This is a genomic window from Novosphingobium rosa NBRC 15208 (assembly GCF_001598555.1).
Lineage (GTDB): Bacteria > Pseudomonadota > Alphaproteobacteria > Sphingomonadales > Sphingomonadaceae > Novosphingobium > Novosphingobium rosa.
In genome coordinates this window covers 1-51744 of record NZ_BCZE01000059.1, presented here as the reverse complement: position 1 = coordinate 51744, position 51744 = coordinate 1, and the positions used below count along the sequence as shown (strand labels likewise).

The 51744-nt window shown below is 67.0% G+C and carries 48 protein-coding genes; 13 read left to right on the top strand and 35 right to left on the bottom strand.

Features of this window, described 5'->3' with window-relative positions:
* From SR3_RS20955 to SR3_RS20945, 3 genes are all read left to right on the top strand, one after another.
* The coding region (locus SR3_RS20955; protein ID WP_068090349.1) for a 3-hydroxyacyl-CoA dehydrogenase NAD-binding domain-containing protein at positions 1-1793 on the top strand (1793 nt) is incomplete at its 5' end.
* Positions 1790-2941, top strand: a complete 1152-nt coding sequence (locus SR3_RS20950) for a thiolase family protein (protein ID WP_245654030.1) — start codon at positions 1790-1792, stop codon at positions 2939-2941. The genes SR3_RS20955 and SR3_RS20950, both read left to right, overlap by 4 nt.
* Positions 2942-2944: 3 nt before the next feature.
* On the top strand, positions 2945-3358 hold the full coding sequence (locus SR3_RS20945) for a Zn-ribbon domain-containing OB-fold protein (protein ID WP_068090345.1): 414 nt from the start codon (positions 2945-2947) through the stop codon (positions 3356-3358).
* 59 nt (positions 3359-3417) lie between these two features.
* Here SR3_RS20945 and SR3_RS20940 read toward each other — a convergent pair whose 3' ends face one another.
* From SR3_RS20940 to bktB, 12 genes are all read right to left on the bottom strand, one after another.
* Complete coding sequence (locus SR3_RS20940) at positions 3418-4062, bottom strand: nuclear transport factor 2 family protein (protein WP_068090343.1); 645 nt, start codon at positions 4060-4062, stop codon at positions 3418-3420.
* A 12-nt stretch (positions 4063-4074) separates the two neighbouring features.
* Positions 4075-5079, bottom strand: coding sequence for an LLM class flavin-dependent oxidoreductase (locus tag SR3_RS20935; protein ID WP_068090342.1), 1005 nt, complete (start codon positions 5077-5079; stop codon positions 4075-4077).
* 28 nt (positions 5080-5107) lie between these two features.
* Positions 5108-7492 (bottom strand): CaiB/BaiF CoA-transferase family protein, encoded by a 2385-nt coding sequence (locus SR3_RS20930; RefSeq protein ID WP_068090340.1) that lies wholly within the window; start codon positions 7490-7492, stop codon positions 5108-5110.
* Positions 7493-7636: 144 nt separating this feature from the next.
* On the bottom strand, positions 7637-8278 hold the full coding sequence (locus SR3_RS20925) for a flavin reductase family protein (RefSeq protein WP_068090338.1): 642 nt from the start codon (positions 8276-8278) through the stop codon (positions 7637-7639).
* Between the two features lies 1 nt (position 8279).
* On the bottom strand, positions 8280-9083 hold the full coding sequence (locus tag SR3_RS20920; protein WP_245654029.1) for an enoyl-CoA hydratase/isomerase family protein: 804 nt from the start codon (positions 9081-9083) through the stop codon (positions 8280-8282).
* Positions 9084-9211: 128 nt separating this feature from the next.
* Positions 9212-9934, bottom strand: a complete 723-nt coding sequence (locus SR3_RS20915; RefSeq protein ID WP_068090335.1) for a TetR/AcrR family transcriptional regulator — start codon at positions 9932-9934, stop codon at positions 9212-9214.
* A gap of 110 nt (positions 9935-10044) precedes the next feature.
* Complete coding sequence (locus SR3_RS20910; RefSeq protein WP_068090359.1) at positions 10045-12042, bottom strand: PQQ-dependent dehydrogenase, methanol/ethanol family; 1998 nt, start codon at positions 12040-12042, stop codon at positions 10045-10047.
* Between the two features lie 148 nt (positions 12043-12190).
* Positions 12191-13174: an NAD(P)H-dependent flavin oxidoreductase gene (locus tag SR3_RS20905; protein ID WP_068090333.1), complete on the bottom strand. Its 984-nt coding sequence runs from the start codon at positions 13172-13174 to the stop codon at positions 12191-12193.
* 2 nt (positions 13175-13176) lie between these two features.
* Positions 13177-14106, bottom strand: coding sequence for an electron transfer flavoprotein subunit alpha/FixB family protein (locus SR3_RS20900; RefSeq protein ID WP_068090332.1), 930 nt, complete (start codon positions 14104-14106; stop codon positions 13177-13179).
* Positions 14106-14852 carry an electron transfer flavoprotein subunit beta/FixA family protein gene (locus SR3_RS20895; RefSeq protein WP_068090331.1) on the bottom strand — a complete coding sequence of 249 codons (747 nt, stop codon included), beginning with the start codon at positions 14850-14852 and terminating at the stop codon, positions 14106-14108. The genes SR3_RS20900 and SR3_RS20895 overlap by 1 nt, the downstream gene beginning before the upstream one ends.
* Before the next feature lie 31 nt (positions 14853-14883).
* Positions 14884-15675 carry an enoyl-CoA hydratase-related protein gene (locus SR3_RS20890; protein WP_068090330.1) on the bottom strand — a complete coding sequence of 264 codons (792 nt, stop codon included), beginning with the start codon at positions 15673-15675 and terminating at the stop codon, positions 14884-14886.
* Positions 15672-16853, bottom strand: coding sequence for a beta-ketothiolase BktB (gene bktB / locus SR3_RS20885; RefSeq protein ID WP_068090329.1), 1182 nt, complete (start codon positions 16851-16853; stop codon positions 15672-15674). Before bktB ends, SR3_RS20890 begins: the two co-directional genes overlap by 4 nt.
* Positions 16854-17022: 169 nt before the next feature.
* Between bktB and SR3_RS20880 the strand changes: the two genes are divergently transcribed.
* The 3 genes from SR3_RS20880 (at position 17023) to SR3_RS20870 (ending at position 20433) form a co-directional block, all read left to right on the top strand.
* Positions 17023-17991 carry an NADPH:quinone oxidoreductase family protein gene (locus SR3_RS20880; RefSeq protein ID WP_068090328.1) on the top strand — a complete coding sequence of 323 codons (969 nt, stop codon included), beginning with the start codon at positions 17023-17025 and terminating at the stop codon, positions 17989-17991.
* A 94-nt stretch (positions 17992-18085) separates the two neighbouring features.
* Positions 18086-20071 carry a PAS domain-containing sensor histidine kinase gene (locus SR3_RS20875; protein WP_169805679.1) on the top strand — a complete coding sequence of 662 codons (1986 nt, stop codon included), beginning with the start codon at positions 18086-18088 and terminating at the stop codon, positions 20069-20071.
* Positions 20068-20433: a response regulator gene (locus SR3_RS20870; protein ID WP_068090324.1), complete on the top strand. Its 366-nt coding sequence runs from the start codon at positions 20068-20070 to the stop codon at positions 20431-20433. Before SR3_RS20875 ends, SR3_RS20870 begins: the two co-directional genes overlap by 4 nt.
* Before the next feature lie 25 nt (positions 20434-20458).
* On the opposite strand, the gene SR3_RS20865 is transcribed toward SR3_RS20870, so the two are convergent.
* The 6 genes from SR3_RS20865 to SR3_RS20840 all read right to left on the bottom strand — a co-directional run bounded on the left by SR3_RS20865 (position 20459) and on the right by SR3_RS20840 (position 25043).
* Complete coding sequence (locus SR3_RS20865; protein ID WP_245654028.1) at positions 20459-21643, bottom strand: DUF1501 domain-containing protein; 1185 nt, start codon at positions 21641-21643, stop codon at positions 20459-20461.
* A gap of 3 nt (positions 21644-21646) precedes the next feature.
* Entirely contained in the window at positions 21647-23053 is a 1407-nt protein-coding gene (locus tag SR3_RS20860; RefSeq protein WP_068090322.1) for a DUF1800 domain-containing protein, read from the bottom strand.
* A 73-nt stretch (positions 23054-23126) separates the two neighbouring features.
* Positions 23127-23576, bottom strand: coding sequence for a periplasmic heavy metal sensor (locus SR3_RS20855; protein ID WP_068090320.1), 450 nt, complete (start codon positions 23574-23576; stop codon positions 23127-23129).
* Positions 23576-23989 carry a hypothetical protein gene (locus SR3_RS20850; protein ID WP_068090319.1) on the bottom strand — a complete coding sequence of 138 codons (414 nt, stop codon included), beginning with the start codon at positions 23987-23989 and terminating at the stop codon, positions 23576-23578. The genes SR3_RS20855 and SR3_RS20850 overlap by 1 nt, the downstream gene beginning before the upstream one ends.
* Entirely contained in the window at positions 23982-24548 is a 567-nt protein-coding gene (locus SR3_RS20845; RefSeq protein ID WP_068090317.1) for an RNA polymerase sigma factor, read from the bottom strand. Before SR3_RS20845 ends, SR3_RS20850 begins: the two co-directional genes overlap by 8 nt.
* Positions 24549-24587: 39 nt before the next feature.
* A complete protein-coding gene (locus SR3_RS20840; RefSeq protein ID WP_068090315.1) occupies positions 24588-25043 on the bottom strand; it encodes an EF-hand domain-containing protein in 456 nt (151 codons plus the stop codon).
* Positions 25044-25193: 150 nt separating this feature from the next.
* On the opposite strand from SR3_RS20840, the gene SR3_RS20835 reads away from it, so the two are divergent.
* On the top strand, positions 25194-26096 hold the full coding sequence (locus SR3_RS20835; protein ID WP_157099008.1) for a hypothetical protein: 903 nt from the start codon (positions 25194-25196) through the stop codon (positions 26094-26096).
* A 116-nt stretch (positions 26097-26212) separates the two neighbouring features.
* Positions 26213-27514: a malonyl-CoA decarboxylase gene (locus SR3_RS20830; RefSeq protein ID WP_068090312.1), complete on the top strand. Its 1302-nt coding sequence runs from the start codon at positions 26213-26215 to the stop codon at positions 27512-27514.
* 97 nt (positions 27515-27611) lie between these two features.
* Here the strand turns inward: SR3_RS20830 and SR3_RS20825 are convergent, their stop codons facing one another.
* Positions 27612-29123: a carboxylesterase/lipase family protein gene (locus SR3_RS20825; RefSeq protein WP_068090311.1), complete on the bottom strand. Its 1512-nt coding sequence runs from the start codon at positions 29121-29123 to the stop codon at positions 27612-27614.
* Complete coding sequence (locus SR3_RS20820) at positions 29123-30649, bottom strand: malonate--CoA ligase (protein WP_068090309.1); 1527 nt, start codon at positions 30647-30649, stop codon at positions 29123-29125. The genes SR3_RS20825 and SR3_RS20820 overlap by 1 nt, the downstream gene beginning before the upstream one ends.
* A gap of 135 nt (positions 30650-30784) precedes the next feature.
* On the opposite strand from SR3_RS20820, the gene SR3_RS20815 reads away from it, so the two are divergent.
* Positions 30785-31471 (top strand): GntR family transcriptional regulator, encoded by a 687-nt coding sequence (locus tag SR3_RS20815; protein WP_068090307.1) that lies wholly within the window; start codon positions 30785-30787, stop codon positions 31469-31471.
* Positions 31472-31553: 82 nt separating this feature from the next.
* Here SR3_RS20815 and SR3_RS20810 read toward each other — a convergent pair whose 3' ends face one another.
* The 6 genes from SR3_RS20810 to SR3_RS31495 form a co-directional block, all read right to left on the bottom strand.
* Entirely contained in the window at positions 31554-31919 is a 366-nt protein-coding gene (locus SR3_RS20810; RefSeq protein ID WP_068090306.1) for an ArsR/SmtB family transcription factor, read from the bottom strand.
* Entirely contained in the window at positions 31919-32416 is a 498-nt protein-coding gene (locus SR3_RS20805) for an SRPBCC family protein (protein WP_068090304.1), read from the bottom strand. The genes SR3_RS20810 and SR3_RS20805 overlap by 1 nt, the downstream gene beginning before the upstream one ends.
* Before the next feature lie 89 nt (positions 32417-32505).
* Positions 32506-33900 carry a DUF2029 domain-containing protein gene (locus tag SR3_RS20800; RefSeq protein ID WP_068090302.1) on the bottom strand — a complete coding sequence of 465 codons (1395 nt, stop codon included), beginning with the start codon at positions 33898-33900 and terminating at the stop codon, positions 32506-32508.
* A 202-nt stretch (positions 33901-34102) separates the two neighbouring features.
* The gene (locus SR3_RS20795) at positions 34103-35059 is read right to left on the bottom strand and encodes an autotransporter outer membrane beta-barrel domain-containing protein (RefSeq protein ID WP_068090300.1); all 957 of its coding nucleotides are present in this window, start codon (positions 35057-35059) and stop codon (positions 34103-34105) included.
* Positions 35056-37053 carry a sensor histidine kinase gene (locus tag SR3_RS20790; protein ID WP_068090298.1) on the bottom strand — a complete coding sequence of 666 codons (1998 nt, stop codon included), beginning with the start codon at positions 37051-37053 and terminating at the stop codon, positions 35056-35058. Before SR3_RS20790 ends, SR3_RS20795 begins: the two co-directional genes overlap by 4 nt.
* An 82-nt stretch (positions 37054-37135) precedes the next feature.
* On the bottom strand, positions 37136-37279 hold the full coding sequence (locus tag SR3_RS31495; protein ID WP_157099006.1) for a hypothetical protein: 144 nt from the start codon (positions 37277-37279) through the stop codon (positions 37136-37138).
* Positions 37280-37629: 350 nt separating this feature from the next.
* On the opposite strand from SR3_RS31495, the gene SR3_RS20785 reads away from it, so the two are divergent.
* Positions 37630-38382: a response regulator gene (locus SR3_RS20785; RefSeq protein ID WP_068090296.1), complete on the top strand. Its 753-nt coding sequence runs from the start codon at positions 37630-37632 to the stop codon at positions 38380-38382.
* A gap of 30 nt (positions 38383-38412) precedes the next feature.
* Here the strand turns inward: SR3_RS20785 and virB11 are convergent, their stop codons facing one another.
* The 8 genes from virB11 to SR3_RS20745 are packed head-to-tail and all read right to left on the bottom strand — an operon-like array spanning position 38413 to position 45864.
* Complete coding sequence (virB11, locus tag SR3_RS20780) at positions 38413-39387, bottom strand: P-type DNA transfer ATPase VirB11 (RefSeq protein WP_068090295.1); 975 nt, start codon at positions 39385-39387, stop codon at positions 38413-38415.
* Positions 39384-40463: a TrbI/VirB10 family protein gene (locus SR3_RS20775; RefSeq protein WP_068090354.1), complete on the bottom strand. Its 1080-nt coding sequence runs from the start codon at positions 40461-40463 to the stop codon at positions 39384-39386. The genes virB11 and SR3_RS20775 overlap by 4 nt, the downstream gene beginning before the upstream one ends.
* A 10-nt stretch (positions 40464-40473) precedes the next feature.
* Positions 40474-41178, bottom strand: coding sequence for a TrbG/VirB9 family P-type conjugative transfer protein (locus SR3_RS20770; protein WP_068090292.1), 705 nt, complete (start codon positions 41176-41178; stop codon positions 40474-40476).
* On the bottom strand, positions 41175-42323 hold the full coding sequence (locus SR3_RS20765; RefSeq protein WP_068090289.1) for a type IV secretion system protein: 1149 nt from the start codon (positions 42321-42323) through the stop codon (positions 41175-41177). The genes SR3_RS20770 and SR3_RS20765 overlap by 4 nt, the downstream gene beginning before the upstream one ends.
* A complete protein-coding gene (locus SR3_RS20760) occupies positions 42320-44689 on the bottom strand; it encodes a VirB4 family type IV secretion/conjugal transfer ATPase (RefSeq protein WP_068090287.1) in 2370 nt (789 codons plus the stop codon). The genes SR3_RS20765 and SR3_RS20760 overlap by 4 nt, the downstream gene beginning before the upstream one ends.
* A complete protein-coding gene (locus SR3_RS20755) occupies positions 44679-44975 on the bottom strand; it encodes a type IV secretion system protein VirB3 (RefSeq protein ID WP_068090286.1) in 297 nt (98 codons plus the stop codon). The genes SR3_RS20760 and SR3_RS20755 overlap by 11 nt, the downstream gene beginning before the upstream one ends.
* A gap of 5 nt (positions 44976-44980) precedes the next feature.
* Entirely contained in the window at positions 44981-45283 is a 303-nt protein-coding gene (locus SR3_RS20750) for a TrbC/VirB2 family protein (RefSeq protein WP_157099005.1), read from the bottom strand.
* A complete protein-coding gene (locus SR3_RS20745; protein WP_068090285.1) occupies positions 45280-45864 on the bottom strand; it encodes a lytic transglycosylase domain-containing protein in 585 nt (194 codons plus the stop codon). The genes SR3_RS20750 and SR3_RS20745 overlap by 4 nt, the downstream gene beginning before the upstream one ends.
* A gap of 152 nt (positions 45865-46016) precedes the next feature.
* Here SR3_RS20745 and SR3_RS20740 point away from each other — a divergent pair, with 152 nt between their 5' ends.
* Together SR3_RS20740 and SR3_RS20735 are read left to right on the top strand one after the other, a co-directional pair.
* Positions 46017-46940, top strand: coding sequence for a dioxygenase family protein (locus SR3_RS20740; protein WP_068090284.1), 924 nt, complete (start codon positions 46017-46019; stop codon positions 46938-46940).
* Positions 46941-47182: 242 nt separating this feature from the next.
* Positions 47183-48943 carry a diguanylate cyclase gene (locus SR3_RS20735; protein ID WP_307563115.1) on the top strand — a complete coding sequence of 587 codons (1761 nt, stop codon included), beginning with the start codon at positions 47183-47185 and terminating at the stop codon, positions 48941-48943.
* Positions 48944-49167: 224 nt separating this feature from the next.
* Here SR3_RS20735 and SR3_RS20730 read toward each other — a convergent pair whose 3' ends face one another.
* The gene (locus SR3_RS20730) at positions 49168-50175 is read right to left on the bottom strand and encodes a VOC family protein (RefSeq protein WP_068090283.1); all 1008 of its coding nucleotides are present in this window, start codon (positions 50173-50175) and stop codon (positions 49168-49170) included.
* Between the two features lie 238 nt (positions 50176-50413).
* On the opposite strand from SR3_RS20730, the gene SR3_RS20725 reads away from it, so the two are divergent.
* Complete coding sequence (locus SR3_RS20725) at positions 50414-51706, top strand: MFS transporter (protein ID WP_068090282.1); 1293 nt, start codon at positions 50414-50416, stop codon at positions 51704-51706.
* Positions 51707-51744: the final 38 nt, after the last annotated feature.

Below are 51744 nucleotides of genomic sequence, written 5' to 3'. Positions count from 1 at the left end.
CCGCGATCCATGGCACGGCGCTGGGCGGCGGGCTGGAGCTGGCGCTGGTGGCGCATTACCGCATCGCCGTGCCCTCGGCCAAATGCGGTCTGCCCGAGGTGAAGCTGGGCCTGCTGCCCGGCGCGGGCGGCACGCAGCGCCTGCCCCGCGTGGTCGGCATTCCCAAGGCGCTGGAGATGGTGACGAGCGGCGATCCCGTCTCGGCCAAGGCCGCGCTGGCGATGGGGCTAGTGGATGAGCTGGCCGCCGAGGGGCAACTGCGCGCCGATGCGCTGGCTTTCGCCAACCGCGTGCTGGATGAGGGCCGCCCGCTGGTCAAGGTGCGCGACAAGACCGACAAGCTGGAGGAAGCACGCGCCAATCCCGCAGTCTTCGAGGACTTCCGCAAGGCCAATGCCAAGAAGTTTCGCGGCTTTCTGGCGCCGGAAAACAACATCCGCTGTGTCGAGGCGACGCTTTCGGACCGGCCTTTCGAAGAGGCGCTGGTCTATGAACGCTCGCTCTTCGATGAGCTGATGGCGGATAGCCAGTCCGCCGCCCAGCGCCATGTGTTCTTCGCCGAACGTCAGGCCGCCAAGGTGGATGTGCCCGCCGAAACGCCCACATTGAAAATCGAGACCGTCGGCGTGATTGGCGCGGGCACGATGGGCGGTGGCATTGCGATGAATTTCGCCAATGTCGGCATCCCCGTCACTTTGGTGGAGACCACGCAGGAGGCGCTGGACCGGGGCCTTGGCATCATCCGCAAGAATTACGAAGCGACCGCCGCCAAGGGCAAGATGAAGCCCGAGGATGTCGAGACGCGGATGGGGCTGATCCGGCCCTCGCTGAGCCTCAACGATCTGGGCAGCGTCGATCTCATCATCGAGGCGGTGTTCGAGCAGCTGGATGTGAAACAGGAGATCTTCCGCAAGCTCGATCTGATCGCCAGGCCGGGGGCGCTGCTGGCCACCAACACCTCCTATCTCGACATCGATGATATTGCCGGGGTGACCAAGCGGCGGGAATATGTGCTGGGGCTGCATTTCTTCTCCCCTGCCAATGTGATGAAGCTGCTGGAGGTGGTGCGCACCAAGGACAGCGCGCCCGCCGTCTATGCCACGGCGATGAAGCTGGCCAAGACGATCGGCAAGATCGGCGTGCTCTGCGGCAATGGTTATGGCTTTGTCGGCAACCGCATTCTGGCGGCGCGCGGCGGTCAGGCCGATCAGCTGATCCTTGATGGCGCCAGCCCGCAAGCCGTGGACAAAGTGCTCTATGAGTTCGGCTTTGCCATGGGCCATTTCCAGATGCGCGATCTGGTTGGGCTGGACGTTGGCTGGAACCGGGCGACGACCGCCTCTTCGAACGTGCGCGAAATCCTCAATGAGATGGGCCGCCACGGGCAGAAGACCAGGGCCGGTTTCTATGACTATGACGAGAAGCGCAACGCCACGCCCTCGCCCGTCGCGCTGCAGGTGATCGAGGATTTCGCCACCAGACAAGGCATCGCCCGCCGCGCCATCGACGAGCAGGAAATCCACGACCGCATCCTCTTCGCCATGGTCAATGAGGGCGCGAAGATTCTGGACGAGGGCATCGCCGCGCGCGCCAGTGATATCGATATCGTCTGGATCACCGGCTATGGCTGGCCGAAATATCGCGGCGGGCCAATGTTCTGGGCCGATCTGCAAGGCCTGCCAACCGTCCTCGCCAAGCTGAAAGCGTTGGAGGCGGCGCATGGATCGATCTTCACGCCCTCGCCGCTGATCGAGCGACTGGTGGCGGAAGGAAAGGGGTTCAAGGACGCATGATGAAAGGTCACAAGATCGCCGTCACTGGCGTGGGAGAAACCGCCTTTCTGCGCAAGGGCGAGGAAAACCCGCTGCAGATGATGACCCGCGCCAGCCTGGCCGCCATCGCCGACGCAGGCCTGACTCCCGCCGACATCGACGGCTATATCGTCAACAAATATGCCGGGCATCCCAGCGAGGAAATGGCCTATTCCATCGGCGCCGGGCAGAAGCTTTTCTCGGCGGTGACCGACAGCGCTGGCGGCACCGCCACCACGGGCGACGCCCTGCGGCTGGCGCAGCTCGCCATCGAGGCGGGGCTGTGCCGCCATGTGCTGGTGCCCTATGCCATCCGCTCGACCAAGCCGGGGGGCGTCTATGCCTTCCATGCAAGGGAACCGCAGAAGGCCGGGCTGGAAATGCCCGCGGGCTTCTTCGGCCAGCCCACCTATTTCGCCACCATGGCCAACCGCTATGCTCACGAATACGGCATGAGCGAGGAAGAACAGGCCGCCGTGCCCATGACCTATCGCGCCTGGGCGGCGATCACCCCCTCGGCCCAGCGCCGGGAGCCGATGGATCTGGAGGCCTATCGCGCCAGCCCGATGATCTCCACGCCCTTGCGCGCCGCCGATTGCTGCCTCACCACCGATGGCGGCGGGGCCTATATCGTCAGCAGCGTGGAGGCGGCGCGCGATCTGCCGCATCCTGTGGTGAGCGTGCAGGGCGTGGGGCTGGGTTACAACAACTATCCCCACGGCGTGCTCTTCAGCCAGAAGCCCTGTACCTTCGAGTTTCCGGGGCGCGAATCCGCCGCTCAGGCCTATGGCATGGCGGGGATCGATCCCAAGGATCTGGATCTGGCGCAGGTCTATGACGGTTTCACCATCTCCGCGCTGGTGCAAACCGAGATGCTGGGCCTGTGCGAGCGGGGCGAGGCGCCGCGTTTCTACGCCGCCGGCCATGCAAAGCCCGGCGGGCGCATGCCGGTCAACACCAGCGGCGGCCATATGTCGGGCGGCTATGTGCCGGGCATCAATCTGCTGATCGAGGCGGTGCGCCAGCTGCGCGGGCAGGAAGGCGCGCGGCAGGTGCCTGACGCGAAGCTCTGCGCCATTGCCGGGCTGGGCGGCAACAACCATTCCACCACCGTTCTGGCAAGGATCTGAACCATGGGTTTTCCGATTTACCCCGTCCATCTGGAAGATCCGCTGTTTCAGGGCTTTTACGATGGGCTGGAGGCAGGCGAATTGCGCGTCACCGTCGACACGGAAAGTGGCGAACACGTCTGGTATCCGCCCGAGGTGGTGCCGGGCCGTCCCGATGCCACGCTGGAATGGCGCAAGGTCTCGAGCGAGGGCAGCGCCTACACCTTCACCACCGTGGTGCGCAGCCTGCTGCCCGGCGACCACAAGGATGAGGTGCCCTACACGGTGATCCTCTTCGAACCCGACGATGCGCCGGGCGTGCGCATCCCCGGCGTGCTGGTCGAGGCCGATGCCGTTCAGCCTGCCTGCGGCATGCGGCTGCGCTTTCGCGCCGTGGAAGCCGGGGATCACAAGATCGCGGGCTTTGCACCGGCGTAAAAGGAAAGGGGCGGATGGCCATTGTGCCACCCGCCCCTTTTTTGCTTTGTGATCCGCGCTTAGCGCGCCCGGAATTCCGCCAGCATCTTGTAGTAATCGTCGCTAGGCGCCTTTTCGCTGTGCTGCCCGGCAGGCCATGACGACTGTGGCGTCTCGGAGGCAATCGGCGGCGAGGTGTAATCCGACAGGCCCCGGCGACGGATGATCTTCCACACACCGTTGCGGCGCTCCAGATCGTCGAGATAGCGGCCTTGGAAGAACACATCCTCCTCGCCCGGGCCATCCTTGCGGTCGCGGCGGTGCTGGGCGAAGTAATAGCATTCGGAGAAAGCGTGGTCGCCCTTCACCTCGATGGAGATGTTGGTGATATGGTGGCAAGCGTAATGCAGCGCCGAAACGATCTTGAAGGCAAAGCCGACGAAATCGCTCGATTTACCCTCGAACTTGCCATGCTTATGGGTGGATTCCGGCCAGAACAGGCTGCGCAGCAGCGCCTCGTCGGCGCGGTCATTCGCGCGGGCATAGGCGTTGAGCAGCCACGCGATGGCATCCTTGGATTCCAGCACATCGAGCCGCTGCGCCGTCGAGAGCGAGCCCGCCGGCTTGCCTCCTGACGGGCTGGCGGCCATGGCATTGGCGGCAGCGGCCGCGAAAGGTGCGGCCAGCAGCGTGCCCAACAGGCGGCGGCGGTTGTGTTCATCCATGCTCGCTCTCCCTCAGTCGCACATTTCCAGCAGGCCCGGCACGGCCTTCAGGCGCGGCAGAACCTCCTTTTCGAACAGACGCAGGCTGCGCCATGACACCTCGGGGTCCAGCCCGCCCAGCAGGGCGTGGAACGTCACCGAGGTGCCGCGCCCCAGTCCGACCAGATAGTCGAAGCATTCATCGGGCGTGACGACCTTGATGTTGGGCATGGCCTTCAGCCCTTCCACCGTCTGGGCAGGGGAGTAGCGGGTCTGGCCCTCGCCGCGCTCCTTGGCCCATTCGGCATAGGCATTGGTGGCATAGGCGACATGTGGCGCCACGATGGGCCAGTCGCGCTCCGGGTCGTCGGTCACATAGAGGAAGCTGGCGGCGGGCTGGCGGTATTCTTCCGGCGCGGGGAAACCGGCCTTGGCGCGCTCTTCCTTGTAAAGCACGAAGAGATCCGGGTGGCCCGGGAAATACTGATAGCCCGCCTTGGCCGCGCGGATCGCCGATTTGTCGGTGGAACCGCCCATATAGATCTTCGGACCTTCGGGCGTGGCGGGCCGGGGGGTAACGCGCACGGTGCGGTCACGATATTCGAAGGGCTCGCCGGTCCAGGCCTGCTTCAGCGTGGCCATCGCCTCGTTCATCAGGCCGAGACGCTTGGTGATGTCCTTGCCGAACATCTCGAACTCATGCGGGCGATAGCCCATGCCCGCCGTCAGCCAGACGCGGCCCGGGCCGATGTTGTCCAGCACGGCAAGGTCTTCAGCCAGACGCAGCGGATCATGCATCGTCACCACCAGCGCCGAGAGATGGGTGGCAATCTGCCTGGTGGTGCCCAGAATCGAGGCCGCCTGCACCATGGAGGAGGGGCAATAACCGCCCTCCGCGCCATGATGCTCGGCCAGGAACACCTGCGTGAAACCCAGACCGTCTGCCCAGATCGATTGCTCGATCGCCGCGCGATACAGCGCAGGATGCGAGGCGCCGAAATCGGGGCGGTTCATATCGTAACGTAGGTTGAGCTGCACGGCCCGTCTCTCCTAAATGTGTTCTATGTCAGTCGGCTGAAACGCGCGCGCCGCCGATGCGGCCGGTCACGCGCTCGGCCTGCATGGCCTTGCCGCTGGTGAGCAGCGCGTCGATCTCGGCCTCGCTGTAGCCGACGTCGCCCAGAATCTGGCGCGTATGCTGGCCCAGACGCGGCGCGGTACCCACGGCCAGCCCCGGCGTCCGGCTCAGATGGACGAAGCTGCCGAAGGTGCGGACATGGCCATACATCGAATCCTTGTCCTCGATCACGCGGTTGCTCGCCTCGGCCCAGTCGGCCCAGAGCGCATCGCGCACCCAGCTGCTTTCGCGCACGATTTCGCAGGCCGCACCCGCGCCATCCAGTGCGGCAAAGGCCCCTTCGCTGCTGTGGGCGGCGAAATAGGGCGTCAGCAAATCCTGCAAGGCGGTATCATTGGCCGAGCGCGCACGCGCATCGGCAAAGCGCGGATCATCCGGCAGCCCCACCACACGCGCCAGAGCGGCAAAACGCTCATCCTGACGGCAGGAAATGCACAGCCAGCCATTCTGCGTGGGATAGATGCGGTCCAGCGCGTTGATGCCGGTCTGCGACTGGTCCAGCCGGAAGCTGTAGACCACCTCCTTCTGCGCATCGAGAAAATGCTCGGAGGTGGTCCACAGGCTGGAATGCATTTGCGGGCATTCCATATAATCGCCCACGCCGGTTTCAGCGCGCTTTTCCAGCGCCATCAGGATGCCGGCGGCGGCGAGGAAGCCATTGTTGTAATCCTCATTGCCGAAGACCGAGCGGGTGGGCGGATTGCCCTCGCCCCCGCCCTCGCGCAGCAGGCCGGTCCAGCCCGAAACCAGCGGCGCGAAGCTCTTGAGCAAAGATTTGGGCCCGCGCGAGCCGAAGCCCGGCATATAGGCATAGATCAGGCGCGGGTTGATCGAGAGCAGCTTGTCAAAGCCGATCCCCAGCTTGTCGGCCTTGCCGGGGCGCAGATTGTGCGTGACCACATCGGCCTGCGCCACCAGACGATAGGCGGCTTCCAGCGCCTCGGGCTGCTTCAGATCGAGGACGATGGCGCGCTTGCCGCGCTGGGCGGCGTCGAAACAGTCGGGCAGCGGGCGCATCTGGTCGCCGCCGGGGGTTTCCACCTTGATGACATCGGCGCCCAGATCGGAGAGCAGCCGCCCGCCATAGCCCACCGCGAAGAAGGAGGAGAAATCGACGACCTTGATCCCCTCCAGCGGCCGCTTGATGGCCTGCCCGCTGGCGGCCACCCGGGGCGCGGCGCGCGCGGCCAGAGCGGCAAGATCGCCATTGTCCGCACCGATGGCGGGCGCGGGCCGCGGCGCGGCGCAGGGCGTGCCCTTGAAGATCACGGCAGGCGCGGCCTGATGGATCGTGCCGAAATCCGGATCGGGCAGCGCCACGCGCTGGTTCACAAACTCCACCTGCGGGTCCAGCAGCACCTCGGCGGGGTGGAGCACCGGCAGCGCCGCCACATCGGCGGCATGCAGCAGCGTAATCCATTCGTCGCGCGGCTTCTGCTTGAAGGCCTCGGGCACTTCGACGCGGGCGATGTGATACTCATCCTCGCTGAGCGGCACGGCCATTTCCGGGCCCTTGACGGTCTGCACCCGGTCGCCGAAGCCCAGCACGATCATCGCCGCCTTGAAGCCGCCCGGCCCGCCGGTGTGGAACTGCAGATACTGGCCATCGCCGCATTGGAACATGCCGGTGATCAGGCGGGTGTTGCCGAAGCGGTCCATCGCCCCGGCATCGCCCTTCTTGATGTAGCTGATGCCCTCTTCCTGCCACCAGTCGTTCATCGGCGACTGGGCGATCATCGCATCGAGCAGCGAGGCCTCCACCTGCTGCCCCGTGCCGATGTTGCGCCGCGCCCGCACGGCCGCCAGAGCGCCGATCACCGCCAGAAAGGCCTGCCCGTAGTGCAGCGCGGGATGGCCCAGATAGATCGGCCCCTGGCGGAAGGGGCTGGACCGCTCGACCATCGTGCCCAGCAGGGCGGCGGTCAGCGCTTCGCCGTGGGGACGGTCGGCATAGGGGGTGTCCTTGCCATAGCCGGGCATCGCCACGGAGACCAGTTGGGGGCAATCGCGCTGCAGGCTGGCTTCATCCAGACCCAGCTTGGCGGCCTCGCGCTCCGTCATGGCATGGATCAGAATATCGGCCCCGGCCAGCAACCCGCGCAATTGCGCCTGATCCTGCGCGAGATCGAGTTCCACGCTGCGCTTGGAACGATCCCAGCTTTTGCGGGTCAGGTCATGGGCGAAGAACGCGCCGCCATGCGGCTCGACCTTCACCACGTCCGCGCCATGGTCGGCCAGCAGCATCCCGGCAATGGCTGCGGGCATGGATTGCGCCAGTTCGACGACGACAAGATGATCCAGGGGGCCAGACATCAAACGCTCCTCTCGCGGTCTTGTGCCGCATGATTCTGAGATGGGCTGGCGATGGAATCGCCTCCATCCGCCCTTCCAACCTTCACGCGCAGAGTGACATCAGATCATCGCGCAACGCAAGAAATTTTGCACCAGAGGTTCAAATTAATCTTTGGGCGCCAGCCGGTCCGGATCAAAGGCGGGGCGGGCCATCTGGAAACTGTCGCCATTGCGGACATACCAGCCGCTGCCATGGGTGCGGCCGATCAGCTTCATCGCGGGCGTGTCGAAATAGACCTTTTCACGGTCGGTGATGAACTCGTCGGCGATATGGGCCATCAGCACCTCGCCGATGATGACGGTCTGCTGCGTGCCGATGTCCAGCGCGGCCACCTTGCGGCATTCGAAGCTGACCGGGCTGGTGGCGATCCGCGGCGGCGCGACAACGACGCTGGGCGTGGTGACCACGCGCGCATAGTCGATCTCGCTGACATCGGCGGGGGCATCGACGCTGCATTCATTCATGGTTTCCGCGTCATCCTCGCACACCAGATTCACCACGAACTCGCCATTGGCGACGATGTTGGTGGCGGTGTTCTTCAGCGTGCGGCGGCGCGGCTCCTTCAGCAGGCCCAGCACCACCAGCGGCGGCTCCGTGCCCACGGCGTTGAAGAAGCTGTAGGGCGCGGCATTGACCACCCCCTGCTCCGACAGCGTGGTGATCCACGCGATGGGGCGCGGGGTGATGGTGGAGTTGATGATCTTGTAGCGGATCGCCATCGGCAGGGCGCGCATATCGAATTGCATGTCAGACCTCTTTGGCGGCTTTGCGGGCGGCGGCGCGGGCCTTGAAGGCTTCGCGGGCGCGGGGCACTTCCTCGCCCGCCTGGCAGGTGTGGCAATAGATCAGCTCCAGCGCCTGGGTGGCGGCCAGATCGCTGGTTTCGCCGGCATGCAGCAGGCGCTTGGTGAGCTCCACCGCATGGGGGTTGCCGCCGCCGATCCTCGCGGCGAAATCCAGCGCCTGATCCACCACGCCACCTGCGGGAAGCAAACGGCTGACAAGCCCGAGATCAAGCACTTCGCGCGCTTCCAGCGTGCGGCCCGAGAACATGATCTCGGCGGCACGGGCCCGGCCCAGACGCTGGGCCAGAAACCATGCGGCGCCTCCATCGGGCACCAGCCCATAATCGAGGAAAGGCGCGCCGAATTTGGCATCATCCGCCGCGAAGATCATGTCGCAGGCCATGGCGATGCTCCAGGCGATGCCATAGGCGCCGCCCTCCACCGCCGCGATGGTGGGGATCGGCAAGGCGCGCAACCGGTTGATGATGCGCTGGCCCATCTCCAGCCGCGCGGCCAGCCGGATCGCGCCATCGCCGCGCGCCGGGCCGGTCTTCACATCGCCGCCGCTGGAAAAATAGCCGCCCGCGCCTTGCAGCACCAGACCGCGCGCGGGGGTGTCCGTCTCCAACCGGTCGAGCGCGGCGGAAAACTGCTCCCACATGGTGAAGGAAACCGTGTTGCGGGCATGGGGGCGGTTCAGCGTCAGCAGAACCACGTCGCCCTCGCGCCTTTCGATCAGGATCTCGGGGGAGACATCCTCCGCCATGGCTCGCATCTCCTTGCGCTGCCGCTTTGCGGCAATTTTATGAGCGCCGCTTTTTCGGCGCTCTTATGACAAGGAGACTAGGCCAGGAGTCGCCCATGATGCAAGGAATTTTGCATCATGGTATATTTTTAATCCACCTTCTCCGCCTTGGAGCGCTTGCGCAGCGGCAGGGCATCCATGCCGCGCTGGGCAATGTCCTTCAGCATGGCCTCGACCTCCTTGCGCGCCGCGCCGCGCACCGCGCCCAGCATCAGCATGAGATAGGAGGTGACCAGATGCAGGATGATATCCTCATCCGGAATGCGTCCCCGCGCCCAGTCGTTGATCATGGCATATTCCAGCCGGACCATATCGTCGACCAGCGTATCGACCTTGACCCAGGCCTGCAACTGCTTGCCCGCCGCCAGATTTTCCACCCAGGCGCGGTTCTGGCTCGTGGCGATGGAATGCATCGCCAGCCAGATGTCCTCATCCACCTCGGGGCTGAAATAGAGCGCCATGATCGCGCGGATGTAGTTGGGAATGCGGCGGTTGCGCTGCACGACCGAGATCATGCGCTCCAGATTGTGCTGCATTGTGCCGGCAGGCTGGGTGAAGGTGATGCGGCTGATGTATTCCTCGAAATACTCCTGAATCGCCGCCGCGATCATCCGCTCCCGCGTGAGGAAGGCGTTGTAGAGCGTGCGCTTGGCCACACCGGCGCGCCGCCCGATATCGTTCATGTTGAGCGCGGTGATGCCCTGTTCGGCGATCACCTGCCGCGTTTCCTCCAGAATACGCCGCCGCCGCTCGATAATGGCGGGGCTGGCGTAGGTCTGCACGCGTTCATTGCCCTCGTTGTTTGCCGTCATGTACGCTCACCTTCCGAGGGGCTTTCATGCACATGAGATCAGAAAGGGTCAACATGCAGCGGCCCTAATCCCCCATTTCGAAGAGGCACAAGCGCCGCTGCACGCGTAACCTATTTGGCTGCAAGGCTTTCTCGCGCACGCTGGCGGATGTAATGCCGCAGCCCCTCGATCTCCTCGGGCGTCAGATTGCCGAAACCGGGCATCCCGCGCGACATCAGCGCGCCATCATGCAGCACGGCGGCGAAGCCCGCCGCATCCAGCGGGATCGAACTCTTGCGCAGATCGGGCGCCGCACCGCCCGCCGCCATGCCCACGCCATGGCAGATCACGCAGGAGGTGTTGAAGATGCCCGCGCCGATCTTCACCTTGGCCGGATCGATCACGAAAGCGGCATCGTCCACGATGGGCGCGTCAGCCACCTCCGCCTTGGGCAATTGCTTTGTCGCGCCCAGAGCGAAGGTCATCACGCGGCGCTTTTGCTGGCGGTAATCCCAATTGGGCGTGTTGGCGTAGCTGGAACGGAAGCCGGTGATGATCGTCACATATTGCTTGCCGCCAAGCGAATAGGACATCGGCGCGGCCAGCATGCCGTTCTGCATGGCATAGGACCACAATTTCTTGCCGTCCTGGGCCGAATAGGCGTTGAACGAGCCATCATTCAGGCCCTGAAACACCAGATTGCCGCCCGTCGCCATGGTGCCGCCGTTGAAGATTCCCGGCTCGGGCACCTGCCAGGCGATGCGATTGGCCGCCACATCCCAGGCCACCAGACGGCTGCTGGCCGATGGCACGGTGAGATTGGCGGGCGGCGCGCCAAGCCCGGTGTTGACGAACATGCCCGGGCGATAGTGCCAATCCTTCACATTGGCCGGATCGACCACCACGCGCCCGCCATCCATCACCGGCACATAGCTCAGGCCGGTCTTGGGGCTGAAAGACATGGCCTGCACGCCATGCGCGCCATTGGGGAAGGGATACATCACGAAGGCCTTGCCATCGAGATAGAGCGAATCCGGATTCATCTCCGGCCTGCCGGTGACCGGATCGATGCTCTTGGCCCAGTTCTGCTTGGCGATCTCGCCTGCCGAAATGAACTGGCCGGTCTCACGGTCCAGCGCGTAGAAGAAACCATTTTTAGGCGCCTGCATCAGCACATGACGCAGCTTGCCATTGATGGTGATGTCCGCCAGCTCAATGTCCATCGTGCTGGTGAAGTCATAGGTGTTGCCCGGATTGGCCTGATAGTGCCAGACATATTCGCCGGTCTTGGCATTGAGCGCCACGATCGAGCCGAGGAACAGATTGTCGCCGCCGCCGGGACTGCGGATCTTCTGGTTCCAGGGGAAACCATTGCCGGTGCCGATGTAGATATAATCAAGCTTGGGATCATAGGCCATGGCGTGCCAGACGGTGCCGCCGCCGCCATATTTCCACCATTCGCCGCTCCAGGTCTTGGCGGCCATCTCCATGGTCTTGTTTTCGAAGCCCTTGGCCGGATCGCCGGGCACGACATACCAGCGCCAGCGCTTCTTGCCGGTCTTGAGGTCATAACCCGTCACATAGCCGCGCGTCGGGCTGTAATCGGCACCGCCAAAGCCCGTCACCACCACATCGCCCGCCACCCATGGCGGACCGGTGATGTAGCCGTTCTCGGCCTCATCCAGCGTCTTGACCTGCCAGCGCAGCTTGCCCGTTTTCGCATCGACCGCCACCAGACGGCCCTCACGCGTGGCGGTGAAGACCATGCCATCCTTATAGGCAATGCCGCGCGTGCCCCAGCCCGCGCGCATCCGCGTCTTGGCCTCGGGCTGGCTGGCGACATCGGGGTCATACTGCCACAGCAGCTTGCCGGTGCGCGCATCCAGCGCATGGATCACGCTGTTGCCCACCGCGAAATAGACCACCCCATCCACTTCAAGGGGTTGGGTGTAGCTGTCGAAGGTGTCGATGTCATAGGTCCAGGCCAGACCCAGCTGGCTGACATTGCCCTGGTTGATCTGATCGAGCGGGCTGTAATGCTGCTCGGTGCTGTCTCCGCCAAAGGCGTGCCAGTCACTGCGCGCCGGAGCAGGGGTTGGGCCCCCTGCCCATCCGGCGCCCTGAACCATGGCGATGGCACAAAGGGTGGTGAGCGCCAGCGTGCCGCCGCGCTTGAAGCTGATCCGTCGCATGGGTCTCTCTCCCGAAAGGTGGGGGCGGAGTCTGATCCGTTATTTTCTGCATCATTGTGCAAATTTATCGACTCGTCAATGCCCTTCACGCCGTGACAGGAGCAAATTTAACCAGCCGTTTCGCAATGATTTCTTCCGCTTCGGCCACGATCCGCGCGATCAGCGCCGCGCAGGTGGGAATATCGTGAATCAGGCCCATCACTTGCCCGGCGGTGATCACGCCATGCTGCGTATCGCCCCTGGCCAGACCTTCCGCGCCACGCGCGCCTTTCACCAGCGGCGCGATGCTCTCGAAGGGTTCGCCGCGCCCCTCCGCCTCCCGCACCGCCTGCGACACGCCATTGCGCGCCACCCGCGCCGTGTTGCGATAGGAGCGGAAGATCAGATCGGTGGCGCGCTCATCCTGCTCCACCAGCATGCGCTTGACCGCCTCATGGATCGGCGCCTCCACCGTGGCGCAGAAGCGCGTGCCCATGTTGATGCCCTCGGCCCCCAGCGCCAGAGCCGCCACCAACCCGCGCCCGTCGCCAAAGCCGCCGCTGGCCAGCAGGGGCACCTTCACCTTGTCGGCGGCGGCGGGGATCAGGATCAGGCCGGGAATATCATCCTCGCCGGGATGACCCGCGCATTCGAAGCCGTCGATGGAGATCACATCGGCGCCCAGCCGCTCGGCGCTCAGCGCATGGCGCACCGCCGTGCATTTGTGCAGGATGGTGATGCCATGGGCCTTGAAATGATCGATATGCTCCCCCGGATTGTGCCCGGCGGTTTCCACGATCGTCACGCCGCTCTCGATGATGGCGCGGCGGTACTCGGCATAGGGCGGCGGGTTGAGCGAGGGCAGGATTGTCAGATTCACCCCGAAAGGCTTGTCCGTCAGGCCGCGGCAGCACGCGATCTCGGCGCGCAGCGCATCGGGCGTGGGGCAGGTCAGCGCGGTGATGATGCCCAGCCCGCCCGCATTGGAAACGGCCGCCGCCATCTGCGCCGTGCCCACCCACATCATGCCGCCCTGCACGATGGGGTGGGCAATGCCCAGAAGATCGGTGATGCGGGTCTTGAGCGGCATGCTCAGACCCTCGCCACCAGATCGGGCACGGCGCTGTAAAGATCCGCGACCAGCCCGATGTCGGCGATCTGGAAGATCGGCGCGTCTTCATCCTTGTTGATGGCGATGATGGTTTTGCTGTCCTTCATCCCCGCCAGATGCTGGATCGCCCCGCTGATGCCGACGGCAATGTAAACCTCCGGCGCGACGATCTTGCCGGTCTGCCCCACCTGATGATCGTTGGAGACATAGCCCGCATCCACCGCCGCGCGCGATGCGCCCACCGCTGCCTTCAGCTTGTCGGCTAGCGGCAGGATGGTGGCGGCGAAGGTCTCGGAATCCTTCAGGGCCCGCCCGCCCGAGACGATCACCTTGGCGCTGGTCAGTTCGGGCCGCTCGCTCTGGGCGATTTCCGCACCGACGAAGCTGGAAAGGCCCGCCTCGCCCGTGCCCGCCACGGTCTCCACCGCAGCGCTGCCGCCCTCGCGCGCAGCCTTGGCGAAGGCGGTGCCACGCACGGTGATCACCAGTTTCGCATCGCTGCTTTCCACCGTGGCGATGGCATTGCCGGCATAGATCGGGCGGGTGAAGGTCTTGGGCCCCTCCACGCTGAGGATTTCGGAAATCTGCGCCACATCCAGCAGCGCGGCCACGCGCGGCGCGATGTTCTTGCCTGTGGTGGTGGCCGGGGCCACAAAAGCATCGTACCCCGCCATCAGAGCGACCACCAGCGGCGCGACATTCTCCGGCAGCCCATGGGCATAGGCAGCATCGCCCGCCACCAGCACCTTTTCGACGCCAGCGATCTGCGCCGCCTGAGCGCCCACGCTCCCGGCGCTGTCGCCCGCCACCAGCACATCCACCGCGCCCAGCCCGGCGGCGGCGGTCACCGCACTCAGCGTCGCATCTTTCAGAGCACCCTGCTCATGCTCGGCCCAGACCAGAACCTTCATCACGCGACTCCCAATTCCTTGAGTTTTTCCACCAGCGCCTCGACATCGGGCACCTTCACCCCCGCCTGCCGCACCGCCGGTTCCACAACCTTCAACACCGTCAGACGCGCCGCCGTATCCACGCCGTAATCCGCAGGCGCCTTGGTGCTGAGCGGCTTGGATTTGGCCTTCATGATGTTCGGCAAAGACGCATAGCGCGGCTCGTTCAGGCGCAGATCGGTGGTCACCACGGCGGGCAGGGCCAGCTTCACAGTTTCCAGACCGCCATCGACTTCGCGCGTGACCAGCACGGCGTCACCCTCAACCTCAACCTTGCTGGCGAAAGTGCCTTGCGGGCGGCCGATCAGCGCGGCCAGCATCTGGCCGACCTGATTGCTGTCGTCATCGATGGCCTGCTTGCCCAGGATCACCAGATCGGGCGCTTCCTCGCCCGCCACGCCCTTCAGGATCTTGGCGACGGCCAGCGGCTCCACCTCGCTTTCGCTCAGCACATGGATCGCGCGGTCGGCGCCCATCGCCAGCGCCGAGCGCAGGGTCTCGCTGGATTTGGCGCCGCCGATGGAGACCACCACGACCTCGCTGGCGATGCCCTTTTCCTTCAGACGGACGGCTTCCTCGACAGCGATCTCGTCGAAGGGATTGATGCTCATCTTGACGTTGGCCAGGTCCACGCCCGAGCCATCCGCCTTCACACGCGGCTTCACATTGTAATCGAGAACCCGCTTCACAGGCACAAGGATCTTCATGATATCCCTTTCGAAACTGTCTGAAACCGCCTCAGCGGCCTGAAAAATCCGGTTTGCGCTTTTCGCCGAAAGCGCGGATCGCCTCGGCAAAATCCGCGCTGCGCCCGGCGATGGACTGGTTGTCCCGCTCGATGTCCAGCGTGGCGTCGAAGCCTTGCTCCAGCGCCGAAGCCACCTGGCGCCGGATCATGCCGATGGCCCGCGTCGGCCCCGCCGCCAGCCTTGCGGCCAAAGCCTGCGCCTCACCCAGCACCGCCTCATCGGGCACAACCCGCGTCACCAGACCGGCGGCCTTGGCCTCCGCTGCGCCCATCCTTTCGCCCAACAGCGCCATCTCCAGCGCCCGCGCCCGGCCCGCGCTGCGCGCCACCAGCCAGGTCGCGCCGGCATCGGGCACCAGCCCGATGTTGACGAAGGCCAGCAGCAGATAGCCACTTTCCCCCATCACCACGATATCGCCCGCCAGCGCCACGCTGAGCCCGGCCCCGGCGCAAGGCCCGTTCAGCGCCGTGACCACCGGGATCTCCAGCGCCGCCAGCTTGCGGGCGAAGGGATTGTAGGCGGCATCGATCAGCGCCCCCAGATCTCTGGGTAGGCCTTCATATCCCACCCCATCGGGCTGAATATCCGCGCCCGAGCAAAAGAAGCGCCCCTCGCCGGTCAGCACCAGAGCGCGGGCGCCCTGCGCCAAGGCGGCGTCGATCGCTTCACTCAACTGGGCAAAGACCGCAGGCGTCAGCGCATTGAGCTTCTCGGGCCGGTTGAGCGCCAGCGTGACGACATCGCCCACCCGGCTGCTGTTGATGAAACGCGCGTCGCTCATGACACAGCCTCGATCACCATGGCGATGCCCTGACCGCCGCCAATGCACATGGTGATGAGGGCATAGCGCCCACCCACCCGCCGCAACTCATAGGCCGCCTTCACCGTCAGGATCGCGCCGGTCGCGCCGATGGGATGCCCCAGCGCGACACCGCTGCCATTGGGGTTGAGCTTTTCGGAATCGAAGCCCAATTCCCGCGCCACGGCCAGCGCCTGAGCGGCAAAGGCCTCATTGGCCTCAATCACATCCATATCGGCCAGCGTCAGCCCGGCGCGTTCCAGCGCGATCGGCACCGCCTGCACCGGCCCCACGCCCATATAGGCCGGATCGACCCCGGCATGCCCCCAGCTGACAATGCGCGCCAGGGGCTTCACCCCCCGCGCCGCCACCACAGCCTCCGTGGCCAGCAGCAGCGCCGCAGCGCCATCGTTGATGCCGCTGGCATTGGCGGCGGTGACAGTGCCATCCTTCCTGAACACCGGCTTCAACCCGGCAAGACTCTCCGCCGAAACATCCGCGCGCGGATGCTCATCGGTATCGAAGACAGTCACCCCCTTGCGGCTCTTGATTTCGATGGGCAGGATCTGCTCCCTGAAGCGCCCCTCGGCGATGGCGCGCGTGGCGCGGGCATGGCCCTCCGCCGCCAGAGCATCCTGATCCGCGCGGGTCACGCCATAGCGCTCGGCCACGTTTTCGGCGGTGATGCCCATATGGCAGTCGGCCATGGGATCGGTCAGCGCCTGCACCAGCGCGTCGACCAGCGTGGCATCGCCCATCTTGCGGCCCCAGCGCTGGCCATGATCGTGATAGGGCGCGTTGGACATGCTCTCCACCCCGCCCGCGATGGTGACGTCGGCCTCGCCCAGCATCATCATCTGCGCCGCCGAGACCAGCGCCTGCAACCCCGATCCGCACAGCCGGTTGACCGTCAGCGCGGGCACCGCCACCGGCAACCCCGCCTTGAGCGAAGCCACGCGCGCGACATAGGCATCCTTCGAACTCGACGGCACCACCTGCCCGAACACCACATGGCCGACATCCTGCGCCGCCAGCCCCGAACGCGCCAGCGCCTCGGCAGCGACCAGCCCGGCAAGGTCCGATGGCATCAGGCTTTTCAGCCCGCCGCCGAAATCGCCGATCGCAGTGCGCACGCCACTGACGATGTAAATTGCGCTCACCGGTCTTCTCTCCCAAAATAGCTTCGACTCGCATGGCCGATCGCGTCAGACCATGCCCGGCCTTGCTGTGATCCTATGCGTGGCGGGCAGGCTCTGTCCATTATAAATTTGCATTAGAGTGCATTTTTAACGTAAGCAGCGATTCAAGAGACTGTTGGGAGAGAGATGCATGCGCGCGCTGGTCTGCGAAACATTCGGCCCACCCCAAACGCTGGTGCTGCGCGACTGGCCGCTGCCCGAACCCGCCGCCGGGCAGGTGCGCGTGCGCATCCATGCCGCCGGGGTCAATTTCCCCGACACGCTGATCATCGAGGGCCGCTATCAGATCAAGGCCGATCCCCCCCTGATCCCCGGCAGCGAGGTGGCCGGGGTGATCGAGGCGCTGGGCGACGGCGTTGAAGGCTGGCGCATCGGCGACCGGGTCTGCGCCATGACCCTGCAGGGCGGCTTTGCCGAGGCGGTGGCGGTGGATGCCTCGCGGCTTGTGGCCTTGCCGGACGAGGTGGATTTCGCCGTCGGCAGCAGCGTGTTGATGACCTATGGCACGGCGATCCACGCGCTGCGCCAGCGCGCCGCGCTGGCCCCGGGGGAAAGGCTGCTGGTGCTGGGCGCGGGTGGCGGCGTGGGGCTGGCCGCCGTGGCGCTGGGGGCGGCGATGGGCGCGCAGGTGATCGCGGCGGCCTCCAGCGCGGAAAAGCTGGCGCTGGCGCAGCGTCAGGGCGCCGCCGAACTGATCGACACCGCCAACCGCGACCTGCGTGAGGCGCTGAAGGCCGGCGGGCCGCTCGATGTGGTGGTCGATCCGGTGGGCGGCGCGCAGAGCGAGACCGCCTTTCGCGCTCTGGCCCCGAACGGGCGGCATCTAGTGGTGGGGTTCGCCAGCGGCACGATCCCCTCGCTGCCGCTCAATCTGCCCCTGCTCAAATCCGCCGCGCTGATCGGCGTGTTCTGGGGCGCCTTCACCACCCGTGAGCCCGAAACGCATCGCGCCAACATGGCCGAGGTCTTCCGCATGATGGCCGATGGCCGCATGCCCCGGCCCGACATACAGCTTGCCCCGCTGGCCGGGGGGCCTGACGTGCTTGATCGCCTCGCCCAGCGCCGTCTGGCTGGCAAGGCGGCGCTGACCATGGCATAAAGCGCAGGGCCCGCGGCACCCGAAAGGCATTCCTGCGTTATCGTCGCGTATGCCTGACAACCGCACCACAGACCTGCTTGTGGCGGGTGGAGAGATGTCCGCCCGCATCCATGATTTCGACTGGGCGGCAACCCCGCTCGGCCCCATGGCGGCATGGCCGCAGCCGCTCAGGACGGCGATCGACATCGTTCTGGGCTCCGGCCATGCGATGCAACTGGCCTGGGGGCCGGAGCGCACCATCCTCTACAACGACGCCTATGCCCCCATGCTGGGCGAGCGCCACCCTCAGGCGCTCGGCCTGCCCTTCAGCAAGGCCTGGCCCGAAATCTGGGACGAAATCGCGCCGCTGGTCACCCGCGTCTTCGCCGGGGAAACCGTGTGCTTCGAAGACATGCCGCTGATCATGGAGCGCCATGGCTATCGTGAAGAGACATGGTGGACCTTCTCCTACTCACCGATCCGCGACGAGGGCGGGGCTGTGGCGGGGCTGCTCAATGTCACGGTGGACACCTCCGCGAGCAAACGCGCCGAGCTGGCCGAGCGGACCCTGCGCGAGAATGAGGAAAGGCAGAGCTTCCTCCTTGGGCTGGCCGACGCTCTGCGGCCGCTCAATGCCCCGGAAGAGGTCATGAGCGCCGCCACCCGTCTGCTCAACACCCAGTTGGGGTCAAGCCGCTGCGCCTATTACGAGATCGAGGATGGCGATTATGTGATCCTGCGCGACAGCGCGCGGGGCGTGCCCTCGCTGGTCGGGCGCTATCCGGTCGAAAGCTTCGGCAGCACCCTGTTCGACAAGCATGTGGATGGCCAGTCGCCGCTGGTGGTCGGGGATGTCGCCCTGGCCCATAGCCTTGAGGAAGCCGGGCATCTGGCGGCCATTCAGGTGCGGGCCTATATCAGCGTGATGCTGCTCAAGCAGGGCCGCTTCGTCTGCGGCCTGACCGTCCATGCCAGCGCGCCCAGAGCGTGGAGCGCCCATGAGGTGGTGCTGGCGCAGGACACCGCCGAGCGAACCTGGGCCGCCGTCGAACAGGCCCGCGCCGAGGCTGCCCTGCGCGCCATGCAGGAGCAGCAGCGGCTGACGCTTGAGCTGGTGCCCGCCCTGCTGTGGTCGAGCGATCCCGCGGGGACCGGCATGGCCGTCTCCGAAGGCTGGTGGGCCTACACCGGGCAGAGGCCGGAGGAGGCCGGCGATGCGGACTGGCTCGCCGCGCTGCCGCCCGAGGATCGGCCCATCCTGCGCGAGGCCTTTGCCCATGCCCTCGCCAGCGGCGAGCCAATCGAGCGGCAGCAGCGCATTCACAGCGCCCGGCATGGCGCCTATCGCTGGCATCTGCTGCGCCATGTGCCGGTGCGCGACGCGCGGGGCACGATCGAACGCTGGTTCGGCGCGGCGGTCGACACGCATGAAATCCACCGGTTGCAGGAACGCCAGCAGGTCCTGGTCGCCGAATTGCAGCACCGCACCTTCAACCTGATGGGCATGGTGCGCGCCACCGCCGAGGCCACCATCAAATCAAGCGCCAGCCTTGAGGACTTTCGCGGCAAATTCCGCGACCGCATCGCCGCGCTGGCCCGGGCGCAGCGCCTGCTCTCCCGCCTGAAGGACGATGGCCGCATCACCTTCGACGAGCTGATCCACGCCGAATTCGACGCGGCGGGCGTGTTCCAGCCTGAGCGGAACAGCGTGGTGCTGGAGGGCCCGCAAGGGGTCGCGCTGCGCTCTCAGATGGTGCAGACTCTGGCCATGGCGCTTCACGAACTCACCACCAATGCGATCAAATATGGCGCGCTGGGGCAGGCCGGGGCGCAGCTGACCGTGCGCTGGCATGTGGAGCAGGATGACGCGGAGCAGCCATGGCTGCATGTGGCGTGGCAGGAAAGCGGCGTGACCATGCCGCCTGCCCCCTGCCCCACGCGCAAAACGGAATTGGGCACCGGGCAGGGCCGCGTCCTGATCGAGCAGGCCCTGCCCTATCAGTTCGGCGCGCAGACCAGCTATGTGCTGGGGGATGACGGGGTGCGATGCTCCATCGCCCTGCCGGTCTCGAACAAGACCCGCGCGGAGAGCCTGCGATGACCCTTGCCCGTTACCGCATTCTGGTGGTCGAGGACCAGTTCATGCTGGCGCAGGACATCTGCAACGAGCTGGAGGAAGCTGGCGCCGAGGTGATCGGCCCGGAACCCTCGCTGGAACGGGCTCTGGCCCGGATCGCGCAGGAGCCGCACATCGATGGCGCCGTGCTGGACATCAGCCTTGGCGACGGCACCAGCTTTCCCATCGCGGATCTGTTGACCGAGCGCAACGTCCCCTTCCTCTTCGCCAGCGGCTATGACGACGAGGCGGTGGCGGACCTCTATCCGCACGCCGTCAGCTGCGCCAAGCCGCTGGATATGCCGGTTCTGATCCGCACGATGGCCGACATCATCAAGCCGGCATGATCCGCCCGCAGCGCGCCGGCAATCTCTAGGCCGAAACCAGCCCCGTCAGCGGCTTCGCCCCGCCCGCCAGCGGAAACAGCACCCGCGCCACATGATCGGGATCGAGCGCCAGCGCCTCGCCCGCCACCCCGGCGATCAGCGCATCGAGGCCGATGGTGGGCCGCAGATCGCGGTTCTGGTAAAGCTGATTGCCGGCCAGCCCCGGCCAGTCCGCCACCACGCGCCCGCCGCGCACGCCGCCGCCCAGCACCCATGCCACAGACCCCGTGCCATGATCGGTGCCGCCGGTGCCGTTCACGGCGGCGGTCCGCCCGAATTCGGTGGCGACCACCACCGTGGTCTGCGCCCAGACCGGCCCCAGCCCGTCACGCAACGACGCCAGCAACGTGTCGAGCGCCTTCAATTGCGCCGCCAGCCGGTTGTTCTGGGCATTATGCGTGTCCCAGCCGCTGGTTTCCAGCATTGCGATGCGCGGGCCCGCGGGTTTGGTGAGGAAACTGGCGGTCAGACGCCCCAGCGAGGCCGGGTCTTGCTTCGCCCCCGTGCCCTCGGCCAGATCGCGCGCGGCCAGAGCGGCGGACCATGCCGGGTGGAACTGCTCGTCATGCGCGTAAAGCTGGCCCACCCGCATCATCAGATCGTCCGAGGGCTGAGGCAGCGCCGAGGGCGCATAGCTGGAGACCTCCACGCTCCCGCGCAGGGCCTGAGGCACAGTGGCGGCAATGGCGATGGCGCCGTCGCTGCCATGCCCCCCTCGCTGACCTTGCACCGCCGGCAGCATGCCGGTCAGGCGGTTGAGCCAGCCGTCGCGGGTCTGGTAGGGCTGGATGCCGCCGGTCTCCAGCACGTTCTGCCCGTCGAAATGCGAACGGTCGCGATAGGGCGAGGCGGCGGCATGGACAAACAGCGCCTGTTTGGCCGCGAACATCGCCGCCGTCTGCTTCAGCGAAGGATGCAGCGCAAAGGTGCCATCCAGCTTGGTGGCCGTAGCCGGATCGATGGCCAGATCGCCGCGCAACCGCGCATAAGCCGGATCGGCATAGGGCGCCACGATGTTCAGCCCATCGGCGGCGCCGCGCTGGATGATGAAGATAAAGCGCCGCTCGGTTTGCGCTGCGGCCAGCACCAGTTGCGGCGAGACCAGCATCGCGCCCAGCCCCGCGCCAGCACAGGCGATGAAACGACGTCGACCAAGGATGGGATGGTTCATAGCCTATCTCCGCAGAAAATCGGGGGACACCAGCAGCAGCGCCAGAGCGCTGGCCGGGCTTTCCGCCATCGCCACCTGCCCGGCGGTCGCCGGATCGAGCGAGGCGGGCAGCAGGCGCGGGGCCAAAGCCCGCGCATCGATCTGATCGCCCAGGGGCGAGACCAGCCGCTGGGCGAATTCCACCCGGCGCATCAGCGCATCGGGCGCGATCCAACTCGCGCTGACATCGTCCCATCCGGCGGGCGAGCCCGGCTTCCACACCGGCTGGCCCAATTGTCGCTGCACGGCGGCCATCTGGATCGCGCCGGTCTCGCCGCGCCCCAGCCCGCGCAGGGCCGAGATCGTCCATTCCCATGGCGTCTTGAACTTGAGCGGCTGAGGCAGCCATGCCTCCGGGCTGTCGATCAGCGCCTTGTAGAGCGTGGGCAGATCGCCGCCGCTGCTGGTGAACACGCCCGCCAGCCGCGCCACCATGGCCGGCGGCGGCGTATCGCCCGCAAAATGGCGCGCCAGCTTGGTGGCGATATGGGTGGCGGTGGCGGGCGCATGGGTGAAATCAGCCAGAGCGGCGCGGGCCTGATGCTCGCCCTCCTGATGGTAGGTCTTGCCCAGGATGCGGCGCGCGCCCGGCTCATGCTGGCGGTCGCGGAAGAGGAAATTGCCGGGGCGGTCGCTGTCCTGCCCGCCGACGGTCCAGCCGGTCAACGCGCGGGCGAATTCGGTGACATCGGCCTGCGTGTAGCCGCTGCGCACGCCCAGCGTGTGCAGCTCCATGATTTCGCGAGCAAGGTTTTCGTTCAGGCCGCGCCGCCTGGCCGGATCGCCGCCCAGACGACTGCGCTGCGCCGCCATGCTGCCCGGCCCGATCGACTGGTTCTGATTGAGGTAGATCAGCATGGCGGGATGATGCTCCACCGCCATGGCCATATCCTCGAAGCGGCCCAGCACATGGGTGCGGATCGCATCGCGCTCGAAGGAACCGGCATAGGCCGTGACCGGTTGATTATCGACCGAGACGCAAAAATGGTTCGACCAGAAATGGACCATCCGCTCGATGAAAGGCGCCTGCGTCTGCAGCGCGGCATCGCTGCGCGCCTGCACCGCCGCGCGATAAAGCGCCTGCACCTGCTGGCCATAATCCTGCCGCGCGGCGAGCAGGGCAGGGTCTTTTACGCCGGGCGTGTTGGCGGCAGGCTGGTTCTGCCGCTCCATGCGGCGCTCGGCCTGATAGGCGGTGACCATCGCCCCGGCGTCCGGCAGCGCGGCGAAACCGGCGCTGCGCGGTTCGAAGCGGGCGAACTGGTCCAGCAGCCAGCCACGCGGATTGTCAGGCGCCGCGCCGGGGCTGGCGCCCAGCCCGAAACGGTTCAGCGCAATCGCCTGAGGGGAAAGAGCATGGGAAACCGGCATGGATGCTGTCCTTGATGGGTCTGCCCCTGTGAACCTTATGCGTTGAACGCGCCGGGGCGGGTTTTCCGTCGCGCTATGGTGCCGCTTTCTTCAGCATGCCCCTGCGTTGCAGGCTTTCGGCCAGCTTGACGCGATCGGCCTGAGGCAAGGTGGCGATAAAGGGAACGGCGCGCTCCTCGACATGGGCGCGCAGGGCCACATCGCCCTCGCGCACCTTCTGCAAGGCCGCCAGCAGCGCGGGCTGGTCGACCACCGGGGCGCTCAGCAATTGGGCGGCCTCATCGCGGCGGGAACGGTTGTCCTGCACCATCGGCTGCACCTCCTTGCGGGCGGCGCGCAGGGTCTGGCGCAGAGCCTTACGCTCCTCCCTGGGCAGATCCGCGCCCGCGATGCGCATGGCACCGGCACCGATCATCGGAGCCTTGAGCTGCAGGCGGGTGAAGGCGGCAATCCCCCCCGCGACCAGAAAGATGTTGAGCAGGATCGAAACCAAAAGGACGATCCGCAAGCTGCGTGGACTCATCATCCTTCTCCCGGACTGAAATCGCCAAAGGCCGTGGCCTCGAAGCTGGAGGAGGGCGTGAGCGAGCCCGAGGGCAGCGCCACCCCGCTGAGCGAAGCAAAGGCCAGCCCGGCCCCGGCCCCGGCCAAAGCCGCGCCCAGCCCCAGCGCCGACCACCACAGCCGCACCCGCTTGCCCAGCGGAGCCTGCCACGATGCCGCCACCGCCTGACGCAGCTGCGGCGAAGGCGCGGCCACCGTCCAAAGATCGAGGCGCGCATCGAGGTCTGCCTCTTCCGCCAGCAGGGCGCGGGCCTCGGGCTGGTCCGCCATGCGCCGCGCCGCATCCTGCACCTCGGCGGGCCAGCGGGCGATCTCGCCTCCATAGGCCTGCGCCAGTTCGGCGAAGCGGGCCAGTGTCAGGGCTTCACTCATCGCGCCAACCTTCCTTTTGGGCAAAATGCTGCTTCAACGCGCGGCGCCCGCGCGCCAGCAGGCTTTCCAGCGCCTCGACGCTGATGTCCAGCACCTGCGCCGCCGCGATGTTGCTCATATCCTGATAATGCACCAGCAGGATCGCCTCGCGCTGGCGTTCGGGCAGGGTCGCGATGGCCTGCGCCACCGCCTGCCCCCGCGCCGAGGCCTCCAGCATCGCATCGGCGCGCGGCTGCGGGTCGGGCGGATCGGGCAGATCCTCGCCCCCCGGCGCCGGCGCATGGCGTTTGCGGCGCAGCCGGTCGCGGCACAGGTTGAGCGTCACCGTATGCAGCCACGTGTCGAAGCGGCCCTGCCCGGGCTGCCAGCGCGGGGCCTGACGCCAGGCGCGGGTGAACGCCTCCTGCGCCACATCCTCGGCCTCGGCATGATCGCGCAGCAGACGCAGGCCCAAAGCCAGCACGCGCGGCAAGCGGGCGGTGACGAACTGGCGCACCGCACCCTCGTCGCCTTGCCCCATGCGCTCGATCAGCGCGGTGTCGGGATCGGGCTCGGTCAAGCCGGGCCTGCGCGCATGGCAGGGGAAGGCCGCAAGGGATCAAGGCTGCTGCGCTGGGGCAGGCATCGCGCCGCCGCCCTGATTGGCGCGCCCGCCGCCCCGCTGCCCCACGCGCTCGTCAGGGGTGAGGACGCCATCGCCATTGCGGTCCATGCGCTGGAACCGCTGGGTGAGCGCGGCGCGGATTTCATCCTTGTCCAGATAGCCGTCATGGTTGGTGTCCATCCGGTCGAACCGGCGCTCGGGGTTGCCGCGCGCTTCTCCGCCCTTGCCCCCGGAGGCGGCGGCCATCATCTCGGCCTTGCTGACGCGGCCATCGCCATCGGTGTCGGCGGCCATGATACGCGCGGTCTGGCGCGAAAGGAACTGGTCAAGCGTGAGGGGCTTCCCGTGAGCAGGCGCGGGCACCTCATCGGTGCTCTGGGCCGAAGCGGTCAGGGTGAAAGCGGGTTGGGCCAGCACCAGACCGGCCAGCAGAAAAGGAGAGAAACGCATCAGGGCCTCCTTGAAGGTTCAGGGCGAATGCAGCTTGAACGCAGCGCGACGCGGCTTCCGTCGCGCAGGAGCGAAGATTTTTTCACGCATGCCGTCTTTACCCGAACTGCCCGGCGGAACGCCTTGTGCATCACGGCGTTAATGGGCGGTATGAGAGATGTTATAGGGGGCTCCCTGATCTCGCTGGTTGTCATCGGGGTGCTGGCTCTGCTGGCGGGGCTTGTCCTGCCCTTTTTGCTCAAGCGGAAGGGCCAGTCCCTGTCAGGCCGGGACATCGGCCTTGGTTTTGGCGGCGCGCTGGCCGTGCTGGCGCTGGGCGGCGTGGGGCTGGCGGTTCGCCCGGCCTCCCCGGCCAATGCGGGGGACAATGCGGCCACCCTCAGCAGCGTGACGTCCACCGTTCCCGCCGCGCCCTACGATGTGGAGAGCTACGTCTACACCGACAGCTTCGTGGGCGGCATCAAGGTGGCGCAGATCCGCGCCATCGTCACCGGAGACGACCGCAACCGCTGGGCTGCCACCATCATCGCCATCAGCCAGGCCGCGCATGACGCCGGAGCCGAATCCGTGAAGGTGACGCTGCTGCGCAACATCTCCCGCGATGTGCCCGATGTGCTGCGCGAACTGGCCCATGCCTATTACAACCCGGTCCCCAACCGCTCGGTGTGGAACGACAAGACTCTCTGGGCGATCTTCGTGGCCCAGCCCGGCCATATCGCCGATGACCGCACCATCGCCATCAATCAGGCCTATCACGAGGAATATCGCAAGCTGATCCGCACCCGCCCGGCTGCGGACCCGAAAAAGCCCGATCCCCAAAAAGCTGCCCCGAAAAGAGAAGAATGGGCGGCGGATCAGGCCCGGCGCACCATCGCCGCGCGTTTCAGGCTGCCCGCCGACTGGAAGCTGTGGGGCGGCAATGTGAATGACAGCAGGGACCGCTTCAACCCGGACTCGATCTCCATCGACAGGAAGCCGGTGGCCGACCGGCTCAAGGAGTTGAAGGAGTGCATGTCGAACGTGCTGAGCGATGAGGTCAAACACTGCCCCTGACGCGTTGCTTATCGCAATCTGCGTCCAGAATATCGCGCATAAGCAATTCACGCATACGAGAAGTCGAAAATACCTGTATCCTGCATTCACGCGAATCACCGTGATGGAGACCAGCGATGCCGCGCGCCAACCGCATGAGCGCCCTGCTCGACACCGTGTTCGAACGGGCCCGCACGATCCGCCCGCCATGGCGCCCGCGCCCCGCCGCGCCCGCGCAGCCGGTCAGCGCGCAGAGCCTGCTGGCCATGGCCCGCGACCTGCTGGGGGAGCGCAGCCAGTCCTCGGGCGTGGGCATCGCCAGGCGCATGCTGGCCGCCTACGCCGCTTTGGAGCCCGATGAAAAACGCGCCTTCTTCACCGGGCTCGCCAATGACTTCGCCCCCGCGCCCGAAAGCATCGCGGCGGCATGGAGCGCCTATCAGGCCGCGCCCGGCCCCATCGCTCTGGCCGCCGTGACCAAAGCCGCCGAACCGCCGCGTCAGGAACTGCTGCGCCGCCTCAATCAGGCCCCCGCGGCCACCGCCGATCTGGTGCGGCTGCGCGCCGATCTGCTGGAGCTGCTGCCCGACAACCCCGTCCTCGCCCCGCTGGAGGCCGATCTGGCGCATCTGCTGCGCTCATGGTTCAACCGGGGTTTTCTGGTGCTGCGCCGCATCGACTGGACCAGCCCCGCCGATGTCCTCGAACGCATCATCCGTTACGAGGCGGTGCATTCCATCGACACATGGGTCGAACTGCGCGACCGCCTGCTGCCCCCAGACCGGCGCTGCTACGCCTTCGTCCACCCGGCCATGCCCGACGAGCCGCTGATCTTCGTCGAGGTGGCGCTGTGCGCGCAAATCCCGGGATCGATCCAGACGCTGCTGGCCCCGGACCGCGAGGACTTGCCCCCCGATCAGGCGCAGGTGGCGGTGTTCTACTCGATCTCCAATTGTCAGCCGGGGCTGGCGGGGATTTCCTTCGGCCAGTTCCTGATCAAGCAGGTGGTCTCCGACCTGTCAGGCGAGTTTCCCGGCCTGAACACCTTCGTCACGCTCTCGCCGGTGCCGGGCTTCCGCCGCTGGCTCTCCACACAGGGCGCGGATGAAGAGCTGCCCGCCGACCTGCCCCCCGATCACCCGCGAGCCCGCGAACGCATGGCATTGGCCGCGCGCTATTTTCTTGAGGCCAGAGACCGCAAGGGCCGTCCACTCGATCCCGTGGCGCGCTTCCATCTGGGCAATGGCGCCAGGGTGGAGCGCCTGTGCTGGATGGGCGACACCTCGGCCAAGGGCATGAAGCAGGCGGGCGGGCTGATGGTCAATTACCTCTATGACCCCGCCACGCTGGAGGCCAACCACGAAGCCTTCTCACGCGAGGGCACGGTGATCGCCAATCCGGCGCTGCACAAGCTGCTGCGCGAAACCGCCCCCGCCTAGAGCGGTTGATCCGATTGCATCGGATCAACCGCTCTAGGTTTTTTGTTTTACCGCGTTTTCCAAGTCGCCGGGTGATTCCACCCGGCTTGAAAACGCTCTAAACGCCCCACAGCAGCCTTTCGGCGCGGTCAGGGTCGGGGATCAGGGCGCTCTGGTGATCGAGGACCATGGTCGCCCGCCCCTCCGCCTTGAAACGCCCCCAATCCGGCAGACCCGCCGCCGCCGGGCGGCCCTGAGTCACGAAGGAAACCATGGCGGCATGCATGCTGTCGGCCATGGGCTGGTCCGCCGCGCTCGTGCCGAAGAAGCGGGCGAAGGTGGGGATCGTCACATGGTCGAAGGTGAAGGGCACATCCAGCACATGGGGCGTGTGCCCCTTGAAGACACCGCCGGGCGCCGGATAGGTCAGGCGATAGCGGAACACGCTGGCCCCGCGCGCCGCATGGGCCAGAGCGATGCGCAGGCAGGGCATGCCATATTCCTCGGCGGTCAGCAGACGCCAGTGACGCTGTGCGGGGGAGAGATCGGGGAAGGCCTGCGCATAGCTCCGCTCCAGATCGGCGATCTGCGCCATGGTGGCATTGGAAATGGCCTGAGGCGAGAGCGGCTGATCGGCGCGGTCTGCGGGCAGGAACATCCGCCCCTCATCGGCATTGCTGCCGATCAGCAGCGGCACGCCGGGCGTCTTGCCGCTGCGCATCCGCTCCAGCGGCACCATCGGCATCAGCGCGCCATCGACCACCGGGCGAAAGGGAAAGTTGCGCGGCCATGTTGCGCGGGCCTTCTTCTGCGCCGACAGAATATCGTCCACCGAAGCCGTCAGCAGGCGGTCCTTGCCACCCAAAGCCTCCATGTAATGGCGTGCGAAAGCCTCGGCCTCCGCCATGGCGTGGACGGTCTCCCCTCCGCCGCTGAACATCGCGGCCTGTGCATAAAAGCCGTCGGCAGCCGGAAGCCCCATCAGCGAGCCGACATTCTTGCCCCCCGCTGACTCCCCCGCGATGGTCACGCGGCGCGGATCACCGCCGAAAACCGCGATGTTGGCCTTCACCCAGCGCAGGGCCAGCAGCTGATCGCGCAACCCGTTGTTGCCGCTGCCGCGATAGGCCGCGCCCAGCAAGGCCCCCGTTTCCAGAAAACCCAGCGCGCCAAGGCGGTAATTCATCGTGACGCAGACCACGCCGTCGCGGGCGAAGCGGTCGCCTGCGGTGCCCGCCTCGCCGCTCCAGCCGCCTTCATTGCCACCGCCATGGATATAGACCAGCACCGGATGCGGCCCCGGTGTGGAGGGCGCCCAGATGTTGAGCTGCAGGCAGTCTTCCGACATCGCGCCCGCCAGCGGCTGGCCGCCCGGTTGCGGGGCGACATGGGCCGGTTCGGTGGCCGCCAGCACACCCTGCCAGCGGGGCGCGGGTTCCGGCGCGGCAAAGCGCGCCGCGCGGCCAAAGGGGATGCCGGTGAAGATGCGGATATCGCCCTGCGCTGTCCCTCGCACCCAGCCAAGGGTGGTGGCGATGGTCAGGGCCTGAGGATCGGCGCGGACGGGCGTCGCCAAGGTGGCCAGAGGGGCCGCCCCCAGCAGCGCCAACGCATCACGGCGGTGGATCATCAGGCTCCGGCTTTCGCGAAAAGCTCGCCATAGGTTTCGCGCAGCTGCTTCTTCTGGATCTTGCCCATGGTGTTGCGCGGCAATTCGGGCACGAAGACCACCCGGCGCGGCTGCTTGAACCGCGCCAATTCGCCCGACAGGGCCGCGATCACCTGCGCCTCGTCCAGATCGGGCTTGCGGGACTGGACCACCGCCACCACGCCCTCGCCCATATCGGGATGCGGAATGCCGATCACCGCGCTCTCGGCCACGCCGGGGATGGCGTCGATCAGCGCCTCGACCTCGGCGGGATAGACGTTGAAGCCGCCGCAGATGATCAGATCCTTGGCCCGCCCCACGATCGAGACATAGCCGCGCGCATCCACCACGCCCAGATCGCCGGTGATGAAGAAACCGTCGGCGCGCAGTTCCTCCGCGGTCTTCTCTGGCAGGCGCCAATAGCCCTTGAAGACATTGGGCCCGCGCACCTCGATACCGCCGACCTCGCCCTGAGGCAGGACGTTACCGGTTTCGGGATCGGTGATGCGCAGCTCCACGCCCGGCAGGGGGAAGCCCACGCTGCCGGGAACGCGCTCACCATCATAGGGGTTGGAGGTGTTCATATTGGTTTCGGTCATGCCATAGCGTTCGAGGATGGCATGGCCGGTGAGCGCGGAAAATTCCTTGTGGACCTCCGCCGAGAGCGGCGCGGAGCCCGAGACGAACAGCCGCATATGGCGGGCCAGTTCGCGCGTGAAGCCGGGCTCGCCCAACGGACGCGAATAGAAGGTGGGCACGCCCATCAGCACGCTGGCCCGGGGCATCAGCCGCACCAGCTCCTTCACGTCGAACCTGGGCAGCAGGATGATCGCGGCGCCCGCCGCGATGGTGATGTTGGTGGCCACGAACAGACCGTGCGTGTGGAAGATCGGCAGGGCATGCAGCAGGCGATCGTCTGCCGAATAGCGCCAGTACTCCCGCAAAGTCTCCGCATTGGAGGCCAGATTGCCCTGACTGAGCATCGCCCCCTTCGAGCGGCCCGTGGTGCCCGATGTATACAGGATGGCGGCCAGATCGTCCTCCTGCACGCCATGAACCGGTGCATCGCCGGCGTGTTGATCAGCCAGATCGGAGAGTTCGCCACCACCATCGGCATCCAGCATCAGCCGGGCAGGCACGCCGATCTCGGCGCAGAGGGCGGCCATGGCGGCTTCGTCTTCAGGACGGTGGATCAGCAGGGCGGGCTCGGCATCGCTCAGGAAAAAGCGCAATTCGCCAGAGGTATAGCCCGTGTTAAGCGGCAGATAGACAGCCCCGATGCGCAGCGCCGCCAGATAGGTCAGCAGCGCGGTGGCGCTTTTCTCCACCTGCACCGCGATGCGGTCGCCCGGCTGCACCCCTTTGGCGCGAAACAGCCCCGCGATCTGCCCGCTGCGGGCCAGCGCAGCGGCGTAGCTCAGCACCGCGCCATCGGGCAGGATCAGGAACGGCGCGTCGGGAGCCTGCTGCGCGCGCGCCTGAAACCGGGAAAACATGTCCTGCCGCATCGGGCTTCCTCTCTTGTGCTTTCAAATCTTGTGCCATGGCAGGGACTCACGGGCCCATCACTGCGCGGTTGATCCTGTTTCCGGTGCATGCAAGAAGCTGTCCAGAGAAAAATATTGCATGCGAGAGCCTTGCCCATGACCGAAGCCGGTGCGCCTGGCCCCCTTCTCCTCTCCGAACGCATCCGCATGGCGCTGGCCGACGAGATCACCACCGGCGTGCTGGCCCCCGGCCTCTCGCTGGACGAGCAGCAGATCGGCGACCGTTTCGGCGCTTCCCGCACGCCGGTGCGCGAGGCGTTCCGGCAACTGGCCTCCGCCGGGCTGATCGAGATGCGACCCCGGCGCGGCGCCATCGTCGCCGCCATGACGCCCGAGCGCATCGTCGACATGTTCGAGATGTCCGCCGAGATGGAGGCGCTGTGCGTGCGCCTCGCCACCTATCGCATGAACCCCATCGAGCGCAGCCAGTTGCGCCGCCTGCATGAGGAGTCCGCAGCGATGGTCGCGGCGGGCGATATCGATGCCTATGACCGGCTCAACTGGCGCTTTCACCGCGCCATTTACGAGGGCACGCACAACAGCTTCATCGCGCAGCAAGCCACCGAATTGCGCGACCGCATGGCCGCCTTCCGCCGCACGCAATTGCGCGAGGATGGCCGTCCGGCCCGGTCCCGCGCGGAGCATGGCGCTCTGCTCGACGCGATCATGCGCGGCGATGGCGAGGAAGCCGCCAAGCAGATGCGCGCTCATATGTTCAACGCCTCCGGCGCGATGGAACGGCTGGTGGCGAGCATGTGCGCGGAACGCGACGCGAAGGCATAAACGGCTCCCGACCACGGGCAGGCCAGCTGCCCATGGATGGCCCCGTCATGCCCGCCACGCGGCGGAGCCATCCCGCAAAGCTTCAGCCGGCCTGCCCCTGCGCGTTCTCAACATGGCTTTGTAGGCGCTGCAGGCGCAGATCCCATTGCCGCGACACCTGATCGAGACAGGCGCGGGCCATCGCCAGCCGATCCGCCCTGACCTGCCAATGGCGATGCCGCCCGAGACGCATGCTGTCGACCAGCCCCGCCCCTTCCAGCACCTGCAGATGCTTGGTAAGCCCCTGACGCGACAGTGCGGAACAGCCATCCCCCAGCATGACCGTCGAGAGCGGCCCTTCGTCGCAAAGACGGGCCATGATGGCCCAGCGCAAGGGCTCCCCCAAAGCGGCGAACATGGCGACAGCATCGGGCCCGGACGATGGATGACCCGCGCCCGGCTCCGGCATCAGGCCTGCCCCGCTTCAGGCGCCAGATAGCGCGCGATCAGCCTTGTCTGATGCGCCCATCCGCCATCATTGGCCTGCCAGGCCATCGCCCGGCGGGCCAGCGGCAGCCGATCGAAACCGGTTTCAGTGATCTTGAGCAGCACGCCCCCTTCGGCATCACTCAGGGTGAAGGTCACCAGCGTCATGGGCTCGGCCTCATAGTCATGGGCCGGATCGATGGCGAAGGGGTGCCAGCGGAAGGCGAAGGTCTGCATCGGCTCGATGCGCTCGACCAGCACCTTGAAGGCCGCGCCGCGATGCGGCTCCTGCAAGGCGGCCACCGCGGGATCGACCTGGGTCGGCACGATCCTGCCGACGATCTCCTGCCCTGCCGCGAAAGGCCCGTCGAAGGCGACGCCGAACCATATGCCGAATTGCGCGGAATCGCTGATCGCCTGCCAGACGCGCTCCCGCGATGCGCGAAGAACAATCTGCTTCTCGACCTGATCGGTGTTCATAAGCAACCTCCTGGTTGCCTCTTGATAACCCAACCCCACCTCAGGCGCAATCATCTGGTTGCGCCTGAGGTGACAGCCTCTGTCGAAGGTCAGGCCGCAGCAGGCACCAGCGTCAGCCTGCTCACCGGCTGCTGGCGGCCCGAAACGACAAACAGGCAGCCCGTCAGCAGCAGCACGGCCACCACAGGCCCCTGCGCGTCCGGATTCATCAGCGGCGAGGCGATCAGTCCCGACAGCCCCAGCAGGACCAGTCGCCGATCGTCAGCCTCGGGCGGATTGCGCGCCAGATCCAGCACCAGCAGCACGATCAGCGGCAGAATGCGCGAGAGATGGTAATAGCCCATCACCGGCAAGGACATGGGCGGCAGGGCCGTGAGCACAAACAGCCATTCGAACCACGTCAGCTGTCGCTGCGCCGCGCGGCGCGCGCCCCAGATCAGCGCCACCGCTCCGGCGGCGAACAGCACCTGTTGCGAGACCACATCCCACCGCGGCGCCAACCCCGCCATCCGGCGCAGCATGCGCGGGAAAATCAGCAGCGATACGTTCCAGTCATCGCCCAGATGGCCATTGGCATAGGTGCGATTGTAAAGCGCGATCCCCTGCCGGATATGCTCGGGCGTGTAATCGGGGTACATGGCATGGGCCTGATGGTAGCTCACCGCCAGCACCGCAAGGGCGATCAGCCCCGGCGCCGCCATGCGCAGCAGCCTGCGCGGCCAGCTGGCGTCGCCCAGCAGTTCCAGCAGGACCAGCAGCGCCGGTTCGGGCCGCATGTTCAAGGCCACGCCCAGCGCCAGCCAGCCGGCCCAGCGATGGCGCCCGCTCTGCACCGTCAGCAGGTAAAAGAACACCAGCAGCATCACGAAACCCGCGACATTGGCGCGCGTCAGCATCCAGATCGCCGGATAGGACAGGCACATCGCAAAAGCCGCGAAGCCGATCACCGCACGCGGCGGCGTGGGCGCGCAGATCCGCGCAAAGGCGCGCACCACCAGCAAGCTGCCCAGCAGATAGGCCAGCACAAAGCCAATCATCACGGTCAGCGGGCTGGTGGCGTCCATCGCCTTGGCCGCCAGCAGATAGGTCATGGTGGCGAAGGGCGGCGTGTGCAGCGTGCTGATGATCTGGGAGTTGGGATTGGCCAGATTCTCCACTGCATTGCTGTAATTGCTGTGCAGCAGATAGGTCTGGAAAATCTGCGGCCATGAGCGGTAGCTGCCGTGCAGCAGCGTCTGCGTGAACAGGAATTTGTAATTCAGCGCCACCTGCGCGAAATCGCCGAAAAGATCGGCGGGATCGAAGAACATGCTCCACCGGCCCGGACCGCCAAAGGCGTGGTACAGATCGTCCAGCAGCCCGCGCAGCGCCATGATCGCCACCAGAACGGCGATGGCGCGTTTCGGCTCATACAGGCGATGGCGGAACAGGCATCGCCCCAGAGATCCCGGCAGCATCACCATCGACCTGAAACCCTTGACCATTCTCGCTCCTTGGCGCTCGCCCTGGCGGGCTGCCTGCGTCACGGCTAGGATGGGATGGCTCCCTTCGCAACGCCGCAAACGCAAAACAAGGCGCCTGCACCGCGAATGTTACGCAGGGCTTTCGGTAAGATTGCAGCCATGTTTCAGCTGGCGCGCCAGCCTCATGCGTTCCGCCCGGGCCTGTCTGGCCAGAGAGGCGGGTTCAAAAACTGCGCCGCAATCCCAGGCTGATGCTGGTGCTGTTGCCCGCCGTCAGGGCAATCGTGCGGGATGCTCCCGCCTCGATCCGCCATTTTGAGCTCAGTCCCAGCGACCCATGCAGCCCCACTTCCGACCAGACGGCATGAAGATGCTCGCTGGCGATCTCTCCCGCGCGGACAGACCCGCCCCCGCCGCCAGACGCGCCCCCCGCCATCCCGCCAAAGGTGGAGGTGGCATTGTTCGACCACAGGCCGCCAAGGCTCAGCCCCAGCCAGGTCTGGCGGTCACGCCCGGGCCGCCAGTCGAGCCGCAGACGCAACGCACCGGTCCATGTCGGCTCGCTTGAGGTGAGATCGGGGCCACCGCCACCCAGCGGGGCGGGCAGCAGAAAACGGCTCCAGGCATAGGAGAGCGAGGCGGTGGGGGTCAGCACGATCCGGGGCGAGGCTTCGAACAAGCGCCCGACGCTGACGCCGCCGCCCCAATAAGGGCTGCCACCCTGCCCGGCGGCGCGGCTGACATCGCCATAGCGGATGTCATCAAAACGCTGATGGCCATAGCTGAGATAGGTATCGACCACGTAATTGTTGTAATTGCCGCCAAAGCCGATGGTGCCGACCGTAAAATCCGAGGGCACCGTCTGATCGTTCTGCTGCAGGGCGGTGCGGTAATGGGTCAGGCCCAGTTGCAGATAGCTCGGCCCCACCTGCCGATAGAGCGATGCGGCCTGATAGGTGCCGGTGGGATTGCCCTCACGCGGGGCGACGCCCGCCGTCACCCCGGCCAGCCATTGCGGGCGCGCAGGCCTATCGGCGGCCATGCCGGGCACCGCCAGACAGGCCTCGTCGGCGGGATCTTTGGCGCAGGCGGCCATTTCGGCGGTCTGCGCCCGAACCTGCGCCGACAGCCCCATAGCAGAGACAAAGGCCAGCCAGCACGCCAGCCCCTCGGGCCTCATGCCGCCAGCCTTGGCCGCGCATCATAGACGACAGGCATCGTCAGCACGGCGGCGAAGCCCTCGCTGCCATGGCGGAAGCGGATATCGCCGCCATGGGCCCGGGCGATCGAGCGGCAGACCGTCAGCCCCAGCCCACTGCCGGGGCGGCCCGAACGGCGCGCCTCGGGGCTGCGGTAAAAGGGCTCGAACACGCGGTCCATATCCTCATCGGGGATGCCGGGGCCCGCATCGAGGATTTCGGCCATCGCCTCGCCATGATCCAGCGTCACCCGCACGCGGGCGCGCTCGCCATATTTGACGGCGTTTTCCAGCAGATTGCTCAGCAGGCGGCGCAGGCCCGCCGGATCGACCTCCACCATCGTCGGCACCTGCCCGATCAGTTCGACATCGGCGCCCACCAGACGGGCATCGGCAATGCTGTCGGCCACCAGATCGGCCAGATCGAGGCGTTGGCGCGCGCCCGGCGTGGAGGCATCGCGGATAAAGGCGATCACCTCATGGATCATGTCCTCCATCTCGGCCACCTCGCGCAGCAGGGCCGGACGCTGGTCGTCGCTCACATCCTCCAGCCGGAAGCGCAGGCGCGTAAGAGGCGTGCGCAGATCATGGCTGATCGCGCCGACCATGGCGGTGCGATCGTCGACGAAGGCGCGCAGGCGGTTGTGCATCTGGTTGAAGGCATGGGCCGCGCGGCCGATCTCGGCCGGGCCGCTCAGCGGGATGATGGTGGCCGAAGGATCGCGCCCCAGCATCTCGGCGGCACGCGCGAAGCCCTCAAGCGGCAGCACGATGCGCCGCGCGAAGAACCACGCCAGCGGGCTGACGATCACCAGCGAGAGGATGAACCACAGCAGCACCTGCTTCTGCCAGCGGTTGGGGAAAGGTTCCGCGCGCGGGGCCACGGCCACCCAATGCCCATCGGGGCGGCGCACGGCGGCGATGAAATCGCCCTCGATAAAGGGCGGCGTCGCGCGGTCGAGCAGGCCTTGCGGCTGGCTGCGGAAGGGAATGGGCTGCGGCTTTTCGGCATGGGCGGCGGCGGGCGACAGCGCGACCCGGGGGGCAGCCGTGGGCAGAGCCGTTGCGGGAAGCGCCATCTCCGGCGGCGCTGCGCGGGCGCCCACCAGCGGGGCGGCTTCGACATGCGGGGCCACCCTTGGCGCGACGGCAGGCAAGGGTGAGGGCAGCGCGGCGGGCAGCGGGGGCGCCACACTGTCCCGCGCATCGGGCAAGCTCTGATCCGGCGCGAGAGCCTCATGCGGCAAGGGCGTGCGCAGCTGACCCAGCACAGTCGCGCCCAGCGCGGGGCCACTGCCCGCCGGATTGGGCGCTGACGGCCCCATCGGCAGGCCATGGTGAGAGGGCCCGGCGCCCCTGGCGCCACCGTTGCCGCCCGGGCCGGGGCCGCGCATGCCGCCGCCTCGCTCGCCGCCTCTGGCGCCGCCTGGATAGCCACCACCGGGCATGCCGCCCGGGAAACCGCCGGGAGACGTGCCGCCGGGGAAGCCGACATTGGGCAGCGGTCCGCCCGGGAAACCGCCGCCGGGGCCGCCGGGCATGCCTTGCGCATAGGCGCGGGGCACGGCGAAGGGCGAAAGGGTGGCGGAGCGCGTCGTAAAGGGCACCCGCTGGCGGGCGGGGATGGCCACGCCGCCCACCGGCAGCTGGGTGTAGAAGGCCAGCACGATGTCATCCACCGGCTTGCCCAGTTGTTTTGCCAGCGCCTCGCGCGCGGTCTGCGACATCAGCCAGCCCGTGCCCTCGACATCGGGCGGGCCATCCAGCCGGGCCTGCTCCAGATCCGGGTCCAGCCCGCGCCCGGCCAGCGCCGTCGCGACCGAAGCGAGGTTCCATTGGCGTGGCGGATGGGGCGGCAGCAGCAGGGTCAGCGCCAGCGTGACCAGCTGCGCGGCGACCAGCGTGCACACCAGCATGGCGACCAGCTGCCAACCCAGCGGCGGCCCGGCCAGACGGGGAAAGCGCGGCGTTCTCATGGCGTGTTGCTCTGCCACAGAAGGGCGGGCCACAGAAAGTCTTTTGGCGCGCGGCATCAGAAGCGGGGCCGGGCACGGGCGGTCATACGCGCCCCACCGCGCCGAGAATGCCCACCGCGACCAGCAGCCCGATCACCGTGGCGACCGCCGCGACGCGTTCGGGGCGGGGTTCTCCCAGCCAGCCCAGCGCAAGCGCGATCCGGCGCGGTTTCGGCGATGCCTTCATCCCCTCGTCCCTTCGTCATGCCCGGAAAGTCGGGGCCGCCTGCGGACATGAACGGGTGCGACCTCGCGTCCTGTCCAATCGACGGCCCCGACGCCGACACCGGTCCTGATCGACCCGGCGGCGGCAAGCAGGCAGTGCGCGGTCTTCGTCAACAACGATCCAGAGCCCGCCACAGGGGCGGACGGGCCATGATCGAGAGAGGAAGCTGCCTGCACGGGTTTTTTCTGGGGGCCCCATGTTGCAGGCGGATTTCACGGATGTCGCGCCCGGATGTCAGCGGGCCAAAGGGCTGAAATGCTGTTGGCGCGTGGCCTTGCTATCGCTCCATGATGCACATATCACCTTGCACCATGGACCTCGATACCTCGATCCTGATCGTGGATGACGATGACGGCATTCGCGGCCTGATCAGCGATTTCCTGCAAAAGCACGGTTATCGCACGGACACCGCCGCGGATGCCCGCACGATGCGCGCCATGCTGGCGCAGCAGCGCTATGACCTGATCGTGCTGGATGTGATGATGCCGCGCGAGGACGGGCTGACCGCCCTGCGCCAGCTGGGGCCGGACGCGCCCCCCGTCATCATGCTGAGCGCGGTGGGCAGCGATATCGACCGGATCGTCGGGCTGGAAATGGGCGCCGACGACTATCTGGCCAAGCCCTGCAACCCGCGCGAGCTGCTGGCCCGCATCCGCACGGTGCTGCGCCGCGAGGCACGCGCGGGCTCCGCCACCGCCCAGACGCCGGCATCGGAGGCCGCGCCCGCGGATCCGGCCCAGCCGGTGCTGCATTTCGCCGGTTGGCAGCTGGACATCGGCATGCGTCTGCTGATCGATCCCGCCGGGCAGGCGATCACCCTGACCGATGGCGAATTCCGCCTGATGCGCGCCTTTGCCGAACATCCGCGCCGGGTGCTGACGCGTGACCAGCTGCTCGATTGGTCACGCGGGGAAGACAGCGACCAGTTCGACCGCGCGATCGACGTGCAGCTCAGCCGCCTGCGGCGCAAGCTGTCGATGGGCGAAGGCGGGCAGGATGTGATCCGCACGATCCGCAATGAAGGCTATCTCTTCCAGCCGGTGGTGACCCAGCGCGCCGGATAGGCCTTGCCCCAAGGCGGCGCGGCGATCCGGTCAGAGGTCGCCGCTGCCGTTGCCCAGGCAGGCGATATCGACGATCCGGCGCTGCCCCCCGTCCCGCCCCAGCACCACCACCACATCGATCACCGATCCGGCATAGGCCAGCGTATCGGCCCGGCTGAGCCCCAGCCCCGACTGCAGCACCATCAGCACCAGCTGATCGAGCGCCCCGCGCGCGCTGTTGGCATGGATGGTGGAGAAAGAACCCTGATGGCCGGTGTTGATCGCGCGCAGAAAGGTCACCGCCTCGGCCCCGCGCATTTCGCCCAGCACGATCCGGTCGGGGCGCAGGCGCAGGCTGGCCTGCAGCAGATCGCCGGTGGTGACCTGCGCCTCGCCCTGAGCCTCGCGCACCGCCACCAGCCCCAGCGCATTGGGGGCCGAAAGGCGGATTTCCGGCGTATCCTCCACCGCGATGATGCGGTCCTGCACAGGCACGGCGGCAAGCAGGGCGTTGAGAAAGGTGGTCTTGCCCGTCGATGTGCCGCCCGCGATCAGGATGGTACGCCGCTGCCGCACCGCCTGCTTCAGCCAGCCGATGGGGTCGCCGTCGCGATCGGGCGGCAGGGGTGCGCGCGGCGGAAGCAAGGGGCCCTTGGGGCGCCAGCTGTCCAGCGGCAGATCGGGCAGGCGATGGCGGCGGATGGCCATGGCCCAGTGTCGCCGCGTGGCCGGCGGCGCGACGAACTGGATGCGCGCGCCGTCGGGCAATACCGCGCCCAGCAGGGGAATCTGGCGGTTGATACCCTGATGGCTGATGCGCGCCACCTGCTGGGCGAGGCGACCGAGATGGCGGTCGGTCAGTTCGGGCACGGCATGGCAGGCCATCGCGGCTTGCCCTGCGGCCTCCACCCAGACCTCGCCGGGGCGGTTGACCAGGATTTCGGTCACCTCCTCGCGGTCCAGGAAGGGGCGCAAGGGCTCCAGCGCGGCGGCCAGAAAGGCGCCCTCGGCGACGATGGCGCTCATGGCTCGACGGTCGAGAAATCGAGATCGCGCGCGATGAACACGCGGATCGGCGTGCCCACCCGAATGCGCACGGTGGGCGGGATCTGCGCATCGCGCTGCGCCGCGACCGAGGCCGCGCTCTGCCCGCTGGAGCCGATCACGACACTGGTGCCGGAGCCCACCAGCGCCCCCGCCCCGCCCAGCACCGAAAGGATCGCGGCCGCGCCGAAGCGTTTGAAGAAATGGCCATTGACCTCGCCTGACAGGCCCGAGCGGCCCGAAAACTCCACCGCCGGCGAGCCCAAAGCCACGCTGACCCCATCGGGGCGGATCAGGCGGCTCCACATGACATAGGCCCGCGTCTGCCCGGCAGCCAGACCGCTCTTGTACTGGCCGATCAGGCGCGACGAGCGCGGCACCACCACCTGCGATCCATCGAAAGAGCGGATATCTTGCGTGACCACCGCGCGCACGAAGCCGGGCAGGTCGCTGTCGATGGCGGTTTCCAGAATGGCCGGGATCAGCGTGCCCTGCGTGAGGGTGGATGCCGGATTGGCCAGACGGCTGGCGCTGGCGGTTTCCACGCCGCCGCCAGCGATGCGGCTGGCAAAAGCATCGTTTTCGGCCAGAGGCGCGGCTGGTGGCGTGGTGCCGGGAGTCGCGGGTTTGGCGGTGGGGGCCGGAAGGCTGTCGCCCGGTGCATCATAGACCATCACCGGCGAGGCCTGATGATCGGGCACAAGGGAGCCGGCCCTGGCCAGCGCCGCCTGCTGGGCCGGGGTCAGCGCGGGCGGCGCTGGTGCGACGGGCGTTGGTGCGGGGGTCGCAGGCAAGGTTGCGGCAGGCGCGGGCGCGGCGATTTCGGCAGCCTCATGGAGGGGCTCTGCCGCCGGGGCCGGGGTGCGGCTCAGCGAGAGGAAGGTCACCATTCCCAAGGTCAGCGCGATGGCGGCGCCGGCCAGCAGGCCCATTCTGTCGCTGCGCCGCGTGGCGCTGGCCACCACGGGGAAACCATGGGTGGCAGCCTGCGCCAGATCCTCATCCAACAGGCTGGCGCGCGGATCATTGCGGGCGGAAAGCGGGGTCGGACTCATCATGCTGGGGCTTTCATGGGCAGGCGGCGGCATCGGAGCAGCGTTCCAGCGTGGCCGTGGCGCTGCCCGCGCGCAGGATCAGCCGCAGCGGCAGGCCATCGATCACGATCAGCCCGTCACGCATGGCGTAATTGACCGGTCCTTCCGTCTTGCCGTCACTGGCCAGCACGGCGGGCAGATCGCGCCCCTCCGGCCAGGAGAGATAGGCCGAGGCGCCATCGTCGAACACCCTGTCGGGCAGCAGGGCGGCATCGCCGGTCCGCTTCCACGCGAAGTTGAGGCGGGGCATGGCGGCGGGCTCCTCGGGCGCGGCGGGCTTGTCCGGCGAGGCTGGCGTCGCAACGGGAGGGGGCGGATAGGCAAAGCTGACGTGATAGAGCGGCGTGCCCCGCGCCGAGGCATGCAGTTCGAACAGATAGGTGTGCCGGTCGGTCACCACCGTCATGTTGGTGACGGGCGCGCGGGCGCTGACGGGTTTCAGGAACACCAGATTGGCGCGGCGGTTGGGCGTCACCTGCCACAGCGCGGAATCGCCGATGGCGATGTTTTCGATCCGCTCTTCGGGAGACAGGGCGATGGTCGCCTCGAAACCGGGCATGGTGGTGATCGGCACCACCACGCCGGCTTGCCATGGCAGTTCCAGCACGCGGCGGTCTGCGGCCTGAGCCGAAGAGGCGATCAACAGCGCCAGCAAGGGGCCAAGATGGCGCGGGATCATGAGCGGGTCTCCTGACCGGAGGTGGGTCGGCGCAGGCTGCGCCCGACCTGCGCGGCCCGGCTGGTGCCCTGCGCGCTGGCGGGGGGTGCGGCGGTGGTGATGGTCGTGGTGGACGATGAGGTTGTTCCGCCCGCGCGGCGGCCCAGAGCCGTCACCATATCGCGCACCCTTTCGTCGGCCTGCGCGGGGGCGGCGGCAGGCCCCATGTCTGTGCGCGGGCTGGTGAAGGATTGCGCCAGCGATTGCGCGTGATACGCCATCTGCATAGAGGGCGGAGCCACATCCGCCGGGGCCGCCACAGCGTGGGTAAAGAGGCGCCACTGCCCGGTGATATGGCCCGCCACCTTCAAGGACAGCGCCATCAGCACCGCGTGAACGATCGCCGCCATCAGCACCGCCACGGCCTGCGCCATGGCGATCTCGCCCGTGTCCAGCGCCTCGACCATGGGGCCCAGCACGCCCACCGCGCCCACCCCGATCAGCACCGCGAAGAGCGGCACCAGCGCGAACAGCACCGTTGCCTTCAGCCAGCCCTCGGCCAGCCCGCGCCCGCCGCGAAACAGCGCCAGCACCACAAAGACCGGCCCCGCCGCCAGCAGGGCCGCCAGCACGATCCGGCTGGTGACCAGCACGCCCACCGTGCCCAGCAGGAAGATCAGCGCCGCCCATGTCAGCAGATCGGCAGGGGTGGTCCCCTTGGCGTCGGCCTGCGCGGCGCGGGCGCGTTCGGCGGCCTCGCTGATGGCGGTGAAGATATCGTCCAGCCGCCCGGCGAAGGCGTGGGAGGCGCTGCCCTTCATGCCCAGCATGGCGCTGGCCAGTTCGTCGGGTCCGGCGGTCAGGGCGCTCCAGACCACCGTCTGATAGGCGGCCCAGCTGGTGGCGAAGGTCAGCACCAGCCCCAGCGCCAGAAAGCGAGGCCCCAGCGTGCCCAGCCCGATCGTCAACCGCCCGCTGAGCAACCCCAGCGCCAGAAAGCCGACATAGAGGGTGAGCGCGATGGTCAGCGCCGCCGTCAGCGCGCCATGCGTGCCGAACAGCCGGGAAAAGGCGCTGGCCGTGGCCTGCGCGGAGAGGCAGTCGACCGCACGCAGGCTGTCGGCGATGCTGAGGCCCGAGGGCGAGGCGATGGCCGGGCAGATCATGCCGCTTCCTCCGCCATGCCGGGCCAGTCCGCGCCCGTCAGCGCGGGCAGCCAGAGCGCGGGATCATCCCCCAGCTGGGCGCGCAGCGCATCGAGCTGGCGCACGCTGCCCTCCCGCCCGGACAGCACGGTGAGGAAAGGCGCCATGCCCTCCATATCCAGCCGCACCACGGCGGAGTCCTGCCCCTGACGGATGAGGAAGCAATGGCTCGCCACCGGCAGGGCGCGGATCAGCTCCAGCTCATGGGCGGAAAGGCCGAAGCCCTCGCAGTAATCCTCGGGCCGGGCGCGGGCGTTGGGGGTGAAGATCATGGTGGCGGTCTGCTCGACCAGCGCGGCGGCGATGCCGCTGTCCAGCGCGTCGCGCGCCGATTGCGTGGCGAAGCCGACGATGGCATTGCGCTTGCGCAGCGTTTTCAGCCAGTCGCGCAGCCGCGCGGCGAAGATGGGATCGTCCAGCGCCTTCCAGCCTTCATCGACGAGGATCATGGTGGGCGATCCGTCCAGCCGCTCCTCGATACGGTGGAAGAGATACATCAGCGCGGGGGTGCGCAAGGCGGGCGTATCGAGCAGCGCGGTGATGTCGAACCCCAGCACGCGCTGGTCGAGGTCGAGCCGGTCCTGCGCATGGTCGAACAGCCAGCCCTGCGCGCCGCCCGTCACCCATGGGGCCAGGCGGCTGGCCAGATCGCCGGGGCGCGGGCGGTGGTGCCCGGCCAGCAGCTCGCCCAGATGCGAGAGGCGGCGCAGGGGCGGCGCGTGATCGTACAGCGTCTCCACCGCCTCGGCGATGGTGGCCAGTTCGCCCGGATCGCTGGCGGCCAGCAGGCAGGCGAGGAAATCATGGAGGAAGGCGCGGTTGCCCGGCGTGTCGGGCAGGCTCAGCGGGTTGAAGCCCGTCGGCTGGCCCGGCACCAGCCGCGTGTAATGGGCGCCCATCGCGCGCAGGAAGATTTCCGCGCCGCGATCCTTGTCGAAGAAGACGGTGCGCGGGGCGACCTTCTGCGCCTGCGCCGTCAGGAAATTGAGCACCACCGTCTTGCCGCTGCCGCTGGGGCCGATCACGGTGAAATGGCCCAGATCGCCCTGATGGAAATTGATGTAGCGCGGCGTGGCGCTGGTGGTTTCCAGCACGCTGACCGCATCGCCCCAATGGTTGCCCCGCGCCTGCCCCGGCGCAAAGCCATGCAGCGAGAGGAACCCCGCCGCATTGGTGCTGGAGATCATCGAGCGGCGCACGGCATAGGCCTCATTGCCGGGGAATTGCGCCCAGAAGGCGGGCTCCAGATTGACATCCTCACGCACGGCGATGGCGCCGGTTTCGGACAGGGCATGGCGAACCGAAGAGCAGGCGGTTTCCAGCGCGGCCAGCGTTGGCGCGCGCACCATGACGGTCAGATGATGATCGCCAAAGCCCGCCTGCCCCAGCCCCAGCGCATCGCGCGCGGCGCTCATCTGCGCGCGTTCGGCCAGGGCATCGGCGTCCGCGCTGGTCAGGCGGCGGATGGCGAGATCGATCCTTTCGCGCGCCACCTGCCGGTCGGCGGGGGCATAGGTCTGGGTCAGCACCATCGGGGCGGGCACGCGCAGCATGGCATCCACCAGACCCGCGCGGGTGGTGTCGGGATAGTCCTTGATCGAGAGGATCGCCGCGACATCGCGCCCATCGGGGCGGCGGGTTTCCAGCGCCTCCAGGCCGAAGGAGACGCGGGCATAGGGCAGATGATGGCCCAGATCGACGCCCTCCAAGGGCCGGGCCACCGCCTGCCAGTCGCCATTGTAGATCGCGGAGAGCAGTTCCAGCGGCTCGGAGCGGCCATCGGGGCAACCCAGCAGCCGCGCGCCATAGGGGGCAAGGCCGGAAAGCAGGGCCTCGCTGGCGGCGGAGAGTTCGCGGCGCAGGGCGGGATCGGCCTCGCCGCCTGCCCTGCGGCCGAGGCGTTCGAGCAGACCCACCTTGCCACGCGGCGGGCGGCGCACCAGCGTGAGGAACTGCTCATTGACGAAAAGCTGGCGATGGGAAAGCTGATCCTGCCATGCCCCGTCCAGCGCGGCGGAGAAAGCATCGGGGAAGCGCGCGGGCAGCGCCACGCAGACGGCGCGGCGCACCACATGGTGATACAGCACGAAGCCCGCATCCAGCGCCGAGCGCAGCATCACATCGCGCACCGCCAGCATATGGTCGAGATGCCCGGCATCCTCGGTCTCAAAGGGCAGGCCCGGCACCGCCAGCACCTGCATCAGCGCCCCATCGCGCAGGCGCAGCGTCTGCGGATCGAGATGGGCGGCATAGGGCAGACGGTCGCCCGCGCGGGCTTCGCGTGGGGCCCATGCGGCGGGGCCCAACCATGTGCGGTCAGGGCGCATAGGAATTGCACCCCCAATGTCGCCAGTTGCGCACGCGCGGGCAGCGGCTGACGCGGGTCAGCCACAGATCGAAGACACGCGGTTCACGCAGGCAGGCCAGATAGCCCGCGCCATGGATCACCAGCGCCAGCGGCAGAACCCAGAAGCTGCGCAGCACCAGAAACGCCTCGGTGGTGGCCGCCATGTTGATGACGAAGAAGGAAAAGGTGACCCCGCCGAACATCTGTGGCCGGGTCAACACCCGAAACACCGGCGCGCGCCCCAGCCCTGCCCCCCGCTCTCCCATGGCGCTCAGCCGCCCATGCCCGCGGCGGACTGGATGCCCGCCACGATGCTGGCCGCGCCGAACAGGATGAAGCAGCCCAGAATGACCGTCGCCCCGAAGCGCCAGTTCATGCGGCCCGTCAGCATCATGAAGCCCACCATGGCCACGGCGATCACCGCCACGGTGGTGGCCACCTGACCCAGCAGCGTGTCGCGCACCCAGCCCAGCGCCGAGACGATCGGCCCCGATCCGGCAGGCCCGCCGCGACTGGCCGCGAAAGCCGGGGTGGCCCACAGCAGGGCGGACAGGGACAGGATGGTGCGGATCATGGGCCGTCTCCGGATGTGGTGGCAATCAGGCGGTTGGTGATGGCGCGGACATAGGCGCGGGTCTCGGCGATGGCGGGCACGCCATGCGCGCGCTCCACCCGCCCCGGCCCGGCATTGTAGGCGGCCAGCGCCAGCTCCAGATTGCCGCCGAAGTGGTCGATCTGTTGGCGCAGGTAGCGCGCCGCGCCATGGATGCTGGCCTGCGGATCGCACGGGTCCACCCCCAGATGGCGGGCCGTGGCGGGCATCAGCTGCCCCAGCCCGACAGCGCCCGCGCGTGAGACGGCATCGGGGCGCCAGCGGCTTTCCTGCCAGATCAGCGCCTCCAGCAGGGCCGGGCTGAGCGACTGGCGCGCGGCGGCGGCCTGCAGGGTGGCGGCATAGGGGGCAGGCGCGAAGGAGGCGGGGCCGGCGGCTGCGGGGGCCTGCGCGACGGGCTCGACGCCTGCCTCGCGCCATTGCACGGCCATGGCGCCCCGGCGCCAGCTTTGGGCACCGTCGGGGGCGATGTCCAGCACATCGGCATGGGCCGGATCGGGCCAGCAGAGCCATAGGGCCAGAACAGAGATAAGATGTCGCATCCTATGGTGTTGACGGCAGCCGGTTGCAGCGGAATTTCAGCATTGTTGCAGACAGTCATCGCCGCGCGATCGGCCATCTTGTTCTGAAATTCCCGGGCAACACGGGCGAACAAGACTTGGCAGGATTGACCCACTGTTCAGGAGAAAAGCCCATGCGCGACAGCGATAGGGACGAGGATCACGCTCATGGTCTGATGAGCGACCTGCCCGCCTTCGAAAAACTCACCCTGGGGCGGCGGCGCGCGCTGATGTGGTTCGCCTCGGCCGGCACGATGGCGACGGTGGCGGCCTGCGGCGATGGCAGCGGATCCTCGTCGAGCAGCTCCTCCTCCTCCAGCGCGTCCAGCAGTTCGTCCTCCGCCTCCTCGGCGGCGTCTTCGGCGAGCAGCAGCGCTTCGTCCAGCTCGGGCAGTTGCGTGGCGGATTCGGTGGAAACCAACGGACCTTATCCCGCCGACGGCACCAACACCTCGGCAGGCGCCACCTCCAACGTGCTGACCGTGAGCGGGGTGGTGCGTTCGGACATCCGCTCCAGCTTCATTTCCTCCACCACCACGGCATCGGGCGTGCAGGTGACGCTGACCCTGACGCTGGTGAATGTGAATTCAAGCTGCGCGCCGATCTCCGGCGCGGCGATCTATGTGTGGCATTGCGATGCGAGCGGGCGCTATTCGCTCTATTCCAGCGGCGTGACCACCGAAAGCTATCTGCGCGGCGTGCAGGTGACCGATGCCAACGGGCAGGTGACCTTCACCACCATCTATCCCGCCTGCTATTCGGGCCGCTGGCCGCATATCCATTTCGAGGTGTTTCTGAATGGCCTCGGCACCTCGCCCAAGGGCACGACATCCTCGCTGATCTCGCAACTGGCGATGCCTGCGGCGATCAACACGGTGATCTTCAACGGCGATTCCCGCTATTCGGCCAGCATCAGCAATTATTCGGCCATTTCGCTGTCATCGGACAATGTGTTTGGCGACAACAGCGCCGCCGTGCTGGCCCAGCAGACGCCGACCATGTCCGGCAGCATCGCCAGCGGATACACGGCCACCGCCACGATCGGGATTGCCGTCTGAGAGCATCCGGACGCCACGCGCGGACATGTGGCTCCAGGATCGGGGCGCGAGGGGAAAGCCTTGCCGCCCCGATCCGGTTTTGAGCGCCGCGCCTTTGATGAAGGCCGGTAAATCCGCCGATCCCGTCTCCGGGAATGCGCCCGCACGGATACCGTGCCATGGTTAATCACTCGTCAGCATTCCGCCGGTAGATGGTTCTCATGAGATTGGCGACCATCACGAACTGGGCTTACGGAGTGACCGTGGTTCTTTCCCTCATCTCCGGGGGCACGATGCTGCTGGCCGCGCGCGCGCAGGATGGGGAACGCGCGGCGGTTGCCCAGCGCGCCACGCTGGACCAGATCGCCGAGAAGACCGTTGAACAGGAGAACGCGCTGAGCGGTCTGGCCCGGCAATATGTGATCAGCGGCGATGCGCGGGATCTGCTCGCCTATCAGCGCGAAAGCCAGGGCCTGCGCTCGGTTGAGGAGCGCATGCGCCATATGGTGGATGCCGGCGCATCGCGCGACGAGCTGGACGCGCTCAAAGCAGGCATCCTGTCCGTGGACGAACTGCAGGATGAGCAGCAATCGGCCCTGACCGCGCGCCGGCAGGGCAACAAGGCCGTCGCTGTCGACCGCGTGTTCGGGGCCGACTACGAACGCGATCTCGATCACGCCAATGCCCAGTTCGAGCAATTCCAATACCGCCTCGACCAGCGCACCGAGGCTGAGGTCGCCCGCGCCACCAGCCTGTCCCGGCTGTGGCGCTCGGCCTCGGAAGCGGCGCTTGCCGTCACCGCCTTCCTGTTCCTCTGCGTGATGTATTTCATCTTCCGCAAGCGCGTGATCCATCCGGTGGTGAAGCTGAGCGATGTGGTGGCCCGGCTCGCGGCGGAGGATTATGCCGCCATGCCGCCGGAGTTCGCCCATGTCGACGAGATCGGCGATATGGCGCTGGCCATCCGCGCCTTCCGCGACAATGGTCTGGCGCGGCAAAGGCTGGAGCAGGAGCGCAGCAGCGATCGCGCCATGCAGGATCTGCTCTCACGCATGACCCAGCGCATGCAGGCCAGCGACACCTTTCACGATCTCAAATCGGTGATCGAATGTTTTATCCCGGAGATCGCGCCGGGCTACGCGGGCCGGCTCTATCTGCTGGACGAGGCCCGTCAGGTGATGGTGGAGGCCGGTTGCTGGCTTTCCCCGGAGCATTCCAAACCGGAATTCCCGCCCCTGTCCTGCTGGGCGCTGCGGCGCGGCCTGCCGCATCGCCCCGGCGGCGAGACCATCGATATCCCTTGCGGCCATATCGATGCGCGTGACCGATCGGTGGATTCGATCTGCCTGCCCCTGACCTCCCAGCGCGAAACGCTGGGGCTGCTGTATCTTGAACGCCGGCGCACCGGGGAGACCAACGCGACCTCCGAGGCCTATCTCACGGTGCTGGCCGAGAACATCGGCCTGGCCGTGTCCAATCTTCGCCTGAGGGATGCCTTGCGCACCATGGCCATGGCCGATCCCCTGACCGGGCTGGCCAACCGCCGCCATCTTGAGGCCGTGCTGGAAGCGGAGATCGCCATCGCTCAGCGGCGCGGGCATCCGCTTGGTTGCATCATGATCGATGTGGATCATTTCAAGCGCTTCAACGATGATTATGGCCATGACGCGGGCGATGAGGTGCTGCGCGAAGTGGCGATGGTGCTGAAGAGCAGCCTGCGGGATGGCGGCTTTGCCGCAAGGATCGGCGGCGAGGAATTTCTGCTGCTGCTGCCCGGCATGAGCGTGGAGCAGGCCAGCGACCGTGCCGAGACGATGCGTCGGCGGATCGGCGATCTCAGGCTGCGCGTGGAGGGCCGCGATCTGGGGGCGGTAACCGCTTCCTTCGGAGTGTCGGGCACGCCGGACATCTGTGGGCCTGACAAGGTTCTCCAGACAGCCGACGCTGCTTTGCTGCAGGCGAAAAAGGCCGGGCGCAACAGGGTGGTCTGCGCCCAACCCAGATTGGATCAGGCCCAGGGCTGAAAGCCGCCGAGGTGTCGCTGCGTGTTGCCGGTGCCAGCTGTCAAGGCCAATGGCATCGCTCGCGGAGCCCAACCCCCAAAGCTTGACCATTGCCGCTTCCCCCGGAAGTGGCATCGGCAATGGGGCTGGCGCGTATGATCCTGACGATCACCACCCTTTTCCCTCATTCATCCGCATAGGGCTGCCGATCCAGAACATTGGCAGCCCTTTCCTTCACCGTCTGATCATTTTCCGAAATCGCGAAAGGCCTCAAGCGAAGCTTCGTCCGGATCGAGCGCCACCTCCCATGTGATGCCGCGCTGCCCGTAGAAACCGGGCGAATCCGTCTGCCAGATCGCCGCGCCGAACATCATCTCCCACACGCGCGGGATCCAGCCATCATCGAGATAATCGGTATCGGCATGATATTCGGCATCCCCGCCCGCCGGGCAAGGGAAGTAATAATACATGGCTGAGGAAATACGATGCCGGTTCAACGCCGCGGCGAAGGGCCGCTCATACGTCCACCCCTGATCCGACATGTAATTGGCGCCGACCATCACCTCGTCGATATCTTCCAGACCGAAGGCAATATGGGCGTAACCACGCTTGCCTCTGGTTCCGGGATGCTGCGTGGTCAGCCAGAACATCGTGTGATGTTCATAAGTACCGTCCGCACGGGCAAAGATGCCATTGGCCTTGGAGTGATCGGCCATGCGGAAGCCGAGGCGATCACGATAGAACTCATAGGCCCCAACGTAATCGTCGGAAAAATAGACGATATGGTTGATGGTGCGCGGCAGGGCGCGGCTGCGCCACTTGCGATGCTGGTTGAGCCGCTGGATATGGTCGGGCGCATTGACCGGATCGGGGCGGCACATCACCGGCCGCTTGGCCCAGACGCGCAGCCCCATCGGATTGCCATCGGGATCGATGAAATGCGCCGTGCCATCGGCGTCGCGCCGCACGTCGCGGTCCACCGACAGCTTTCGCACCAGCCGCTCCAGCGAGGCCGCGCTGTCCACGCCGAGGAAGCATTCGCGCACGCCCGAGCCCTCGAAATAGGCGGGCGGCAGGGCCGGGTCGTCGATGGCCCGCATGATCATGCGCGAACCGGAGGGCAGCGTCCACTCGCTAGGTTCGTCGGCGGCGCCGTCATCGCTGCGCACCAGACCATAGTCCGACCAGAACCGGTTGCACAGCGCCAGATCCTCCACGCCATACACAACACTTTCAATGCCCAGGATCGGCATATCTTGTTTCTCCCAAAACGCCATGGCCGGCGCCCTTGCGAGGGGGCGGCGTGCCGCGATGGCCCGAGAGGTTCATTGCGATGGCGGAAGGGCGCTCACAAGGATAAATTATCACCATAGAGAATTAATCAGCTATACGTTTTTGAGTGCTTGGCGCGGCGCCCAAGGCATGGCAGCACTGCCGCAAGTGTCGCATCGCACAACAGCGCGGCCGATAAAAACGGGAGAATGTCTGACAATGTCCTCGGCCCCCTCGCCCCTGGCCGGAAGTTCCGGAAGCGCTGCTGGCGCATCCGGCGAATTCACCCGCCCCGCCCTGCTGGCAGCGGCCGGAGCCTGGTTCGGCTTCCTCACCGGCCCCAATGTGATGGTGGCCGCCACCAACAGCAACTTCCTGCGCCTGCTGCCCGATGCGCTGCACACCTCGCGCACCAACATCTCTTTCGCGCTGGCCGTATCGCTGTGGCTCAATGCCTTGCTGGTGCCGATCGGCGGGCGCATGATCGACCGCTTCGGGCTGCGCAAGGTGGTGCTGCCCGGCATCCTGATCTTTGCCGCAACCTTCATCGCCATGAGCCAGATGCAGACCGGCTGGCACTTTCTGGCCTTCCAGATGCTGATGGCCCTGCCGGTCTCGATGCATGCCTCGCCCGCCTATGCCAAGCTGGTGTCCCTGTGGTTCGACCGCAACCGCGGGCTGGTGCTGGGCGTCTGCGTGGCGCTGGGCGCGGGGCTGGGGCAGACCATCATGCCCAAGCTGACGCAATGGCTGATCGCCACCTATGGCTGGCGCGGCGGCTATATCGGCATCGGCCTGATCGTGCTGGCCATCGGCTTCCCCATGGTCTTTCTGCTGGCCCACAGCCCCAAAAGCATGGCCGCCAGGCTGAAGGAAGACGGCGAGGAAACCCCCGCCACCCGTCTGGGCCAACAGGGCCTGACGCGGGGCGAGGCGCTGCGCCGGCCCACCTTTTATCTGGTGTTCTTCGCCATTGCCTTCGGATCGATGGCGCTGCTGGCCACGATGCAGCATGCCGTCCCCCTGCTGACCGAGCGCGGCCTGCCCATCGACACCGCCACCACCGTGATGAGCTGCGCCTTTGCGGGGGTGATCATCGGGCAATTGTCCTCCGGCTTCTTCGCCGACCGCTTCAATTCGCCGCGCGTGGTGCTGCCCTATTTCGTCTGCGCGCTGTTTGGCGTGCTGGTGGTGCACTCGCAGAACAATCCGGCGGTCCTGATCCCCGGCGCGCTGCTGATGGGCCTGGGTCTGGGCGGAGAGATCAGCCAGAATGCCTATCTCGTCTCGCGCTATTTCGGGCTGAAGGCGTTCGGAGCCATCTACGGCCTGACCTTCGCGGCCAGCGCGGCGGGCAATGGCACCGGCGTCATCCTGCTCGGCTATATCCGCGACCATTTCGGCACCTATGCTCCCGGGATCTGGCTGGTGGGCACAGCGATGAGCCTGTCCGTGCTGTGCGTCGCGCTGATGCCGAAGTTCAACTACGCCAGCCCTAACGCTAAGGCGTAAGATGGGGCCTCCGGCGGGCAAAGGGCTATAGCCCTTTG

Excerpts from the sequence above, each read along its gene's own strand:
- SR3_RS20785 (WP_068090296.1), top strand. The coding sequence starts at position 37,630 with ATGGACCTCGATACCTCGATCCTGATCGTGGATGACGATGACGGCATT.
- SR3_RS20750 (WP_157099005.1), bottom strand. The coding sequence starts at position 45,283 with ATGATCCGCACCATCCTGTCCCTGTCCGCCCTGCTGTGGGCCACCCCG.
- SR3_RS20825 (WP_068090311.1), bottom strand. The coding sequence starts at position 29,123 with ATGATCCACCGCCGTGATGCGTTGGCGCTGCTGGGGGCGGCCCCTCTG.
- SR3_RS20930 (WP_068090340.1), bottom strand. The coding sequence starts at position 7,492 with ATGTCTGGCCCCCTGGATCATCTTGTCGTCGTCGAACTGGCGCAATCC.
- SR3_RS20740 (WP_068090284.1), top strand. The coding sequence starts at position 46,017 with ATGCGCGACAGCGATAGGGACGAGGATCACGCTCATGGTCTGATGAGC.
- SR3_RS20900 (WP_068090332.1), bottom strand. The coding sequence starts at position 14,106 with ATGAAGGTTCTGGTCTGGGCCGAGCATGAGCAGGGTGCTCTGAAAGAT.
- SR3_RS20855 (WP_068090320.1), bottom strand. The coding sequence starts at position 23,576 with ATGAGTCCACGCAGCTTGCGGATCGTCCTTTTGGTTTCGATCCTGCTC.
- SR3_RS20835 (WP_157099008.1), top strand. The coding sequence starts at position 25,194 with ATGAGAGATGTTATAGGGGGCTCCCTGATCTCGCTGGTTGTCATCGGG.
- SR3_RS20840 (WP_068090315.1), bottom strand. The coding sequence starts at position 25,043 with ATGCGTTTCTCTCCTTTTCTGCTGGCCGGTCTGGTGCTGGCCCAACCC.
- SR3_RS20775 (WP_068090354.1), bottom strand. The coding sequence starts at position 40,463 with ATGATGAGTCCGACCCCGCTTTCCGCCCGCAATGATCCGCGCGCCAGC.
- SR3_RS20920 (WP_245654029.1), bottom strand. The coding sequence starts at position 9,083 with ATGGCGGAGGATGTCTCCCCCGAGATCCTGATCGAAAGGCGCGAGGGC.
- SR3_RS20810 (WP_068090306.1), bottom strand. The coding sequence starts at position 31,919 with ATGCCGGAGCCGGGCGCGGGTCATCCATCGTCCGGGCCCGATGCTGTC.
- SR3_RS20850 (WP_068090319.1), bottom strand. The coding sequence starts at position 23,989 with ATGAGTGAAGCCCTGACACTGGCCCGCTTCGCCGAACTGGCGCAGGCC.
- SR3_RS20890 (WP_068090330.1), bottom strand. The coding sequence starts at position 15,675 with ATGAGCGACGCGCGTTTCATCAACAGCAGCCGGGTGGGCGATGTCGTC.
- SR3_RS20905 (WP_068090333.1), bottom strand. The coding sequence starts at position 13,174 with ATGCCGCTCAAGACCCGCATCACCGATCTTCTGGGCATTGCCCACCCC.
- SR3_RS20915 (WP_068090335.1), bottom strand. The coding sequence starts at position 9,934 with ATGACGGCAAACAACGAGGGCAATGAACGCGTGCAGACCTACGCCAGC.
- SR3_RS20910 (WP_068090359.1), bottom strand. The coding sequence starts at position 12,042 with ATGGTTCAGGGCGCCGGATGGGCAGGGGGCCCAACCCCTGCTCCGGCG.
- SR3_RS20745 (WP_068090285.1), bottom strand. The coding sequence starts at position 45,864 with ATGCGACATCTTATCTCTGTTCTGGCCCTATGGCTCTGCTGGCCCGAT.
- SR3_RS20770 (WP_068090292.1), bottom strand. The coding sequence starts at position 41,178 with ATGATCCCGCGCCATCTTGGCCCCTTGCTGGCGCTGTTGATCGCCTCT.
- SR3_RS20820 (WP_068090309.1), bottom strand. The coding sequence starts at position 30,649 with ATGCGGCAGGACATGTTTTCCCGGTTTCAGGCGCGCGCGCAGCAGGCT.
- SR3_RS31495 (WP_157099006.1), bottom strand. The coding sequence starts at position 37,279 with ATGAAGGCATCGCCGAAACCGCGCCGGATCGCGCTTGCGCTGGGCTGG.
- SR3_RS20830 (WP_068090312.1), top strand. The coding sequence starts at position 26,213 with ATGCCGCGCGCCAACCGCATGAGCGCCCTGCTCGACACCGTGTTCGAA.
- SR3_RS20880 (WP_068090328.1), top strand. The coding sequence starts at position 17,023 with ATGCGCGCGCTGGTCTGCGAAACATTCGGCCCACCCCAAACGCTGGTG.
- SR3_RS20950 (WP_245654030.1), top strand. The coding sequence starts at position 1,790 with ATGATGAAAGGTCACAAGATCGCCGTCACTGGCGTGGGAGAAACCGCC.
- SR3_RS20795 (WP_068090300.1), bottom strand. The coding sequence starts at position 35,059 with ATGAGGCCCGAGGGGCTGGCGTGCTGGCTGGCCTTTGTCTCTGCTATG.
- SR3_RS20725 (WP_068090282.1), top strand. The coding sequence starts at position 50,414 with ATGTCCTCGGCCCCCTCGCCCCTGGCCGGAAGTTCCGGAAGCGCTGCT.
- SR3_RS20870 (WP_068090324.1), top strand. The coding sequence starts at position 20,068 with ATGACCCTTGCCCGTTACCGCATTCTGGTGGTCGAGGACCAGTTCATG.
- SR3_RS20800 (WP_068090302.1), bottom strand. The coding sequence starts at position 33,900 with ATGGTCAAGGGTTTCAGGTCGATGGTGATGCTGCCGGGATCTCTGGGG.
- SR3_RS20925 (WP_068090338.1), bottom strand. The coding sequence starts at position 8,278 with ATGCAATTCGATATGCGCGCCCTGCCGATGGCGATCCGCTACAAGATC.
- SR3_RS20730 (WP_068090283.1), bottom strand. The coding sequence starts at position 50,175 with ATGCCGATCCTGGGCATTGAAAGTGTTGTGTATGGCGTGGAGGATCTG.
- SR3_RS20860 (WP_068090322.1), bottom strand. The coding sequence starts at position 23,053 with ATGCCGGTTTCCCATGCTCTTTCCCCTCAGGCGATTGCGCTGAACCGT.
- SR3_RS20865 (WP_245654028.1), bottom strand. The coding sequence starts at position 21,643 with ATGAACCATCCCATCCTTGGTCGACGTCGTTTCATCGCCTGTGCTGGC.
- SR3_RS20765 (WP_068090289.1), bottom strand. The coding sequence starts at position 42,323 with ATGATCTGCCCGGCCATCGCCTCGCCCTCGGGCCTCAGCATCGCCGAC.
- SR3_RS20790 (WP_068090298.1), bottom strand. The coding sequence starts at position 37,053 with ATGAGAACGCCGCGCTTTCCCCGTCTGGCCGGGCCGCCGCTGGGTTGG.
- SR3_RS20755 (WP_068090286.1), bottom strand. The coding sequence starts at position 44,975 with ATGGGAGAGCGGGGGGCAGGGCTGGGGCGCGCGCCGGTGTTTCGGGTG.
- SR3_RS20940 (WP_068090343.1), bottom strand. The coding sequence starts at position 4,062 with ATGGATGAACACAACCGCCGCCGCCTGTTGGGCACGCTGCTGGCCGCA.
- SR3_RS20945 (WP_068090345.1), top strand. The coding sequence starts at position 2,945 with ATGGGTTTTCCGATTTACCCCGTCCATCTGGAAGATCCGCTGTTTCAG.
- SR3_RS20805 (WP_068090304.1), bottom strand. The coding sequence starts at position 32,416 with ATGAACACCGATCAGGTCGAGAAGCAGATTGTTCTTCGCGCATCGCGG.
- SR3_RS20895 (WP_068090331.1), bottom strand. The coding sequence starts at position 14,852 with ATGAAGATCCTTGTGCCTGTGAAGCGGGTTCTCGATTACAATGTGAAG.
- SR3_RS20760 (WP_068090287.1), bottom strand. The coding sequence starts at position 44,689 with ATGCGCCCTGACCGCACATGGTTGGGCCCCGCCGCATGGGCCCCACGC.
- SR3_RS20875 (WP_169805679.1), top strand. The coding sequence starts at position 18,086 with ATGTCCGCCCGCATCCATGATTTCGACTGGGCGGCAACCCCGCTCGGC.
- SR3_RS20815 (WP_068090307.1), top strand. The coding sequence starts at position 30,785 with ATGACCGAAGCCGGTGCGCCTGGCCCCCTTCTCCTCTCCGAACGCATC.
- virB11 (WP_068090295.1), bottom strand. The coding sequence starts at position 39,387 with ATGAGCGCCATCGTCGCCGAGGGCGCCTTTCTGGCCGCCGCGCTGGAG.